This window comes from Limnohabitans sp. (assembly GCF_046052765.1).
Classification (GTDB): Bacteria; Pseudomonadota; Gammaproteobacteria; order Burkholderiales; family Burkholderiaceae_C; genus Limnohabitans.
On the sequence record NZ_JAVLFQ010000063.1, the window covers coordinates 1 to 52,373 of the forward strand.

General features: G+C 52.9%; 41 protein-coding genes. 19 read left to right on the forward strand and 22 right to left on the reverse strand.

What is annotated here, in order from left to right:
• The 5 genes from AC9UG7_RS08605 to AC9UG7_RS08625 form a co-directional block, all read left to right on the forward strand.
• Positions 1–2,388 (forward strand): VCBS domain-containing protein (locus AC9UG7_RS08605; RefSeq protein ID WP_509586589.1); only part of this gene is annotated, 2,388 nt, incomplete at its 5' end.
• Positions 2,389–2,578: 190 nt separating this feature from the next.
• Complete coding sequence (locus AC9UG7_RS08610; protein ID WP_509586591.1) at positions 2,579–6,817, forward strand: hypothetical protein; 4,239 nt, start codon at positions 2,579–2,581, stop codon at positions 6,815–6,817.
• A 2-nt stretch (positions 6,818–6,819) separates the two neighbouring features.
• Positions 6,820–8,982 (forward strand): type I secretion system permease/ATPase, encoded by a 2,163-nt coding sequence (locus AC9UG7_RS08615; RefSeq protein WP_509586593.1) that lies wholly within the window; start codon positions 6,820–6,822, stop codon positions 8,980–8,982.
• 18 nt (positions 8,983–9,000) lie between these two features.
• Entirely contained in the window at positions 9,001–10,203 is a 1,203-nt protein-coding gene (locus AC9UG7_RS08620) for an HlyD family type I secretion periplasmic adaptor subunit (protein WP_509586595.1), read from the forward strand.
• A gap of 19 nt (positions 10,204–10,222) precedes the next feature.
• Positions 10,223–11,347 carry a COG3904 family protein gene (locus AC9UG7_RS08625; protein WP_509586597.1) on the forward strand — a complete coding sequence of 375 codons (1,125 nt, stop codon included), beginning with the start codon at positions 10,223–10,225 and terminating at the stop codon, positions 11,345–11,347.
• 3 nt (positions 11,348–11,350) lie between these two features.
• On the opposite strand, the gene AC9UG7_RS08630 is transcribed toward AC9UG7_RS08625, so the two are convergent.
• Positions 11,351–14,686, reverse strand: a complete 3,336-nt coding sequence (locus AC9UG7_RS08630; RefSeq protein ID WP_509586599.1) for a tetratricopeptide repeat protein — start codon at positions 14,684–14,686, stop codon at positions 11,351–11,353.
• Positions 14,687–14,784: 98 nt separating this feature from the next.
• On the opposite strand from AC9UG7_RS08630, the gene AC9UG7_RS08635 reads away from it, so the two are divergent.
• Positions 14,785–15,318 (forward strand): hypothetical protein, encoded by a 534-nt coding sequence (locus tag AC9UG7_RS08635; protein WP_509586601.1) that lies wholly within the window; start codon positions 14,785–14,787, stop codon positions 15,316–15,318.
• 91 nt (positions 15,319–15,409) lie between these two features.
• Here the strand turns inward: AC9UG7_RS08635 and gltA are convergent, their stop codons facing one another.
• The 7 genes from gltA to AC9UG7_RS08670 all read right to left on the reverse strand — a co-directional run bounded on the left by gltA (position 15,410) and on the right by AC9UG7_RS08670 (position 21,264).
• A complete protein-coding gene (gene gltA / locus AC9UG7_RS08640; RefSeq protein ID WP_509586603.1) occupies positions 15,410–16,720 on the reverse strand; it encodes a citrate synthase in 1,311 nt (436 codons plus the stop codon).
• Between the two features lie 31 nt (positions 16,721–16,751).
• Positions 16,752–17,042 (reverse strand): FAD assembly factor SdhE, encoded by a 291-nt coding sequence (locus AC9UG7_RS08645; RefSeq protein WP_509586605.1) that lies wholly within the window; start codon positions 17,040–17,042, stop codon positions 16,752–16,754.
• Complete coding sequence (locus AC9UG7_RS08650) at positions 17,043–17,744, reverse strand: succinate dehydrogenase iron-sulfur subunit (protein ID WP_509586607.1); 702 nt, start codon at positions 17,742–17,744, stop codon at positions 17,043–17,045.
• Positions 17,744–19,537 carry a succinate dehydrogenase flavoprotein subunit gene (sdhA, locus tag AC9UG7_RS08655; protein ID WP_509586609.1) on the reverse strand — a complete coding sequence of 598 codons (1,794 nt, stop codon included), beginning with the start codon at positions 19,535–19,537 and terminating at the stop codon, positions 17,744–17,746. Before sdhA ends, AC9UG7_RS08650 begins: the two co-directional genes overlap by 1 nt.
• Before the next feature lie 3 nt (positions 19,538–19,540).
• Entirely contained in the window at positions 19,541–19,906 is a 366-nt protein-coding gene (gene sdhD / locus AC9UG7_RS08660) for a succinate dehydrogenase, hydrophobic membrane anchor protein (RefSeq protein WP_509586611.1), read from the reverse strand.
• 14 nt (positions 19,907–19,920) lie between these two features.
• Positions 19,921–20,352 (reverse strand): succinate dehydrogenase, cytochrome b556 subunit, encoded by a 432-nt coding sequence (gene sdhC, locus AC9UG7_RS08665; RefSeq protein ID WP_509586613.1) that lies wholly within the window; start codon positions 20,350–20,352, stop codon positions 19,921–19,923.
• 126 nt (positions 20,353–20,478) lie between these two features.
• Positions 20,479–21,264 (reverse strand): GntR family transcriptional regulator, encoded by a 786-nt coding sequence (locus tag AC9UG7_RS08670; RefSeq protein ID WP_509586615.1) that lies wholly within the window; start codon positions 21,262–21,264, stop codon positions 20,479–20,481.
• A 126-nt stretch (positions 21,265–21,390) separates the two neighbouring features.
• On the opposite strand from AC9UG7_RS08670, the gene AC9UG7_RS08675 reads away from it, so the two are divergent.
• The 3 genes from AC9UG7_RS08675 (at position 21,391) to acnB (ending at position 26,324) form a co-directional block, all read left to right on the forward strand.
• On the forward strand, positions 21,391–22,377 hold the full coding sequence (locus tag AC9UG7_RS08675) for a malate dehydrogenase (RefSeq protein ID WP_509586617.1): 987 nt from the start codon (positions 21,391–21,393) through the stop codon (positions 22,375–22,377).
• Positions 22,378–22,459: 82 nt separating this feature from the next.
• Positions 22,460–23,686: an aldolase/citrate lyase family protein gene (locus AC9UG7_RS08680; protein ID WP_509586619.1), complete on the forward strand. Its 1,227-nt coding sequence runs from the start codon at positions 22,460–22,462 to the stop codon at positions 23,684–23,686.
• A 46-nt stretch (positions 23,687–23,732) separates the two neighbouring features.
• The gene (acnB, locus tag AC9UG7_RS08685; protein ID WP_509586621.1) at positions 23,733–26,324 is read left to right on the forward strand and encodes a bifunctional aconitate hydratase 2/2-methylisocitrate dehydratase; all 2,592 of its coding nucleotides are present in this window, start codon (positions 23,733–23,735) and stop codon (positions 26,322–26,324) included.
• A 118-nt stretch (positions 26,325–26,442) separates the two neighbouring features.
• Here acnB and AC9UG7_RS08690 read toward each other — a convergent pair whose 3' ends face one another.
• From AC9UG7_RS08690 to AC9UG7_RS08710, 5 genes are all read right to left on the reverse strand, one after another.
• Positions 26,443–26,967, reverse strand: coding sequence for an ureidoglycolate lyase (locus tag AC9UG7_RS08690; RefSeq protein WP_509586623.1), 525 nt, complete (start codon positions 26,965–26,967; stop codon positions 26,443–26,445).
• Positions 26,967–28,379, reverse strand: a complete 1,413-nt coding sequence (hydA, locus tag AC9UG7_RS08695; RefSeq protein ID WP_509586625.1) for a dihydropyrimidinase — start codon at positions 28,377–28,379, stop codon at positions 26,967–26,969. The genes AC9UG7_RS08690 and hydA overlap by 1 nt, the downstream gene beginning before the upstream one ends.
• Positions 28,380–28,418: 39 nt before the next feature.
• Positions 28,419–29,396 (reverse strand): GMP reductase, encoded by a 978-nt coding sequence (locus AC9UG7_RS08700; protein ID WP_509586627.1) that lies wholly within the window; start codon positions 29,394–29,396, stop codon positions 28,419–28,421.
• A 143-nt stretch (positions 29,397–29,539) separates the two neighbouring features.
• A complete protein-coding gene (locus AC9UG7_RS08705; RefSeq protein WP_509586629.1) occupies positions 29,540–29,878 on the reverse strand; it encodes a type II toxin-antitoxin system ChpB family toxin in 339 nt (112 codons plus the stop codon).
• Positions 29,878–30,129 (reverse strand): AbrB/MazE/SpoVT family DNA-binding domain-containing protein, encoded by a 252-nt coding sequence (locus AC9UG7_RS08710; RefSeq protein WP_509586631.1) that lies wholly within the window; start codon positions 30,127–30,129, stop codon positions 29,878–29,880. The genes AC9UG7_RS08705 and AC9UG7_RS08710 overlap by 1 nt, the downstream gene beginning before the upstream one ends.
• A 107-nt stretch (positions 30,130–30,236) precedes the next feature.
• On the opposite strand from AC9UG7_RS08710, the gene AC9UG7_RS08715 reads away from it, so the two are divergent.
• Positions 30,237–32,615, forward strand: a complete 2,379-nt coding sequence (locus AC9UG7_RS08715) for a UvrD-helicase domain-containing protein (protein WP_509586633.1) — start codon at positions 30,237–30,239, stop codon at positions 32,613–32,615.
• Between the two features lie 6 nt (positions 32,616–32,621).
• On the opposite strand, the gene AC9UG7_RS08720 is transcribed toward AC9UG7_RS08715, so the two are convergent.
• Positions 32,622–33,398, reverse strand: a complete 777-nt coding sequence (locus AC9UG7_RS08720; RefSeq protein ID WP_509586635.1) for a BPSS1780 family membrane protein — start codon at positions 33,396–33,398, stop codon at positions 32,622–32,624.
• Positions 33,399–33,401: 3 nt separating this feature from the next.
• Positions 33,402–34,352, reverse strand: coding sequence for a homoserine kinase (locus tag AC9UG7_RS08725; RefSeq protein ID WP_509586637.1), 951 nt, complete (start codon positions 34,350–34,352; stop codon positions 33,402–33,404).
• A 57-nt stretch (positions 34,353–34,409) separates the two neighbouring features.
• Between AC9UG7_RS08725 and polA the strand changes: the two genes are divergently transcribed.
• Both polA and AC9UG7_RS08735 read left to right on the forward strand, forming a co-directional pair.
• Entirely contained in the window at positions 34,410–37,187 is a 2,778-nt protein-coding gene (gene polA / locus AC9UG7_RS08730; protein WP_509586639.1) for a DNA polymerase I, read from the forward strand.
• An 89-nt stretch (positions 37,188–37,276) separates the two neighbouring features.
• Positions 37,277–37,852, forward strand: coding sequence for a 2OG-Fe(II) oxygenase family protein (locus tag AC9UG7_RS08735; RefSeq protein WP_509586641.1), 576 nt, complete (start codon positions 37,277–37,279; stop codon positions 37,850–37,852).
• Between the two features lie 37 nt (positions 37,853–37,889).
• Here the strand turns inward: AC9UG7_RS08735 and AC9UG7_RS08740 are convergent, their stop codons facing one another.
• The 3 genes from AC9UG7_RS08740 to AC9UG7_RS08750 are packed head-to-tail and all read right to left on the reverse strand — an operon-like array spanning position 37,890 to position 41,342.
• The gene (locus AC9UG7_RS08740) at positions 37,890–39,551 is read right to left on the reverse strand and encodes a long-chain fatty acid--CoA ligase (RefSeq protein WP_509586643.1); all 1,662 of its coding nucleotides are present in this window, start codon (positions 39,549–39,551) and stop codon (positions 37,890–37,892) included.
• A complete protein-coding gene (locus tag AC9UG7_RS08745; RefSeq protein WP_509586645.1) occupies positions 39,524–40,537 on the reverse strand; it encodes an alpha/beta hydrolase in 1,014 nt (337 codons plus the stop codon). Before AC9UG7_RS08745 ends, AC9UG7_RS08740 begins: the two co-directional genes overlap by 28 nt.
• Before the next feature lie 25 nt (positions 40,538–40,562).
• Positions 40,563–41,342, reverse strand: coding sequence for an enoyl-CoA hydratase (locus AC9UG7_RS08750; protein WP_509586647.1), 780 nt, complete (start codon positions 41,340–41,342; stop codon positions 40,563–40,565).
• 93 nt (positions 41,343–41,435) lie between these two features.
• Between AC9UG7_RS08750 and AC9UG7_RS08755 the strand changes: the two genes are divergently transcribed.
• From AC9UG7_RS08755 to paaK, 3 genes are read left to right on the forward strand one after another with little or no spacing between them, the layout of a single operon-like run.
• Positions 41,436–42,230 carry an enoyl-CoA hydratase-related protein gene (locus AC9UG7_RS08755; protein ID WP_509586649.1) on the forward strand — a complete coding sequence of 265 codons (795 nt, stop codon included), beginning with the start codon at positions 41,436–41,438 and terminating at the stop codon, positions 42,228–42,230.
• A 2-nt stretch (positions 42,231–42,232) separates the two neighbouring features.
• Complete coding sequence (gene paaI / locus AC9UG7_RS08760; RefSeq protein WP_509586651.1) at positions 42,233–42,673, forward strand: hydroxyphenylacetyl-CoA thioesterase PaaI; 441 nt, start codon at positions 42,233–42,235, stop codon at positions 42,671–42,673.
• Positions 42,670–43,968 carry a phenylacetate--CoA ligase PaaK gene (paaK, locus tag AC9UG7_RS08765; protein WP_509586653.1) on the forward strand — a complete coding sequence of 433 codons (1,299 nt, stop codon included), beginning with the start codon at positions 42,670–42,672 and terminating at the stop codon, positions 43,966–43,968. The genes paaI and paaK overlap by 4 nt, the downstream gene beginning before the upstream one ends.
• Positions 43,969–43,975: 7 nt before the next feature.
• On the opposite strand, the gene AC9UG7_RS08770 is transcribed toward paaK, so the two are convergent.
• Genes AC9UG7_RS08770 through AC9UG7_RS08780 form a run of 3 tightly spaced genes read right to left on the reverse strand, consistent with a single transcriptional unit; the run spans position 43,976 to position 47,606 of the window.
• Positions 43,976–45,748, reverse strand: a complete 1,773-nt coding sequence (locus AC9UG7_RS08770; RefSeq protein ID WP_509586655.1) for a M61 family metallopeptidase — start codon at positions 45,746–45,748, stop codon at positions 43,976–43,978.
• A complete protein-coding gene (locus AC9UG7_RS08775) occupies positions 45,745–46,470 on the reverse strand; it encodes a DsbC family protein (protein WP_509586657.1) in 726 nt (241 codons plus the stop codon). The genes AC9UG7_RS08770 and AC9UG7_RS08775 overlap by 4 nt, the downstream gene beginning before the upstream one ends.
• Positions 46,471–46,487: 17 nt before the next feature.
• Positions 46,488–47,606 carry an FAD-dependent monooxygenase gene (locus tag AC9UG7_RS08780; RefSeq protein WP_509586659.1) on the reverse strand — a complete coding sequence of 373 codons (1,119 nt, stop codon included), beginning with the start codon at positions 47,604–47,606 and terminating at the stop codon, positions 46,488–46,490.
• Between the two features lie 88 nt (positions 47,607–47,694).
• Here AC9UG7_RS08780 and ychF point away from each other — a divergent pair, with 88 nt between their 5' ends.
• Positions 47,695–48,786, forward strand: coding sequence for a redox-regulated ATPase YchF (gene ychF / locus AC9UG7_RS08785; RefSeq protein WP_509586662.1), 1,092 nt, complete (start codon positions 47,695–47,697; stop codon positions 48,784–48,786).
• A 5-nt stretch (positions 48,787–48,791) separates the two neighbouring features.
• Here the strand turns inward: ychF and AC9UG7_RS08790 are convergent, their stop codons facing one another.
• The gene (locus tag AC9UG7_RS08790; RefSeq protein ID WP_509586665.1) at positions 48,792–49,268 is read right to left on the reverse strand and encodes a YqaA family protein; all 477 of its coding nucleotides are present in this window, start codon (positions 49,266–49,268) and stop codon (positions 48,792–48,794) included.
• 152 nt (positions 49,269–49,420) lie between these two features.
• Here AC9UG7_RS08790 and dusB point away from each other — a divergent pair, with 152 nt between their 5' ends.
• From dusB to purH, 3 genes are read left to right on the forward strand one after another with little or no spacing between them, the layout of a single operon-like run.
• A complete protein-coding gene (gene dusB / locus AC9UG7_RS08795; protein WP_509586667.1) occupies positions 49,421–50,452 on the forward strand; it encodes a tRNA dihydrouridine synthase DusB in 1,032 nt (343 codons plus the stop codon).
• Positions 50,449–50,682 carry a helix-turn-helix domain-containing protein gene (locus AC9UG7_RS08800; RefSeq protein ID WP_509586670.1) on the forward strand — a complete coding sequence of 78 codons (234 nt, stop codon included), beginning with the start codon at positions 50,449–50,451 and terminating at the stop codon, positions 50,680–50,682. Before dusB ends, AC9UG7_RS08800 begins: the two co-directional genes overlap by 4 nt.
• Before the next feature lie 42 nt (positions 50,683–50,724).
• A complete protein-coding gene (gene purH, locus AC9UG7_RS08805) occupies positions 50,725–52,299 on the forward strand; it encodes a bifunctional phosphoribosylaminoimidazolecarboxamide formyltransferase/IMP cyclohydrolase (RefSeq protein ID WP_509586673.1) in 1,575 nt (524 codons plus the stop codon).
• Positions 52,300–52,373 lie beyond the last annotated feature (74 nt).

Sequence of the window (52,373 nt, forward strand, 5' to 3'; positions counted from 1 at the left end):
ACGAGCTACGGTTCGTTCACGATTGACGCGGATGGTAACTACACCTACACGCTGGACAACGAAAAGGCTCAGGCGTTGACAGCCGACACCGTAGATACGTTCGTCGTTCAGGCTGCGGATTTAACAGAGCAGAGGGTTACCATCAAAGTGCACGGGGTCAACGACGATGCGCAGTTCGGCGGTGACCTAACTGGCAATGAAGTGACCGAGTCCAACAACGGTGAGTATGTTGGTGTTGCAAGCGGAGAAGTAACTGGCAAGTTGACAGTGACTGACGTGGACAGCGAAGATGCGTTCGTAGTGGTTGAAGCGGGATCCCCAGAGGGCTTCACAACTTACGGCTCCTTCACAATCGACGCTGAGGGTAACTACACCTACACGCTGAATAACGGCAATCGTGATATCCAGGCAATGCACAGTGGGGATTCAAAGACAGACTCTTTTGTAGTCACGTCGGCTGATGGAACAGAGCAGACGGTTACTATCACGATCAATGGAACCAATGACGCTCCTGTCATAGGCAACCAATCCTCACTCAGTGTTGTCCAGGGCCAGCGGGGCATACAGGCCGGGGACTCCATATTCACAGCAGAAGATATTGAGGGTGACAATGTAACTTTTAGCGTGACGAAGGTCACCCTTCATTCAAATGGTTCGTCTCAGACCATGGACGTCAGCAATGACTGGTTTGAAATCGACTCATCAAACACACTGAACTTGACAGAAAAGGGTTCTAGAGCTATCTCCTTACTGTCCGGTACCGAACTTGGGTCGGGGGACAGATCATTCACTGTTCACGTTCAAGCTGAGGATGGCAATGGTGGCATAGACGGTAAGGATATAACCGTGGGTGTCAAGATGGCTCAAGAGAGCAATGAAGCTGCTAGGCTGCCAGGCTATGTATCTGACTGGACTATCGCCTCAGAGGCTGGCAATGATGGATTCATCCTGACTAACATACATGACTCAAATGTTGTCGTGAAAATCGCATCCACCGTGACCTCGCTTTCCTTTGATGACATGGTTGTCGGTTTAAATGCAGCTGATCATGTGACGACTGGTTTGGACAAGATATCCATCTCCGCTCCTCAAACTGGCAGCAACTTCGACATCACAATTGCGCCGACCACTGACAGTACCTTGGTCACCCTGTCGGGCACTGGTAACAGCGTGATGAACCTCTTTGGTGCCACCGACACTAGCGTAGCGGATGCTCTCACCGCAAGAACTGATGGAATTCAGGTGTCAGACTCACTTGTCAAACCAGAGGACCTCTCACGCCTGATCACCAAGGACAGCAACGGTTTCTTGCACGTAAATTCCGCTAGTGGTACCGTGATACTGCACGACGTCGAGTACGTGCAGTTCAATGGCGGCAAGGTGTTAATTGTCGGTGCTGGTGGCTACGACAGCTTTGCAACCGCGGTGGCAAATGCTGGTATCAACGACATCATCTATGTCTCCGATGCTACAAGCATGGCAAGCGCTAAGGTAACTACCTCAGACCACATCAGCATCTACATTGCCGACACCGATGCCAGTAAGTCTGTCAATATCGCAGGTGGCGTTGTAAACGGAGTAGCAAATACTCTGAACGTGTCAATGTACGGTGCGCACTCGTTCAACCTCACGGGTTCTGCGGGCAACGATACTGTGCACGACTACACAACAGGCACCTCTGTCCTGATGGGAATGGATGGCAGTGACATGTTGGCTGTTCACAGCAACATTGGCCTGCACAATGTTCAGGGCGGGGCGGGTAATGACCAGTTGCTCGGCGGCACGAACTCAGTCCTCTCAGGTGGCGACGGTAACGACACACTGATCGCGTTTGGTGGTGCCGCCCAACTCTCCGGAGGTGCTGGCAACGACGTCTTATTGAACGCTTCCTGGGCTGCTGGAACATCTGCGCCAACTGGTACTGTTGTAATGACTGGCGGCAGTGGTGCCGACACATTTGCCCTGATCGGCACTGCTAACAACAGTGTGGCGGGGGTGATGAACTCGACAACCGTATCTGACCTAGGAACTGGCGACAAGATCGACCTGTCATTCCTCGAGAATAAAAACCTTCAGTCGGATCTCACATCTACTATCAATCATTCCATTGACAGTACTACCCTGCTGATGGCGGCAAAGGATGGCGTCTCTGCGACTATGGACGCTAAGGGTACAACCATAGCATTTGGTAACAATATAGTTGCTACCACCTCTGAGTCTGACCTGGGTGACGCGACCTCAAACGTCACGGCTGGATCGCTCCTTATCAGTAATGCAACGCTCACTAAGGCCTCAGCCGCGATCAACGGTGGTCACGATGCGCTGTCCCAGATAGACTTCAACACGACCTTCGGCCACCTGACCGACACCTACAACCACCACGGTTAATCGTCGGTAGTTATCCACTCAACCCGGTCTGCCAGACACGCTCTGGCGGCCGGGTTTTTTTACATGAGCAGAGCGGGTTAAGCATTTGTCAAATATGAACAAATCGTCAATAATGTTTTATTTATATCAAAATTGACTATTTGCGGTCGATATAAACATGGGGGCGCCGAAACTTCGGCGAAGCTGACTTATGTACATCAGATTTTTCATCATTGCCGCGCTTGCTTTGGCATTTATTTTGCCTGTGGCTCATTATGCTAAAGCATTAGATTTCAAGGACAGACCCGTATTTATCAGGCGTCTTGAGGAAAAGCTTGCCTTTTATTTTCCTAATATATTTGTCAATTCTGACAAGAAAAACCAAATCGACTACGGTCACAATATCGGCCACGACCCGGTTGCCATGCCAGAACCGCCAAAGGTAGCCGCCAAAATACAACAAAAGAAACCTAGCTTCAGCGCCGCGCCAGCCATTCTGACGCAGGACTGGACGATAGAGCCCAAGCATTCTTCGGCCGATCAAACCAGCCCTGCCCTAAGCAAAGAGCTAGCTTTTGCGCCAGTTCAGGTGGCTAAAGAAGAAGCATTCAGCACAGACCCGGTAGAAATAGCACAGACACTTGTACTTCTAGATCCAGCCGTCGAGCCGACTGCAAAGGGCAACTCTCAGGCCGACGACTTGTCACAGGCTACCAAACTGGAAGTTGCTAGCACCGAGCAGCAGTTAAGCCAAGCCTTCAAAGCACAAGAAGAACTGGTGACCCAGGAAATTGGACAGACCACGCTTGTTGCGAAATTACCTGAGACCCCCCAAGAAGCACAGCAACCCGAACTCATCGCCCTGCAGCCGCGCGAAGTGGCACGCGAAGAACAGCTGTCACAAAAAGAAATTGACGAGCGCAATCTCTTTTTGCTGAAAGACAGGCTTGAGGACAACTTGGCCGAAACGAAGTTGGTGATTCAATCGCCCGCAGAAACATCGTCTGTCAATCAGCAAGCCCACAGCGACAGCTTGGATGTGCAGCCTGCCAACTTGGCAGACAACAACGCAGACACCGTACCTAGCGTTCAACAACAACTGGCCGTTCAGCAGACCTTGGAGCAAGTCGACAGCTACGCCCGCCAACAGCGTGAACAACAGGCCGCCAGAGAGTTGCAAGAACTGCAAAACATTCAGGCGCTGCAAGCGCAGGTGCAGCAGCAGCAGGCGTTGGCAGAGACCAAGCGGTTGCAGCAGGAACAACAGCTGTGGGTAAAGGCCGCTGAGGACGCCAGTCGCATTCTGGCCGAGCAGCAGCAAATTATCGAAAAAGAATTGCTTCGCTTGACTGAGCTGAAGAGGGCTGAAGACGCGTTGGCTGAACAACGTGCAGCAGAGCAACAAGCCAATGAATTGCGAGTGCAACTGGCCGCAGCTGCCGAGCAAGAAAGAGTCGCTGCCATCGCCGCTCGCCGCGAGGAATTGCGCCAGTCACTGGCTCAGGCTGAAGTTGCATTCAAGGCTGATGCAGACACGGCCAAAAAGGCCCTGACCGCCAAGCAGCAAGCCCGTGCCGACATGATCGAAGCCGAGCGCGTTGCAATGGCTGACAAAATTGCACGCGAGCAACTTGATGCAGCCCAAGCATTGGCAGCCGAGCAACAAGCACTCGCTGCCAAAGCTGAAGCAGACAAGCAACAACAACTGGCCCTAGAGCAACAAGCCAAAGCTGAAGCAGACAAGCAACAACAACTGGCGCTAGAGCAACAGGCCAAGGCCGCACAAGCCGCAGAGGCTGAAAAACTGGCTGCACAAAAGGTTCAGGCCGAAAGAATGGCGCTCGAACAACAGGCCAAACAATTTGCGCTTGAACAGCAGGCCAAGGCTGAACGCATCGCCCAAGAACAAAGAGAGCAGGCCGAGCTCAAGGCCCGCGCACAACAGGCTTTGGCTGAGCAATTGGCCGCTGAGAGATTGGCGCAGCTGTCTGCCAAGGCCGAGCAAGAAAGGCTGAACGCCATTGCTGCTCGCACCGAGGAACTCAAGCAAGTAGATCAGGCTGAAGCCGCAGCCAAGGCAGAGGCTGTTAGCGCTGCCAAGGCATTGACCGCTAAGCAACAAGCCCGTGCAGACAAAGTAGAAGCCGAGCGCGTCGCAATGGCCGACAAACTGGCACGAGAGCAACAGGCCGCAGCACAGGCACTGGCCGCAGAACAAAATGCATTGGCAGCCAAGCAGGCCAAGGCTGAGGCAGACAAGCAGCAACAACTCGTCATCGAGCAACAAGCCAAGGCCGAGCAAGAAAGACTTGCCGCCATCGCCAAGACCGCTGAGGACAATCGCCAGGCACGCGCCCAGGTCGTGGCCGAGTTGTCCAAGCAAGTGGACGCAGCTGCACAGTTGCTGCAATCCAAACAACAGGCGCGCGCCAAGCAGGTGGAGGCTGAACGCGCTGCCGCTGCAGAACGAATCGCGCTTGAACAACAACAACTGGCAGAGCAGCAGGCCAAGGCCGATGCAGATGCCAACGCCAAGGCTGAGGCATTGACACGGCTGTTAATGGCGGAGCAACAGGCCAAGGCAGAGGCACTGGCCAAACAGGCGCTGGCAGAGCAGCAGGCCAAGGCGAAGGCTGAAGCACTGGCCCAACTGGTTTTGGCAGAGCAGCAGGCCAAGGCCAAGGCAGAGGCTCAAGCAGTGGCTGAGAAGGCACTGGCAGAGAAGAAGGCGGCAGAGGCTAAAAAAGAGGAAGCACTCAAACTGGCCAAGCAGGCCAGAGACGCCGAAGACCTCAAGCGCATGGCTGTACTGCAAAAGCAGGCCGAAGAGATCCGTGTCTCATTGGCTACCATCAAGCAACAACAAAGCGCTGATGCTGCTGCAGCCAAGTCCGCGGCCAAGATTGCGTCTGAGCAGGTCGCCTCGCAAAATCTGAGCGTTGGCGAGGCGAACTTCATCAAGGAAAACAAGTTATCCGAGCTGGTCGATTCGATGGGCACGGTCAGCCAGTCCAAGGACAAGCCAGTGCCCCTGGCCACGCCCGTCAAGCCGCCCGCATCCACAGCGTCCATGGAATCCGGTGTCGATATGAACTGGACCAGCATGCCCTTGGCTTCAGACTTGCCGCCCCAAATCGCCAAGCTGGGCGAGTCGTTCATCGACACGGTCTACAAGCAACTGCCCAGCTCTAAGAAGATTGCCAAGGCCATGCCGTTTGACGAGTTCAAGCTGCGCATCAAGGAGGCGATCGACACCAGCCCTGACATCGCCGTGGTCTCTAACCTGGCAGAGCAGTCCAAGTCCAGCAAATCGTTGGCGCTCTCAAGCCTGTTGCCGCAGGTCACTGGCAACTCTGACAGCGGCAAGCGCACCATCAAGAACCCGTGGCTGGGTACCAGCTACGAACAAGACGGCTCCAACTTCGGTATCTCTGTCAGCCAGTTGGTGTTCGACTTTGGCGCTGGCATCTTCGGCCTCAAGGCAGGCAAGGCGCGGGTCAAGGCCGCAGAGGAATTGCTGGTCTCTAAAAAATCTGAGCAGGCACTTAAATCTATCTATGCGTTCATTGAGCTCGAGCGTGCCCGTGACCAGTACAAGCTGGCCTCACAAAACGCACAGTCGCGCCTTGAGTTGATCAGGCTGGTCAAGGAACGTTTTGCCATCGGTGGCGGCACCAAGCCAGACGTGATTCGGGCGGAGTCTAGGTACGCCGAGGCCTTGTCAAGCGTTGCATTGGCCAGCTCCAAGGTCAGCGCGGCCGAGGCCAACTACCGCGAACTGTTCGCCAGCAACCCCACGGGCATGGTGGTCGGTCCCGACCATGAGTTTGTCATTGAGGGCTTGGAAAAGACCGCCGAGCAGTTGGCGGGTACCTACCCCGGCTTGCTGCAACTGGCGCGGTTGAAGGACGCCACCAGCGAAGAATCAAAGGCGGTCATTGCCAAGACGCTGCCAAGTTTCAGCTTGGTGTACTCGGGCACCTCACAGGGCCACTTCGTCTCCAACGTCACGCCCTCCGCCAGCCAGAGCCTGGTGTTGCAGTTGAGTGTGCCCATCTACAACGGCGGGGCGGACCAGGCCCGCAAGGACGACGCCCGTTTGAAGGCGCTGCAGTCCGAGTTGGAGTTTGACGCTGCCATGCGTTCGTTTGAGAAAACGCTGTTGCAAAGCCAGGCCGAGGTCAAGAGCAGTGACGAGATACTGACGTCTCGCTCGGTGTCTGTGCGCTCTGCCATCGCCTCCATGCGCGCGGTGCGTGAACAGTTCGCGTTTAACAAGGGCACCTTGCTCGACTTGATCTCTGTGCAAGACAGCCTGTACCAGTCCGGTAAGGACATGATCGACGCGCATTCAGACCGCAACATCGCGCGTTACCGCTTGGCTCACCTGACCTCTGAGTTGCACAAGGTTTTCCAACTGTCTGATTCGCCATTGATGGTGAAGGATTGACGATGAATCAAATGGCTGAACTAGGCAGGGCGGAAGAGTTTGCGCCCAAGGACCCGATAGAGACCTGTGTGCTGTGGTTGCTAGAGGGCCTGGACAAGCCCATGTCAGCGGCGGCGCTTCGCGCCAGTGTCGCTCGCCTGCCAGGGCCGTGGACCTTTGAAGAGGCGATAGAGGCACTGGAGAGCTTCGGCCTGCGTTGCCGTGAGCGCAGTGTCAGCCTCTCAGACTTGTTGAGCACCCACAAGTCCTCCATCTTCTTGTCTGAGGGTGCGGTGGTCGCCGCCATTCAGCCCAAGACCGAGGCGCACCCCGCCCAACTCTTTGTGCCGACCAGAAACCTCCGTCCCACACCCTTGTCGGTAGAGGCCTTGGCCATGATCTATGGCGGCATGGTGATTGAAATTGAGGCCGAACTCAAGATAGGTACCGAGGACGATAACCAAAAGGGCCGCTTCGGTCACTGGTTCTTCGGCCCGTTGCTGGCCTCTAAATTTGTTTACTTTCAGGTCATGATGGCGGCGTTGCTGACCAATATTTTTGCGTTGGCAACCTCTGGCTTTTCCATGATCGTTTACGACCGTGTCATGCCCAACGGCGCGATGGAAACTTTGGTAGCTTTGTTGGTCGGTGTGTTCATTATTTTCATCAGTGACTTTGTGATCCGAAGCCTGCGCAGTTACTTCTTGGACGTAGCAGGCGCACAAGCAGACATGGTGATTGCCGACACCTTGTTCGAACAAGTCATTGACATGGAGTTGGCGGCGCGTACCTCGCCCACGGGCTCGGTGGCCAACTCGTTGCGCGAGTTTGAATCGCTGCGCGACTTCTTGACATCGGCAACGCTCACGACATTGATTGACCTGCCCTTTGCGGTGCTGTTCCTGTTTGTCATTTGGACCATTGGCGGGCCCTTGGTGTATGTGCCCTTGGCAGCCATCCCTTTGATCATTGGTTCAACCTTGTTGATCCAGCCCAGCTTGCGTAAGTTGACCCAGAGCAACTACGAGGACGGCCAAACCAAAAATTCGGTCGCTATTGAAACACTGCAGGGTATTGAGACCATCAAGGCCATCGGTGCCGGCTCCATGATGCGCAAGCGCTGGCAGGATGTGATCTCGCACCAATCCGCCATCGGTTTGAAGACCCGTGTGCTGTCGCAGTTCTCCTCCAACATGTCCAACTTCGCCAACCAACTGGTGTGGGTGGGCACGGTGACGCTGGGCGTGTACTTGACACAGACGGGCGCCATCGGTTCGGGCGCGATTGTGGCGTGTTCTATGTTGTCGGGTAGATCGATTGCCCCATTGGCACAGCTTTCTCAGTTGCTCACTCGCATGAACACGGCGCTGGCGAGCTACAGAAATTTATCCGCGCTGATGAGTCAGCCGCGTGAACACAAGAACAAGGCCGCCTACTTGAACCGCCCCGTGTGGCAGGGCAGCATAGAGTTTCGCGACGTGAGTTTCAATTATCCTGGTCAGTCTCAGGGCGGCTTGCAAAATATTTCATTCAAGATCGAGGCTGGCGAGAAGGTAGCCATCGTCGGCAAGGTCGGCTCTGGCAAGACCACGCTGGCCAAGTTGCTGGTGGGCTTGTACAAGCCCAGCTCAGGCGCGATATTGGTCGACGGTATCGATATCCGACAGATCGACCCCGCCGACCTGCGTCGCAACATTGGTGTGGTGATGCAAGAGAGCTGGTTGTTCTCTGGCACCGTGAAGCAAAACATCGCCGTCGGTGGCAACAACCCGACGGATGAAGAGATATTGCAGGCAGCCATGATTTCGGGTGTACATGAGTTCATTTCCGAGCATCCCGACGGCTACGCCTACAAGCTGAAAGAAAAGGGCGAGGGACTGTCTGGCGGACAAAGACAGACCATCAATATTGCCCGTGCGTTGGTAGGCAGGCCACCGATTTTGTTGATGGACGAGCCCACCAGTGCCATGGACTTGGGACACGAATCCGAATTGATTGCCAAGCTGAAAAATCAACTGATCAACCAAACCATATTGATCATCACCCACCGCACCTCTATCCTGGAATTGGCCACCCGCGTGCTGGTCCTCGACCAAGGCAAAATAGTGGCGCAAGGACCTAAGAGCGACTTCATGCGCAACCAACCACCGCAACAGGCGGGCCAAGAGGCTGCTGCAGCCTATTAACCGCCTAGACAGATACCCATGAATAAGCCAAAGAAAATGAATTACAGCAAAGCCGGCTTCGGTAATTTGCGCATTGGCCGCCCCAGTGTGGTGTCGTTTTTATTGCTCAACGCGATATTGGTCACCATGGGTGTGCTGGTGGTTTGGTCAGCCTACTCCAAAGTCGATGAGGTGACGCATGCAGAGGGCCGCGTCATACCTTCATCCCACATGCAAGTCATCCAAAACATGGAAGGCGGTATCGTCAAGAGCATCAATGTCAAGCAAGGTGATGTGGTTGAAAGAGATGACGTGGTGTTGAGCATGGAGTCGGTGCAATTTTCAGCTGAGCTCGACAGCAAAAGACAGCAAGTGCTGTCTTTGATGGCCAAGGAAGCCAGACTGCGTGCCGAGGTGTATGACACCCCGTTGACCTTCACCAAAGAATTCAGTGGTATGGCAGCCCACTACGTCAGTACCGAAATGTCTGAATACGAATCACGCAAGCGTCGCTTGAATGCGGACTTGTCTTTGTTAGAAAGCCAGGTACAAAGCGGCCAGCAAGAGCTCGATATCGTTCGCAAATTGACCGAGCGCGGATTAGAACCACAAATTGAATTGGTCAGAACCCAAGCCCGGGTGGATGAAGCCAGAAACAAGATGGAGTCCATGCGGCGTCAGTTCAAGAGTGACTCTGCCACCGAGTTGTCTCGCGTCGTGCTCGAACTCAATCCCATGCGTCAAACATTGCCCGCATTTGCTGACAAGGTCAATCGCACACAAATCAAGGCGCCCATGAAGGGCGTGGTCAACCGCGTCATGATCAACACCATCGGCGGGGTGATCAAGCCTGGTGAACCGGTGATTGAGATCGTGCCCTATGACGACAATCTGGTGGTGGAGGCGCAAATACGGCCACAGGACATCGGCTTCATCCACATGGGGCAGTCAGCCAACGTGAAGTTCACCGCCTATGACTACTCCATCTTCGGTTCGCTCAAGGGTACGGTGACCAATATTTCCCCCGACGCGGTCTCCAAGGAAGAGCGAGGTCAGTTGAATTATTACTACGTGGCTCGCATCGAGACCAGCACCAAGGCGATCCAGTCATTAGAAAAAAATCTGCCCATCATTCCGGGTATGCAGGCGCAAGTCGATATCATCACTGGCAATAAAAGTGTCCTGAGCTATTTGCTCAAACCATTGATCGGTGTCAAAGAAAATGCATTCCGTGAGCGTTAACCGTTTGTTGCAGTGTCTGATGGCTAAAAGATGGCAAGCACTTACCTTGCTGCTTTTCTTAGGTATGCAAACCGCATACGCGCAAGATTCGATGATCTTCACCAAGGTCATTCGTTGCGAATCGCAAAACCCAGAGCGAACCAAGGGGCAGGACTGTTTCAATCCTCCCGCTGATCTGGGTCTGGGTGACATAGTGTTAGCCCAAGGAAAAATTGAACGCAAGTCTGAGGACGGATTCGGCGAGGCCGTCAAGAACTTGCCCGCCGGCACGATTGTGGTCCTCAACAGCATGGGCGGCGACTTGGTGGGCGGTCTTCGCCTCGGCCAATCAATACGTGCCAGAGACTTCAATACTTGGGTCATGGATGCGACGTCAGACAATCCTGCCATCAAGGACAAAAAAAATATGGGCAGGTGTTTTTCATCCTGTGCCTACACTTTTCTGGGTGGCGTACTGCGCAGGGTGGACAAAGCCGGTCAACTCGGTGTGCACCAATTCAGAAATACGGACGATAAGCTAGACGCCAACCAGGCCCAAAAAATATCAGCCATGTTGGCCCGTTATTTGGACACCATGGGAATCAACCGCCAGTTGCTCGATCAGGCATTGTTGACTGAGCCAGGTAAGATGACCTTGATCCCTGAGACACAAAGAATCGCATGGAATATCGAGCCCAGTTTGCCCAGCACGGTCACCTTGTCCAAGTGGAAACTAGAGGCCGCAGCAGGCGGCAAGCGACTGGCGTATACCTCGGTCAAACAAATCAACCGCAATGCGTTTCTGACTTTTGCGCTGACCTATGTGAATGGCAGCCTCAGGGGCTTGGTGATTGCCAAGCCGGATGCACGCGATGAGTTGGCCAGCGATTGGCTGAGCGCTTTCAACGACAAAGTGGAAGTGATGGTAGAGGTGAACTCCAAGCTGTTGGTGATGCAACCGCTGGGAAATTGGGAGTTGGCGGGTCAGGTCAACACGCCCGGTACACGCCAAATTTGGTACGCCGTCAAACCTGAATTGATCAAAGAACTGCTCAATGCACGCCAATTCAAGCTCAAACTTCAGTGGGCCATACCACCCATGGGCATGGACGCTGAAACTACGTTCAGTACCGATGGGTTGAAGGACAACTACGCAGCCCTTTGAATCTTATTTTTGAAATAAATTTTTCAAATGCGCGACCGCTTTTCCTGACATCTTTTTAAATTTGCTCACGACCGATGTGTCCAAATGCGTGTCAAGAATAAAGTCATAAAAATGGGTCTGGTGGTAAGCGTGGGTGTTCTGCGTGTGAGAGTGGTCATGCCCGAAGGTGTTGCGTCTGATGTGCAAGGCCTTTTTCAATAACTCCATCGCATGGGCAGCGTCGCCCTTCAAATGCTTGATGATGCCCAACTCATGGAAAGAGTGCGAGGTGTGGTGGTGGTCCTCGCCGTATTTATTGATTCGTATGTTCAGGGCTTTGTGGTGTAAGTCCTCTGCCTCTTGGTGCGAACCCAGCAATGACTTGATCACGCCCAGTCCATGGTAAGAATCTGCCGTGTGGTGATGGTCTGAACCCAAACTTGCGTGCCTGATCTCCATCGCCTTCTCATGGTGAGCATGCGCCTCGTCGTGCTTGCCCAGTGTCCTCATCAACTCACCCAAGCCATGGTGTGAATGCGCGGTGTGCGGATGACTGTCGCCATGAAAGTCACGCCTGATTTGCAGTGCTTGATGGTGGCAATCATGGGACTCATCCAGCTTGCCCCGACCCAAATGGATTTTCCCCAGCACGTGAAGGCTGTGTGCAATCAGCGGGTGGTCTTGTCGCAACTGCGCTTTTCGGATTTGAAGCGATTGTTCGGCCATGCGTTCTGCGTCATGGTGTTCGTCCAGGTCATGCAGCAAATGGGCCAACCCATTCAAAGAACTGGAGGTGTGAATATGGTGGTCACCAAATATCTTTCTTCGGATCACCAGCGACCTGCGCAAAAACTCATCGGCCGCTTTGAAGTCACCCAATTCATGCAGCAGGTGTGCATAGTGATTCAGTGCTTGCGCGGTCAATGGGTGGTCTTTACCCAAAATTTTCTCTCGCACATGCAGTGCACGGTCGTGCAACTCGCGGGCATCGCTGAATTGGCCCATTTCGTGGTGAGAGACAGCGAGGTTTAATTGTGAAGAGGAGGTATGCGGATGGTCTTTGCCGTAAATGGACTCGCGAATTTGCAGCACCTGCTTGTTGATCTTCAAGGCCTCTTTGTAGTTGCCCTTGTCGTGGACCAGTGAGGCCAGGTTGTGCAAACTGTAAGCGGTCTGAGGGTGAAATTCACCGAAATTGTTGATCCTTATCTCCAAAGACTTATCAAGCATCTCTTGTGCTTGGGCGTAGTCGCCAATGTCATGCAGCACAGCGCCGAGTCCATGCAATGAATTGGCGATATGCGGATGTTCTGTGTCCAGTTGGTTGCTACGGATGGACATTGATTTCAAATGCATGTCCTGCGATGAATTTAAATCGGCAGTCTCGTGCAGCAAGCCAGCGTAGCCATAGTAGGTATTGGCCGCGTTCAGCAATAAAGGTGAAAACGCGTTCTCATAAATAGAGATGGACTCATTGAACAACTTGTCAGCATTTTCATAGTTACCCAACGACTTCTCCAGCGTCGCGTAATTGCTGATGGTGATAGCGGTATGCCGATTGTCAAAACCAAAAAAACCTTCCTTGATCTTGAGGGACTTTTCGTAATAAGACTTCGCCTCTTGAAATTGCCCTTGTATGGTGAGCAAGTTGGCCAGGTTGTTCAAGGTGACTGCGGTTTGCGGATGCTCTTCACCCAGTCTTTCATACTGAAATTTCAACGCGTTCCTGTAAAGAATCTCTGCTTCATTGAACAAACCCAATTCGGTCTGGCAATTGGCTTGGCATTGCAGTAACAAGGCAACCGGTGGTTGGTTGTTGCCGAATGATTTTTCTGTGATGGTTCTTGCTTCAGAGAAATAGGCCAGCGCTTCCTTGTATTTGCACATATCAAAATGCAGGTGGCCCAAGTGTGTCAGAGTGACAGCAACCTCAGGATGTTTTTTACCAAAGGTGTCTTGGTTAATCGTCAACGCTTGTTGCAGCAATTCATTCGCTTCCGTGGTGTTTCCAGTGGCGGCGTGGTAGTTGGCCAGGCCGTGAAGGCTCTTGCAAATGGCATGGTGTGAGTCGCCGTAAGCGTTGACTTTGATGGTGATGGCTTTGTTGAGCAACTCAAAGGCTTGATCAAATTGGCTGGTATCCAATTTCAATTGCGCCAGACCTTGCAGGCATTGGGCATAGAACTGGTTAACTTCTAGGTTGCCTTGTTTTTTATAAATATGGATAGCCTTGAGGTAGAGCTCTTCAGATTCGCTGAAGTTTCCGTTGTTATGAAGTAACCTGGCCAGATTCAGGGCGAATGAGGGATATTCTTTTTCCTGACTCTGCTTGTTGCTTTCTCCGATGTGATTGGCTTGCCTGAATAATTTTTCAGCCAGTTTCAAGTCCCCTTTGACTTCAGCCAGTACCGCCAAGTTGTTCAAGGAGATGGCGGTTTCGTAATGCTGTTCCCCGAAGGTGACAATCTTCATTGCCAGTGCCTCATTGCCGGCTTTCTCGGCTGCAGCGTAGTTACCTTTGTCTTTGTACACCAGACTGAGGTTGTTCAATATGGTGGCGGTTTGCGCACCCTTGCCATCAAAGTGTGTCTGACAGAATTTCAACGCTCGCTCAAGATACTCGATGGATTTTTCAAAATCTGCGTCTTCTTTGCATACCAAGCCGAAATAATTCAACACGGTGAATATTTCAACCGCAAAGGTGGAAGAGGATTTCTCGGCCAGTTCAAGAAAATAATGGTAAGTGGTGATGGCCGCCTCTTGCTCACCTTGCAAGCGGTAGGCTGAGCCCAGTACATACAAGACTTGAATGATGTGCGGCTTGTACTTGGACTCTTCGTCTTCCATTTGCTCAAGCAATAGCTTGCTGCCGTTGATAGTGGAAGCGTAATTTTTTTCATTCAACAGTTGTTGGATGAAATCTATAAATGGTTCAACGCCATTGTCAGATTGCTGCCACTCCTTGGTCAGTACCAGCAGATGCGGTAAATCATTTTCTATTTCAGTCTTCAATAAGGATGTGGCACGTTCATGGCGTGATGACCATAGCAACTCGGCATAGGCTTGTATCAAATTCAAGTCAACGCTGTAATCGCGCGAGTCATCCGGGTTGCATAGCCATGTTTGCAGGTCTTTGTTTAAGCTGTAAACACCCTCTGTGACTTCACACACTGGTGCTATGGCTTGTAATGCAGATGCTTTCACCTCGGCGTGCGACCCCATTTGTTTGAACAGGGTTTCAAGCTGTAAAAGATTCTTGCCAGAGTCGGATATTGCCAAAATACTCAGAAGCGGCCGTATGTCTGATTTATACATACTTAAATCGGTAAAAGTTTTTTTAAACTCGTCTAAAGTATTCATTTTGATAGCGCTTCAAATAAAAACATCCTAAGATGCGTGAACATGGAAGTCTTGCAAAACCTTGCCTGCATGAGCGTCCTCATACACTATTATTGACTATGAGCATTAAACAACTGAACGCGACCTACGATGCCTTAGAGGACAGGGTATTGTTTCGTTTAACGACCCAAGATGACAACGAATACAGGCTGTGGTTAACGCGCGCCGTCGTGCGACATATTTTGATCTTGACCACCCATGCCACGGTGTCTGAGTTGAAAAAAATCCATCCCTTGCAGCACGTGGATGCGATTGCTGAATTCAATCAACAAGTCAAACAAGAAAATACAAAATTCACAGACTTCGAACCAGCGCACCAACACCCCTTGGGCGAGGAACCGGTGTTAGTGCAAAAAGCATTGATCAAAGCCTCAGAGAAAGCCTATGTGCTGGAACTGCAAATGAAGGGCAACCAGACCATGAAAATACCGTTGAATGAGGCATTGAACGGACAGTTGCAAGTCGTGTTGAAAACGATTTCAGAGCGTGCAAACTGGAATATTCAACCGGTGGGCGACACTGAACAACAGGTGGAAAAAGAAGCGCCCAGCAGTCCGAGCACAGACACGAATCATCCCAAACTACTGCATTGACAGTGTCATGGATGTGACCCGGTCGTGCACCAGGCCATCCACGCAAAGACTCCGTTCAAACCTCGGGTGAGCCAAGCGGTGAAACGCTGGTTCAGCGCTTGTTCAATGGCGGCACATCGCGTTTGGATGCGCCGGTGAACAGTTGACGAGGTCTGCCGATTTTGTATTCAGGGTCGCTGATCATTTCATTCAATTGAGCGATCCAACCCACGGTGCGAGCCAGCGCAAAAATACCAGTGAATAAATTGACTGGAATACCGATGGCGCGTTGCACGATGCCGGAGTAGAAATCGACGTTAGGGTAGAGCTTGCGTGACACAAAGTAATCGTCTTCAAGCGCAATTTTTTCTAGCGCCTTGGCCAGTTTGAACAGCGGGTCGTTTTCCAATCCCAATTCTTTGAGCACTTCGTCACAAGTTTCTTGCATCAGTTTGGCGCGAGGATCGTAATTTTTATAAACGCGGTGTCCAAAGCCCATCAGCTTGACGTTGGAGTTTTTGTCTTTGACCTGCTCCATGAACTCACCAACTTTGGCAATACCGCCATTGGCTTGGATATGTTCAAGCATGTTCAAGCAGGCCTCATTGGCACCGCCATGCGCGGGCCCCCAAAGGCAAGCCACACCTGCAGCAATCGCTGCAAAAGGATTGGTACCTGACGAGCCGCACAAACGCACGGTAGAGGTGGAGGCGTTTTGTTCATGGTCTGCATGCAGCGTGAAGATGCGGTCCATGGCGCGTTCGAGCACTGGATTGACCACGTACGCTTCGCAAGGTGTACCGAACATCATGCGCAAAAAATTGCCCGCGTAAGACAGGTTGTTTTGCGGATAAAGAAAGGGTTGTCCGATGCCGTATTTGTAAGCCATGGCAACCAAGGTCGGCATTTTGGCGATCAGACGGATAGCTGCAATTTCGCGGTGCTCTGCGTTGTTGATGTCGGTGCTGTCATGGTAGAAAGCCGACAAAGCGCCGACCAAACCTGTGAGTACAGCCATGGGGTGCGCGTCGCGGCGAAAACCGCGCAAAAAGAATTGCAATTGCTCGTGCACCATGGTGTGGTGCGTCACCGTTTGGGTGAACTCATGCTTGCGTTGTGCGTTGGGCAGTTCACCGTACAACAGCAAATGACAGGTTTCTAAATAGTCACAGTGGGTGGCCAGTTGTTCGATAGGGTAGCCGCGGTAGAGCAATTCGCCTTTGTCGCCATCAATGAATGTGATGGCCGATTGGCAAGAGGCAGTCGATAAAAAACCAGGGTCGTAGGTGAACATGCCGGTTTGGCCGTAGAGCTTGCGGATGTCGATGACGTCGGGCCCGATGGTGCCGCTGTACACCGGCATTTCAAAGCTGGGTTGGCCATTGGTGAATGAAAGAGTGGCCTTGTAGTCAGCGAGTTTCATGGTCAATTCCTGTGTCAATCAATTTAAAAAATTAAACTTTCATTAGATGCAAAACGGACTGCACCCGGGGATCTTTCGTGACGGTTTGCGTATGCGGTCTACCCAGCAACACATCCAGCAAATCGTTGTCAGCCAATTCCATCAAGCTGTACATGCCGCGAGCCTGACCCACGGTAAGCGCATCGGCATGATGATTGAAAAAACGCTCAATGAACAAATCGTTTTCCAACAACCCACGTCGGCAACGCCAGCGTAGTTTGCTGAGTCCTGCTGACGTCAATCTGTCGTCGTCAGCCAGTCCATGGAGTTGTTCATCTTCCATTTACACCGCACGGCTGATCATCAACTCTTTGATCTTTCCGATGGCCTTGGTCGGATTCAATCCTTTGGGGCAGACGTCAACGCAATTCATGATGGTGTGGCAACGGAACAAACGGTAAGGGTCTTCCAAGTTGTCAAGTCGCTCGCTGGTGGCATGGTCGCGGCTGTCTGCGATGAAGCGATAGGCTTGCAATAAACCTGCGGGGCCGACAAATTTGTCCGGGTTCCACCAGAAAGAAGGACAACTGGTGGAGCAGCTGGCGCACAAAATACATTCGTACAAACCGTCGAGTTCTTCACGCTCGGCAGGTGACTGTAGACGCTCTTTTTCCGGCGGCAGTGTGTCGTTGACCAGATACGGTTTGATCGAGTTGTATTGGTTGAAAAACTGCGTCATGTCAACAATCAAATCGCGGATGACTGGCAGTCCGGGCAGCGGTTTCAAAGTGATAACGCCAGGCAATGTCAACATATTGGTGAGACATGCCAAGCCGTTTTTGCCGTTGATGTTCATGGCGTCAGACCCGCATACACCTTCGCGGCAAGAGCGGCGGAAAGACAGTGTGGGGTCTTGTGCCTTGAGCTTCATCAAAGCGTCTAACAACATGCGCTCATGGCCGTCGAGCTCTACCTCGATGGTTTGCATGTAAGGCTTGGCGTCTTTTTCAGGGTCGTAGCGGTAAATCTTGAAGGTACGTTTCATCAGAAGGTTCTCACTTTGGGAGGGATGCTTTCCGTGGTCAGCGGTTGGAGCTTCACGGGCTTGTAGGTCATGCTGTTGCTGTGGCTGTGCCACAGGCTGTGCTTGAGCCATTGTTCGTCGTTGCGGCCATTGGGATGTTCGGGCGTGTCTGCGTAGTCATCCACCGTGTGAGCGCCACGGCTTTCACGGCGTGCCGCTGCTGACACCATGGTGGCCTGTGCGCACTCGATCAAATTTTCAACTTCCAGCGCTTCAACACGCGCCGTATTGAAAATTTTGCTCTTGTCTTTCAAGCCGATGGCGTTGACACGTTCACGCAAAGCGGCGATTTGAGTCACGCCTTCGTCTAAGCTGGCTTGGGTGCGGAACACGCCTGCGTGTTTTTGCATGCTGGCGCGTAAATCATTGGCCACGTCTTGTGCGTATTCACCACTGGTGCTGCTGTCTAAACGAGCCAAACGAGCCAGCGTGCGATCTGCTGCATCCGCAGGCAAGGGCTTGTGCAATTTGTTTTTCTGATGGAAATCGACGATGTGGTTTCCGGCTGCTTTACCAAAGACCAACAAGTCCAGCAACGAGTTGGTGCCTAAGCGATTGGCGCCATGTACGCTGACACATGAACATTCACCGACCGCATACAAGCCGTTGACCACGGCGTTGTGGTCGTTGTGAGTTTGTGTGACGACCTGGCCATGGATATTGGTCGGTATGCCACCCATCTGGTAGTGGATAGTGGGCACCACGGGGATGGGTTCGCGCGTGATGTCTACGTTGGCGAAGTTATGCCCGATCTCGTAGACCGAGGGCAGTCGCTTCATGATGGTTTCAGCGCCCAAGTGATCAAGTTTCAGGTGCACGTAGTCTTTGTTAGGACCACAGCCACGGCCTTCCTTGATTTCTTGGTCCATGCAGCGCGATACAAAATCGCGTGGCGCCAAGTCTTTGAGCGTAGGTGCGTAGCGTTCCATGAATCGCTCGCCCAAACTGTTGAGCAATATGGCGCCCTCGCCTCGGCAACCTTCAGTCAACAGCACACCGGCACCGGCCACGCCAGTCGGGTGAAATTGCCAAAACTCCATGTCTTCCAGCGGAATACCTGCGCGTGCGGCCATGCCCAAACCGTCGCCAGTATTGATGAACGCATTGGTGGAAGCCGCAAAAATTCGACCTGCGCCGCCGGTGGCGAGCAATACCGTTTTGGCTTCCAGAATATGCAAGTCACCGGTTTCCATCTCTAACGCAGTCACGCCGATAACGTCGCCGTCGGCGTCGCGGATCAAGTCTTGCGCCATCCATTCCACAAAGAAATTGGTGTTGGCTTGCACATTTTGTTGGTAGAGGGTGTGCAACATGGCGTGACCGGTGCGGTCTGCCGCCGCACAGGCGCGTTGCACAGACTTTTCACCATAGTTGGATGTGTGGCCACCGAAGGGGCGCTGGTAAATGGTGCCGTCAGGGTTGCGGTCGAACGGCATGCCCATGTGCTCCAACTCGTACACCACTTTAGGTGCTTCACGGCACATGTATTCGATCGCGTCTTGGTCACCCAGCCAGTCTGAACCTTTGACGGTATCGTAAAAATGGTAGTGCCAGTTGTCCTCAGACATATTGCCCAGCGATGCGCCAATGCCACCTTGCGCGGCAACCGTGTGCGAACGGGTGGGAAAAACCTTGGACAGCACCGCCACATTCAAACCTGCACGTGAGAGTTGCAGCGAGGCACGCATGCCTGAGCCACCTGCACCAACGATCACTACATCAAAGCGGCGGCGGGGAAGAGAAGAGCGTGTCATCTGTCAAAGTCTCCAAAGAACCTGAACCGCCCAGCCCAAACAAGAGAGCAACCAGACGATAGTGAAAATATGCAGGGCCAAACGCAAACCAATGGGTTTGATGTAGTCCATCCAGATGTCGCGCATGCCTACCCACACGTGGTAGGTGAGTGCGAGCAAGACGGTGAAAGTCAATGCACGCATCCACTGCGGGTTGAAAATGCCGGCCCACAAGTCATAGCCGATCTCACCGCGCGAAAAAATCACTTGCAACAACACCAGCAAGGTAAACACAGCCATCAAGGCCGCCGTCAGACGCTGCGCCAGCCAGTCGCGCAGTCCGTAATGGGCACCTGTGACCAGGCGTTTGGAACCGATTCCGTCACTCATGTCTGCTCCTGAATTCAATACAAGCCGAATAATTTGGCGCCCAGCAGCACGGTCAATCCGATGCTGGCGCTCAAGGTGAAGACGGCACTTTTTTGACCGAATTCGCGGCTCACCGAGTGGGTGGCGTCCATGTACAAATGACGCACGCCGGCAATCAGGTGGTGCAAGTAGGCCCAAATCAGCGCCAACATGGTCAGTCGAATGAACCAGCCGGGGTAAATGCCTATGCCAATGTTGATAGCCGCTTTGAATTTGGCAAAAGAAATTTCAGAAGAAATTGATTTGTCAAACAGCCAGACGATGAAGGGCAGCAACAAAAACATCAACGCACCGCTGATGCGATGCAGTATGGAGACCCAGCCTGCAGCCGGTAAACGGTAAGTAGGCAGGTCATGAAAAGCATTGATGTTGCGAAACTCAGCTAGGGTTTTTACGGGGTCTGTCATGCCAAGGGCTTTCCGAGGTTCAGTCAAAGGAGGAGAAACCCCTTTGTTGAGGGGCTGAAATTGATTCTATTGCAATGCACAAAAAATCAGGGTCACACATGTGAAGCGGGTTACAGTGAATTCTTTTTAATTCAATTCGTTCAGGTAATGGCGGGTGTCAGTGCGGTAAACACCGATGCGCCATTCCATGGGAGTGTCTTGGTAGGTGAACGACAGGCGTTCAACTTTCAGCAAAGGCATGTTGGCACTGACTTTCAAAAAATCACAGACATCGTCGCTTGGCAATACCGCACGTAAGCGTTCTTGGGCGCGAACCATGCGGATACCGAAATCCGATTCGAACAGGGCATACATCGGGCGGGTATCGGTACTCAATTGCGCTGTGGTCAGACCTTTGAAGGGACCGCCAGGTAACCAGATATCTTCAAAAATAGTCGGTATGCCATCAAATGACAGTACTCGGCGCACCTGAAACACCTGCTCACTGGCACGTAAACCAAGGATATCGGCGACTGCTTGGGGTGCGCGTATTCGTTTGCAATCGATGATTTCGCGCTCGGCGGGGCTGTGGCTGACAGCCGCAGGGTTGTCGGGTTTGAGTTTGAGAAATCGGAATTGAACTTGTTGCTCGGCGTGGGTGGCGACAAATGTGCCTTTACCCTGGCGGCGCACCAGCAAATGCTCTTTGGCGAGTTCGTCAATCGCTTTGCGAACAGTTCCTTGGCTGACTTTGAAGCGGGCAGCCAGTTCGAATTCGCTGGGGATGGGGTCGCCCGGTTTCCATTCGCCGGCTTGCAGGCTTTGCAGCACCAAGCCCTTGATCTGTTGGTACAAAGGGCTGAAAGACGGCGAGGACAGCGTCACGTTCAACGGCTGGTCTGCGGTATTTTCTGAAAGAGTGGAAGTGTCCAAAAGTGATCCGTCAGGCTTTGGTCATGTTTAAGACGCTATCATATCTTCTATAAGACATAGGTATTGTACTTTTGTCCCGCCCGGTTGGTCCGGCCTTATTCTTTTGTTCAATTTCGGAGATTTTTCATGAGTAAACAACCCGTTCGCGTGGCCGTCACCGGTGCCGCAGGCCAGATCGGCTATGCCTTGTTGTTCCGCATAGCCTCGGGCGAGATGCTGGGCAAAGACCAGCCCGTCATTCTTCAGTTGCTGGAAATCCCCGATGAAAAAGCACAAAAAGCGCTCAAGGGCGTGATGATGGAACTCGAAGATTGCGCCTTCCCCTTGCTGGCTGGCATGGAAGCGCACTCTGACCCGATGACTGCTTTCAAAAACACCGATTACGCCTTATTGGTTGGCTCTCGTCCTCGCGGCCCGGGCATGGAACGCGCCGAGTTGTTGTCCATCAATGGTGCCATCTTCACCGCCCAAGGCAAGGCTTTGAACGCCGTGGCTTCGCGTAACGTCAAAGTGCTGGTGGTTGGCAACCCCGCCAACACCAATGCTTACATTGCCATGAAGTCTGCGCCCGATTTGAAGCCCGGCAATTTCACCGCCATGCTGCGCCTTGACCACAACCGCGCTGCGTCTCAATTGGCAGCCAAGACCGGCAAAGCCGTCGCTGCGATTGAAAAACTTTGCGTCTGGGGCAACCATTCACCCACCATGTACGCCGATTACCGTTTTGCCACCATTGATGGCGCATCGGTCAAAGACATGATCAACGACCAAGATTGGAACGCGAATGTGTTTTTACCAACTGTCGGCAAGCGCGGCGCGGCCATCATTGAAGCACGCGGCTTGTCTTCAGCTGCTTCTGCTGCGAACGCCGCCATTGACCACATGCGCGACTGGGCGCTGGGCACACACGGCAAATGGGTGACCATGGGCATTCCTTCACAAGGCTGGTATGGCATTCCCAAAGACGTGATGTTCGGTTTCCCCGTCACTTGCGAGAATGGCGAATACAAAGTCGTCGAAGGCTTGGCTATCGATGCCTTCAGCCAGACTTGCATCGACAAGACTTTGAAAGAATTGACCGACGAACAAGCCGGTGTGGCGCATCTGCTGTAAAGCTGAGTGGGTTCATGGAGGCAATTATTTCATCCATATTTGAATATGATATTTTTTATTCATATTCGCATAGGATTGACTCATGAACCCTATTTCACCTGAATATTTGCAAAAGAAGCTGGAAGAAATCGGTCGTCTCAGTTTTGTAGCTCGGGAAATTGGAATATCTCAGGCGACACTGAGCCGTATTGCTCACGGAAAGCAAATGCCAAGCCTCGAGTTCGCAAACAAAATTAATGAATTCATAGAGAGAATTGAGCAGGCAGGAATTTCAACACTGAAGAAAAAAGATAAAAACAAGTCTCCGGTTGCAAAAAAAAGTGTGCAACCTCTTCAACATCCACGTGATGTGCTGCAAGGCGCACAAGCGGGTGCGGTGGTGTTGCCAGTGTGCGATCACTACAGCGGTGTGCAAGCGCGTATGCGCAAAAGCTTGCAACTGCAAGCCGAGATGCAGCAAGAGTTTGGCGTGTGTGTGTTCGATGTCACCTTGGATTGTGAGGACGGTGCGCCTGTAGGTGGCGAGATCGAGCACGCCGCATTAGTGACTGAGCTTGCATTGAACGCAGCAGCGAACGCCCGCGTGGCAGTGCGTGTGCACCCCGTGGATCACCCCGCTTTTCATGCAGACATTGCCAGCATTGTTGGCAAAGCGGGCCAGCGTTTGTGCCATGTCATGCTGCCCAAAGTAGAGACCGTGGCCGACATTGAACACGCGGTGCGTGCCATCGACCAAGCCGGTGCGCCCACTCTTGCAGTGCATGCGCTCATCGAATCGCCGGCAGCGGTACACCGTGCGTTTGATATCGCCGCGCACCCGCGTGTGCAATCGCTGAGTTTTGGTTTGATGGATTTTGTGTCCGCGCATGCGGGCGCCATTCCCTCGCACGGTATGGGCGCACAAGGGCAATTCAGCCACCCGTTGGTGTTGCGTGCCAAGATGGACATCGCCAGCGCCTGTCATGCGCACGGCAAAGTGCCGTCACACAGTGTGGTCACTGAATTCAACGACACTCAAGCCATGGAAAACGCCGCACGTCGTGCATCGCAAGAACTGGGTTACACCCGCATGTGGAGCATTCATCCGGCGCAAATCCGGCCGATAGTGGCGGCCATGACGCCCGACGACAAAGACATTGAAACAGCATGTGCTGTGTTGCTGGCGGCGCAACAGGCTGAGTGGGCGCCGATCAGTCACGCAGGTCAATTGCACGACCGCGCGAGTTACCGTTTTTTCTGGCAGTTGCTGCAACGCGCGCAAGCCACGGGGCGCAAACTGCCGGTTGAGGCGCAAGTTTTTTTTGCTTGAAGCGCGTGTGGCGTTTCAAGAACTGTTTTATCTTGAGGAGATCACCATGTTGAAAGCTTACCGAGACCATGTAGCCGAACGCGCTGCGTTAGGCATTCCACCCCTGCCTTTGGACGCCAAGCAAACTGCCGAATTGATTGAACTGATCAAAGCGCCACCCACTGGTGAAGACGCTTTTTTGATGGACTTGCTGACCCACCGCGTGCCCCCCGGTGTGGACGATGCCGCCAAAGTGAAGGCCTCGTTTTTAGCGGCTGTGGCGCATGGCGAATTGAAAGTGGGTTTGGTTTCCAAGTCCAAGGCCACCGAGCTGCTGGGCACCATGGTGGGCGGCTACAACGTTCATCCATTGATAGAGTTGCTCGACGACGCTGAAGTGGCCGGTGTGGCCGCAGACGCGTTGAAGAAAACCTTGTTGATGTTTGACTTCTTCAACGATGTGGCCGACAAAGCCAAAGCCGGTAACGCCAAAGCCAAAGAGGTGATGCAAAGCTGGGCGGATGCCGAGTGGTTCACCAGCCGCCACGAAGTAGACAAAAAAATCACGGTCACTGTGTTCAAGGTGCCCGGCGAAACCAACACCGACGATTTGTCACCTGCGCCCGACGCTTGGAGCCGCCCCGACATTCCTTTGCACTATTTGGCGATGTTGAAAAACACCCGCCCAGGTGCGGCCTTCACGCCCGAAGAAGACGGCAAACGCGGCCCCATGCAGTTCATTGAAGACCTGAAGAAAAAAGGTCATTTGGTGGCCTATGTGGGCGATGTGGTCGGCACCGGTTCCAGCCGCAAATCGGCCACCAACAGCGTGATTTGGGCCACCGGTCAAGACATTCCTTTTGTGCCGAACAAGCGTTTCGGTGGTGTCACTTTGGGCGGCAAGATCGCGCCCATTTTCTTCAACACGCAAGAAGACTCTGGCGCGTTGCCGATTGAAGTGGACGTGACCAAACTTGAGATGGGCGACGTCATCGACATCCTGCCTTACGACGGCAAGATCACCAAGAACGGTGCCACTGTGGCCGAGTTCAAATTGAAGAGCGATGTGTTGTTTGATGAAGTGCGTGCCGGCGGTCGTATCAACCTCATCATCGGGCGTTCACTCACCGCCAAAGCCCGCGAGTTTTTGGGCTTGCCTGCGTCCACCGTGTTCCGTTTGCCGACAGTGCCCGCCACCACCAAAGCGGGCTTCACGCTGGCGCAAAAAATGGTGGGACGTGCGGTGGGTTTGCCCGAAGGCCAAGGCGTTCGACCCGGCACTTACTGCGAACCCAAGATGACCACCGTGGGCTCGCAAGACACCACCGGCCCCATGACCCGCGACGAGTTGAAAGACTTGGCCTGCTTGGGTTTCAGCGCCGACATGGTGATGCAGTCTTTCTGCCACACCGCCGCTTACCCAAAATCGGTGGACGTGAAAACACACCGCGAATTGCCTGCCTTCATCAGCAACCGTGGCGGTGTGGCGCTGCGCCCCGGTGACGGCGTGATTCACTCTTGGCTCAACCGTTTGCTGTTGCCCGACACCGTGGGCACCGGCGGCGATTCACACACGCGTTTCCCCATCGGCATTTCATTCCCTGCAGGTTCGGGCTTGGTGGCATTCGGCGCGGCCACGGGCGTGATGCCTTTGGACATGCCCGAGTCGGTGTTGGTGCGTTTCAAAGGCGAAATGCAGCCCGGCGTCACCTTGCGTGACCTGGTTCACGCGATTCCTTTGTATGGCATCAAAAAAGGTTTGTTGACCGTGGCCAAGGCCGGCAAGATCAACGAGTTCTCGGGCCGTATTTTGGAAATCGAAGGCCTGCCGAATTTGAAAGTCGAGCAAGCGTTCGAGTTGTCAGACGCGTCTGCCGAGCGCTCCGCTGCCGGTTGCACCATCAAGCTGAACCAAGAGCCCATCATTGAATACCTGAATTCAAATGTGGTGTTGATGAAAAACATGATTGCCGACGGCTACTCTGACGCCCGCACGCTGGCGCGACGTATCGAAAAAGTGGAGGCATGGCTGGCCAAGCCCGAACTGTTGGAAGCCGACAAAGACGCCGAGTACGCGCATGTCATTGAGATCGACATGAACGAAATCAAAGAGCCGATTTTGTGTTGCCCGAACGACCCCGACGACGCGAAATTTTTGTCTGAGGTGGCAGGCACCAAGATTGACGAAGCCTTCATCGGCTCGTGCATGACCAATATCGGCCACTTCCGCGCAGCAGCCAAGTTGCTCGGCGGCCAGCGGGACATTCCTGTGAAGCTGTGGGTGGCGCCGCCCACCAAAATGGACGAGAGCGAGCTCATCAAAGAAGGCCATTACGCCGCGTTTGGCACGGCAGGTGCGCGCACCGAAATGCCCGGTTGCTCGCTGTGCATGGGCAACCAAGCCCAGGTGCGCGAAGGCGCGACCGTGGTGTCCACCAGCACGCGCAACTTCCCCAACCGCTTGGGCAAAAACACCAACGTGTTTTTGGCCAGTGCCGAGTTGGCAGCCATTGCTTCCAAGCTGGGCCACATCCCCACGGTGGCCGAGTACCACGAAGCCATGGGCATCGTGAACAAAGACGGCGCAGCCATCTACAAGTACTTGAACTTCAACCAGATTGACGAGTATGTGGAGAATGCGAAGGGTGTGGCTGCTTAATTGCTGGTTCGCTTAAGTTAAAGCAACGGCCCCGGGAGTGATTCCAGGGCCGTTTTGCTTGGGTGGGTCAGCGTTCTATTCGTTCGCACTTCATCTCGTCAATGATGTGATTGGTTACTTAGACCATGATTTCTGTATCTAACACCACTTCCACACCATTGACTTCACCTGCAGGCCCTGCGCGATCCACCACCAAAAAATCGCCATCTTGCAAAGCCAACAAAGGGTGGTGCCAAGTGCCTTTGGCGTAGTTCACGCCTTGCTGTGCCGAGGCCATGAAACATTTCAAGGTGGATAAATCGGGCGTGTCGCCACCCACTGCCACCATCACCACATAAGCATGGCTGGACAAGGGCATGAACGCTTGCGAACCAAACGGGTGTTTCTCTAACACGCTGAGTTGCAAGGGCAGGGCGCGTGCACGGGCTTTGAAAATGCTGATGGCAGGCTGGCCGCCATCGTTGGTCACATCCACCTGTGCGAGCCGGTGAAACCGCTCGGCAAAACCTTGGTTGATGGTGAAGTGCTGTGCGTTGTCAGTGGCTTCAATCACATCACCAAAAGGCTTGAGCGCCTCAGCCGTCAAAGGCTCGATAGCCAGCTGCTGGCCTGCTAATCGAACGTCCGCGTCAGGGGAGGACATCAAAACGCCTGCACTTGGCCGCGTTTGACAAACTGGCCCATGCCTTCGCGGCCCAGCCATTGTTTGCCGTCCACAATCATCTGGCCACGCAAAAACACTTTCTCGACGCGGCCTTGCAGCGTGCGGCCTTCCAACAATGTGTAGTCCACGTTGCTGTGCAAATCGCTGGCATGTATGGTTTGCTTGACCGCAGGATTGAATAACACCACATCGGCGTCGCTGCCGACCGCGATGGTGCCTTTTTTCGGGAACAAGCCAAACAATTTGGCGGGTGAAGTGGCGGTCAGTTCCACAAACCGGTTGAGCGAAAACTTGCCCTTCATCACACCAATGTCAAACAAACTCACCAAGCGGGTTTCGATGCCGGGTGCGCCGTTGGGAATCATGGAGAAATCGTCTTTGCCCATTTGCTTTTGTTTTTGGTAGCCCAGGTGACCTTCTTTCATACAAAACGGGCAGTGGTCGGTAGCGATCACTTGCAAGTCGTCATAACGCAAAGCACGCCACAAATGTTTTTGGTCTTCGTTGCTGCGCAGTGGTGGTGTCATCACGTACTTGGCAATCTCGAAATCATCTGAGTTGTACACGGACTTGTCGAACAACAAATAGTGTGGACAGGTTTCTGCAAACACGGGAATGCCTTCGGCGCGCGCTTGCACAATGTGTTTGAGCGCATCGTTGCTGGACACGTGCACAAAATAAATCGGCGCTTCGGCCAGTTCAGCCAACCGAATGCCTCGGTGTGTGGCTTCGCCTTCCATGATGGAGGGGCGGGTCATCTCGTGGTAACGCGGCGAGGTGTGTCCGGCGGCCAGTGCTTCTTTGATCAACAAATCGATGACCGTGCCGTTTTCTGCATGCAAGGCCAGCATGCCGCCGTCGGCACCGACTTGGCGCAGCATGCGAAAGATGGCTGCATCGTCAGCCATCATCACGCCAGGGTAGGCCATGAACATTTTGAAACTGCTCACGCCTTCATGGTGCATGGCGTGTCGCACATCTTTCAACACCTGCTCATCCACACGCGTGACGATGACGTGCAAGCTGTAATCTATATTGACTTGCGATTCGGCACTGCGTTGTGCGCGGGCAATAGCACCTAGCGGTGAATCCTCGGCGGTTTGCAGTGCAAAGTCGACCACGGTCGTGGTGCCACCGAACGCAGCAGCCTTGGTGCCACTTGCAAACGTGTCGCAGGTGATAGTGGGGCCGACCACGTTTTCCATGTGCACATGGGTGTCAACGCCGCCGGGCAATACATACAAGCCAGTCGCATCCACCACGTGTACGTCGTCACCCACTTCAAGTTGATGACCGATGGTGTGGACAATACCGTCTTTGAGCAACACATCGGCGACATAGTCGTCGGTGGCCGTGATGACGCGGCCGTTGCGAATCAAGGTGGTGCTCATGGCTTGGTTTCTCCGTTGAATATGTCAGAGCCAATAGTTTTACATCAACAAGTGCTCACCGTCATTCGCACCGCCCAAGATGACGTAATTGACTTTGCGAATATCCATCAAACGCGTGCCACCCGCATAAGAAATCGAGCTTTGCAAGTCCTCTTGCATTTCGCGTAGCGTGTCTTTCAGATGGCCTTTGATCGGCTCCAAAATGCGCTTGCCTTCGACGTGTTTGTATTCGCCTTTGTTGAAGTCAGAGGCCGAGCCGTAATATTCTTTGAACAAGCGACCGTCGACTTCCACTGTTTGTCCCGGCGATTCTTCATGGCCGGCCAGCATGGAGCCGATCATCACCATGGATGCACCGAAGCGAATGCTTTTGGCGATGTCGCCGTGCTCACGAATGCCACCGTCGGCGATGATGGGCTTGGTGGCTACGCGTGCACACCATTTCAATGCAGAGAGTTGCCAACCGCCGGTGCCAAAACCGGTTTTGAGTTTGGTGATGCACACCTTGCCCGGACCGATGCCTACCTTGGTGGCGTCTGCGCCCCAGGTTTCTAAATCGATCACAGCCTCGGGCGTGCCTACGTTGCCTGCGATGATGAAAGCATCCGGCAAATGTTCTTTCAAGTGAGAAATCATGCGGTGCACGTTGTCGGAGTGCCCGTGTGCAATGTCGATGGTGATGTAGTCGGGGCAGAGTCCTTCGGCGCGCCAAGCAGCTACTGTGTCGTAATCGGCTTGTTTCACGCCCAGAGAAACCGAGGCATACATGCCTTTGGATTGGCAGCTGCGAACAAACTTCACGTTATCCAGATCGAAGCGGTGCATCACGTAAAAATAACCGTTGCTCGCCAGCCATTCACAAATTTGTTCGTTCACCACCGTCTTCATATTGGCGGGAACCACGGGGAGACGAAAAGTGTGTTTGCCTAAAGTCACGCCGGTGTCGCATTCAGCGCGGCTTTGTACCCGGCATTTGCGCGGCAGTAAAAGAATATTGTCGTAATCAAAAATTTCCATGAACCAAGCTCCAAAAATAAACACGAGGAGAGCGCTTGGCTTGGCCGATTCATTGAACCGGACGCAAGAAACTTGGGCCCGGTGATTGATTCTACGCACATTGATAGCGACCCCCGAGCACATAGAACTGGCTGCAAGCAGGCCTAGGACAGCATGGCCTCTATGCGACTTAATGCATCTTCAATCACCATAGCAGGCGCACGTTCAATTTTTTTCGCCTTTCGTGCCGTCAAATCCAGCATACGGATTTTGTTGACCAAGGCAACGCCTTGGGTTTTGCAACCGCTGCCAGTCAGGGTCACGGCAAAACCTGCATAGCGTGCGTAGTCGCCGCCTTGTGAAATGGGAGCAACCAGCACATCACCTAAGCGGTTGAATTGTTTGGTGGTCAGAACCAAGGCAGGTCGAGTCCCGCGTTGTTCGTGACCGAGCACAGGATCTAAGGGAACGCTGACGATATCGCCTCTGTCAAATACAGCCATTACCAGACCTCGTGACCTGCGGGTTTGGATTGATCCCAAAGCGCCATATCTGCAGGAAGCTCTGCCTTTGGGTTGCATTGCGCGATCAAATCAGCTAACTGGTGTTTGCGTTTGTGTTCCAGTACGACTTTTCCATCCGTCGTAGTGGATAGTCTCAGGGGTTGACCGGCTTTCATACCCAGGTCACGCAGCACCGGCGGCGGTAGTATTAAGGCGGTGCTGTTGCCCATTTTTTTTAGCATGATTTCCATCTTGATGGCCTTTCTCGACGACTGAAAGAGAGTCTAATTAAAGTAGGCCGATGAGTCAAACATTGTTTTACATCAAAGTGCTGTAAGTTGTTTCTTACAATCGAATAATGCTCACTGGCCTTTCTCCCGACATATCATCCCCTTTACTGCAAGGCCTCAATCCCGAACAGCAAGCGGCAGTCACGCTGCCTGCACAACACGCGCTGATATTGGCCGGTGCAGGATCGGGTAAGACGCGGGTGTTGACCACGCGGATTGCATGGTTGCTGCAAACCCGTCAGGTCACGCCTGGCGGCTTGATGGCAGTCACCTTCACCAACAAGGCCGCCAAGGAAATGCTCACGCGTTTGGATGCCATGCTGCCAGTGAATGTGCGTGGCATGTGGATTGGTACGTTTCACGGCTTGTGCAACCGTTTTTTGAGAGCGCATTGGAAACTGGCCAACCTGCCTCAGGCTTTTCAAATTCTGGACACGCAAGACCAGTTGTCTGCAGTCAAGCGTTTGCTCAAGCAATTCAATATCGACGATGAACGATTTCCACCTAAGCAGGTACAATGGTTTATTGCCGGTTGCAAAGAAGAGGGTCAGCGACCCAAAGATGTGATGGTGCGCGACCCCGAAACCCGTCAAAAGGTTGAGCTCTACCAGTTGTATGAAGACCAGTGCCAGCGCGAAGGCGTGGTTGACTTCGGGGAACTGATGCTGCGCAGTTATGAGCTTTTGCGCGATAACGATCCGCTGCGTGAACACTACCGCGAGCGCTTTAGACATATCTTGATCGATGAGTTTCAGGACACCAACAAGCTGCAATACGCTTGGATCAAGATGTTGTGCGGTACGGGCAGTGCGGTGCTGGCTGTGGGTGACGATGACCAGAGCATTTACGCTTTTCGAGGCGCGCGCGTAGGCAATATGGCTGATTTTGTGCGCGAGTACCAAGTGCAGCACCAGATCAAATTGGAACAAAACTACCGTAGCCACAGCCACATTCTGGACACGGCCAATGAGCTGATTAAACACAACACGTCAAGGCTAGGAAAAAATCTGCATACGACGCAAGGCGCGGGTGAACCGGTGCGTGTGATGGAGTCACCTGGTGATTTGGCTGAAGCGAACTGGATCGTTGAAGAGATCAAACAACTGCTGCGCGACGGTCGTGACGGGGACGGTGAAAATGGCATTCAGGCACGCAGTGAAGTGGCTATTCTTTACCGCAGTAACGCGCAAAGCCGTGTGATTGAAACCGCCTTGTTCAACGCAGCTATGCCTTACCGTGTATACGGTGGATTGCGCTTTTTTGAGCGAGCCGAGATCAAACACGCATTGGCTTATTTGCGCTTGCTGGAAAACCCGCGTGACGACACCAGTTTCATGCGTGTGGTCAATTTCCCTCCGCGTGGCATAGGTGCGCGCAGCATTGAGCAACTTCAGGACGCAGCCCGTGCCAGCGGTTGCGCTTTGCATGATGCAGTCAGCAGTATCAGCGGCAAGGCGGGTGTGAATATTTCTGCTTTCGTCGCCAAGCTGGATGTGTTGCGCGAGCAAACCCAGGGTCAAACGCTCAGACAAATCATTGAACTGGTGTTAGATCACAGCCAGTTGATTGAACACTACCAAAACGAGCGAGAAGGCGCAGACCGAATAGAAAATTTGCAGGAATTGATCAATGCTGCTGAGAGCTTTGTCACGCAAGAAGGCTTTGGCAAAGATGCGGTCGCCTTGCCAGTAGATGAAGCCCTGCAAAGTCAGGCTGACTTTGCAGCATCTCAAGCACTCGCAGCGGGTACACCATTACAGCCGAATGCAGACACCGGTGAAACCTTGTCGCCGCTTGCGGCCTTTCTGAGTCACGCGGCTTTGGAAGCGGGCGATAACCAAGCGCAAGCAGGTCAGGATGCGGTGCAACTCATGACGGTGCATGCCGCCAAAGGTTTGGAATTTGATGGTGTGTTCATCACGGGTTTAGAGGAGGGTTTGTTCCCGCATGAAAATGCGATGAGTGATTTCGAAGGACTCGAAGAAGAACGGCGTTTGATGTATGTGGCCATCACACGCGCTCGCAAGCGCTTGTACTTGAGTCATTCACAAACCCGTATGTTGCATGGCCAGACCCGCTACAACATCAAAAGTCGTTTCTTTGATGAAATGCCCGAACACACATTGAAATGGTTAACGCCGAAAACCGGTTTGCAATCATCCGCCATGTGGGGTAGCAGGCCCTCAGGCTTTGGCAATAACGATGCGGGACGCGCCGGTTTTTTCACATCGACGCCGCCTTCCATTCCGCAACGGGCGCAAGCGGCTGCTGCCAGCGGCCCCAACGCTTGGGTGCGCAGCGGTTTGCAAGTGTTTCACACCAAGTTTGGTGAAGGCACCGTGGTATCCATGGAAGGCATAGGCGACGACGCGCGGGCGCAAGTGAAATTCAATCGACATGGCGTCAAATGGCTGGCGCTGTCTGTGGCCAAACTCACGCCCATATAACCGTGTTTAAGCCAGTACCGGTTCGCTGATGAAGCAGTCTCGAAAGCTGTAATAGCTGGAAGAAAAAAACATCGCGGCCAGCATCAACATGGCAGGCAACATCAACATGACTGACACCTGACCATCTTCAAACACCATGCTGATCAGGCTGAGCAATACGCTGGTTGACAAAAATATACCTAACCATGTCAATCCAAAGACAGCAAACGCCCGCCAATTGGCCCAACAAGCCATGAGGCTAAAAAAGATGCTCTTGGCCAAAGGTTGAGCATGCCAGTGCATCAATGCAGGCGCATGCCAAAACAAGGTAGCCAAAGGCAGGTACATGAACAGACAAAACAATGCCGCTGATTGGAAATGTTCATTGACAATGGTTTCTTCGCTCACGCTGCTGCCAGACATGTACATACGGGCAAATTCACCTTGGTCAAACAAGGTGGACATAGCCAGAATAAAACAAAACAACAAGGCGTAAAGAAAGCCCATCAGTATCATTTTTTTACTTTGTGCGGCACCATTTTTAAATCCGATGATCAATATGCTGGGCATGGGAAAACGCGCCAGATCTGCTTCACGTGCTGCGGCCATCAATCCGAGTGAAGCGGCAGGAATGAACATCAGACCCAGAAAGCTTCCGCCGTATGACAGCATGGACGCCATGGAAGCCAGTGCGATGAACAGCAGGAACAATCCGCTGAGCGCCAACGGTTGCCGCCAGAAATTCCGGATGCCTTGTCGCACCCAGAGTGAGCCCGTGCGGGCTTTGACAACATTGAGTTTCATGGTTCAGAGTGTGACAGGGTCATGCAGTCTTTGTGTGAGTACACGTTCAAAGTGTGTCGGGTCGTGGGGTTGCAGCAAGCTGGCTTCGCGCGGCAAGTGAAAATCCCATAGTCGGGAAATCCAAAAACGCAGAGCGGCAGAGCGCAGCATGGGGTTGAACATGGCGCGTTCTTGTGCGCTGAGCGGGCGTATCTCTGAATAGGCATTCAACATGGCATGAAAGCGTTCTTGATCCAAAACGCCATTAGCCAAATCAATACACCAATCGTTGATGCACACGCCCAAGTCAAACAGCCAATGATCGACCCCGGCAAAATAAAAATCAAACACACCTGTCAGTTGATCGCCATCAAACATGACGTTATTGCGAAATGCATCTGCATGAACAGGGCCACTTGGTAATGCCGCGTAGCTAGACAGAGTGGACAGGTGGTTTTGAAATGCCAGTTCGTGCGTGAGCAAGCACAATTGCTCATGAGACAAAAAAGGCAATAGGTGGGGCACGGTGTCATTCCACCAACCCAAGCCACGCAAATTGATTTGATGCCTGTCATAGTCTTTGGCGGCCAGATGCATCTGCGCCAAGGTGCGGCCCATGGCTGCGCAGTGGACATTGCCAGGTTGCAACTGCGATTCCCCAGCCAACCGGTTCACCACGGCAGCCGGTTTGTTTAACAACGTGAGCAAAATGTCGCCGTTTTGGTCAGCTTGCGGGTCTGGCACAGCCACACCGCGCGAGGCCAAGTGTTTCATCAAGTACAGATAAAACGGCAATTGTGTGTGGTTCAGTCGCTCGAACAAGGTCAAGACAAAGTCGCCTTGGTCGGTAGTCAGAAAATAGTTGGTATTTTCAATGCCGCTGTTGATGCCTTGCAGGCTTACTAACGCACCAATCGACAACTGACCCAGTAGTTCGTTGGCTTGCTGCTCGGAGACTTCAGTGAAAACGGCCATGGACGGGGTGCGAACAGCTAAATCGGAGATGCCGCGATTGTAGGCACAATCCTTCTTATGCAAGACACACCCACTTTACTGCTGGTAGACGGTTCCAGCTACCTGTACCGCGCTTTTCATGCCATGCCTGATTTGCGTGCCGATCGCAACGACCCGACCAGTCAGGCCACCGGTGCCATACGCGGCATGGTCAATATGCTGCAAAGTCTGCGCCGTGAATGGCCGACCGCCCACGCTGTTTGCGTGTTTGATGCCAAAGGGCCGACGTTTCGCGACGAGATTTACCCGGACTATAAGGCCACGCGTTCACCCATGCCGGACGATTTACGCAGTCAAATCGAGCCGATTCACCGCTTGGTACGGCTCATGGGCTGGCCGCTGCTGGATGTGCCCGGCGTAGAGGCCGATGACGTGATCGCTACGCTGGCGCATGTGGCGGCCACACAAGGTTTGAATGTCATCGTCTCCAGCGGCGACAAGGACTTGAGCCAGTTGGTCAATGAGCGCATCACCATCATCGACACCATGAACGGCAAAAAACGCGATGTCGCTGGTGTCACTGAAGAGTTTGGTGTTCCACCGTCATTGATGATCGATTTTCAAACACTGGTCGGTGACACGGTGGACAACGTGCCAGGCGTGCCCAAGGTCGGCCCCAAAACCGCATCCAAATGGCTGGCTGAATATGGCTCACTGGATGCATTACTGGCTCGGGCAGATGAGATCAAAGGTGTGGCTGGAGAAAACCTGCGTCAGGCGAGGGAATGGCTTGCCACGGGCAGGCAATTGGTGACCATGAAAACCGATTGCGACCTCAGTGCTTATATCAACGGTTGGCCTTCACTGGATGGCGTTCTGGTGCAAGCCGCAGACGATGCAGGCTTGCTCGACTTTTACAAGCAATACGGTTTCAAAGGTCTGGTCAGCGCCAGGTCGGCTGATGCGTCAGAAGATAAAAGCAAGACGCATCAGGGAGGCGGCGTTAGCGAAGTCGGTGTGTTGTTTGATGCACCTGCTCCTGAGGTAACCACAGAGTTGACTTACGTCACTGTGTTGGATTGGGACAGCTTTGACCAATGGTTAACCAAAATCACGCAGGCTGAGCTGGTGGCCTTGGATACGGAAACCACCTCGCTGATGGAAATGCAAGCGCAAATCGTTGGCATCAGTGTGTGCGTGACCCCGGGCGAGGCCGCCTACATACCGCTGGCGCACAACGCCGCCGATGCGCCTACCCAATTGCCGCTGCAAGAAGTGTTGCAAAAGCTCAAGCCTTGGCTGGAAGACGGTAGCAAACACAAGCTAGGTCAGCATGTGAAATACGACAGGCATGTGTTTGCCAACCATGGCATTGAAGTGCAAGGCTTTGTGCACGACACCATGTTGCAAAGCTATGTATTGGAAGTTCACAAACAGCACGGACTAGAGAGTCTGGCTGACAGACATCTCGGGCGCAAAGGTTTGTCCTATGAAGACTTGTGCGGCAAGGGCGCGCACCAGATTTCATTCGCCCAAGTGGATGTGGCACGTGCCTCCCATTACGCTTGCGAAGATGCGGATTTCACGCTCGCGGTGCATCAGCGGCTATGGCCTTTGCTGCAAGCCGATGAAAAATTGAATTTTGTATACCAATTAGAAATTCAAAGCAGCGAAGCCCTGTACCGCATCGAGCGTAACGGCGTGTTGATTGATGCACCCACACTGGCCGCGCAAAGCCATGCATTGGGTATACGCATCATGCAATTGGAACAAGAGGCGTATGAAATTGCCGGCCAACCTTTCAACCTCGCCAGCCCCAAACAACTGGGTGAAATATTTTTTGACAAACTCGGTTTGCCGGTGGTGAAAAAAACCGCTACTGGCGCGCGCAGCACCGACGAGGAAGTGTTGGAAAAATTGGCCGAAGACTTTCCGTTGCCGAAAAAAATCTTGGAGCATCGTTCTTTGGCCAAACTCAAAGGCACTTACACCGACAAGCTGGCCCAATTGGCACAACCGCAAACTGGCAGAGTGCATACGCACTATGCCCAAGCGGTGGCGGTGACTGGGCGGTTGTCAAGCAACGACCCTAACTTGCAAAACATTCCTATTCGCACCCCCGAGGGTCGCAAAGTGCGCGAAGCGTTTGTGGCCCCGATAGGCCATGTGATCGCCAGCGCCGACTACAGCCAGATCGAGTTGCGCATCATGGCGCATTTGAGTGACGATCCCGCTTTATTGAAAGCGTTTCACGATGGCTTGGATGTGCACAAGGCCACCGCCGCCGAGGTGTTCGGACTCACGCCTGACACGGTCAGCAGTGAACAACGCCGCTATGCCAAAGTGATTAACTTCGGCTTGATTTACGGCATGAGCGCCTTCGGATTAGCCAAGGCTTTGGGCATAGACAACACGGCTGCAAAAAATTACATTGAGCGTTATTTCCAACGCTTTGCCGGTGTCAAGCGCTACATGGATGACACGCGAGCCCAAGCCAAGGCCCAAGGCTATGTAGAAACTGTGTTCGGGCGACGCTTGTATTTGCCTGAAATCAATTCACCGAATGGGCCCAGACGCGCCGGTGCCGAACGCGCCGCCATCAACGCGCCCATGCAAGGGACGGCTGCCGATTTGATCAAGCTCAGCATGGTCAAGGTACAGCAAGTGTTAGATGCCGAACACAAAGGTACGCGCATGATCATGCAAGTGCACGATGAATTGGTGTTTGAAGTGCCGGACGCAGAGGTTGATTGGGTCAGAGCAGAAATCCCGCGCTTGATGGCAGATGTGGCAAAACTCAAAGTACCGTTGCTCGCCGAAGTTGGTGTGGGGCTGAACTGGGACCAAGCGCATTGAGTCGGCGTGCTTTCTGATAGACTGAATTAATTGTCATGAAAAACCCGCACATAAAATCCCATTTAACAAGCTATTTTTTTTGTTGAATCATGGAAAATCAATCGCTGTTCCAGATTACTCAAACCAAGGTTTCCGCGGAACTGCCGGTCTTTGGATGCAGTTTGTTAGACCATCCTGAAGTACTTTTACTGGCCAGAGTTGCAGTGGATGAATTAAGAACCAGTCATCCTGCAACCACTGAGTCCAATGTCAAGTCAAACTACATGAGCCCTTGGAAAAGCCATTTGCTCACCGATAAACTCCAGCCCTTGATTGACTTGGTATCAGCAAAAATCAAACTGGCTTGCATAGAATGTTTGCAAACGGATTTGACCGGATTGAGTTTCGACTTGGCCGTGGCTGATTGTTGGTGTGCTGTTTACGAGCAAAGCAATTACACCGTTCCACATTCGCATTTCCCATCAGATTTTGCTTCCGTGATTTACCTGGAGCTTGCTGAGGATTCGGCGCCCATTATTTTCAGCAATGAAATTGTGGTCAATCCAGCGATAGGAACCGTGGTGTTTTTCCCTGGATGGTTGATACACCATGTACCGAAGACGCAGGGCAAACGCATCATTATTGCCATCAACTACATCAAAATACCTGTGATGAACCATGCCTGATAAATCTGGCCATTGCTTTGTCAGACAGGCATTGGCATCAAGCAGGAAACATCTCGCGCAGTTTTAATTTGTAAAATTTTCCGGTCGACGTTCGCGGAACAGCTTCTATCACTTGGTAGCGGTCTGGCAACTGCCACTTGGCAAATCCCATGGACAACAGATGGTTGTTCAGGTCCGGCACGACCAAGGTGTGGCCTGGTTTGATCACCACACATGCCAGCGGACGCTCACTCCATTTGTCGTCGGGAATGGCAATGACAGCAGCCTCTGTGATGGATGCATGTGCCATCAATGCGTTTTCAAGGTCTACCGAGCTGATCCATTCACCGCCCGATTTGATCAAGTCCTTGGTGCGGTCAGTGATGCGTACAAAACCTGCGGCATCCACACTGGCGACGTCTCCAGTGCGCAGCCAGCCGTCGGCGGTGAACTTGTCTTCATGCACCGGCACTTGGTGGTAATTGCCCGTGATGAACGGTCCTCGAACCTGAATTTCTCCCACTTGCTTGCCGTCCCATGGCGCATTGCGTCCATCGTCTGTGCGAATCCGTAAATCAACCAATGGCACTTGTACGCCGGCCATGGCGGCGCGTTGGTAACGTTGGTCCGCGCTGTCATTGGAAAACTCTGATTTGGGGTACGACACCGTACACAACGGCGAGGTTTCTGTCATGCCCCAGCCTTGCATGATCCAGATGCCGTGTTTGTCAAAAGCCCTGATCAAGGCCTCAGGCACCGCTGCGCCGCCGACCAGACTGCGCATGCCCGCGGGCAAGGTCCAACGACCGGGCGAGGATTGCAGTGAGGCTTCATAGGTTTGGATCAGACCCATCCAGATGGTGGGTACACCCAATGCCAGCGTCGGTGGCGCGTATTGCATCAGGTCCAACAAGTCATCGGGATGCAAATGCGGGCCGGGAAACACCAGTTTGCTGCCCATCATCATGGCGCCATAAGGGATACCCCAACTGTTGGCGTGGAACATGGGTGTGACTGGTAGCACCACATCGGCACTGCGCAAAGACCAGAAATCCCCCAGGCAACCGACCAAGGTATGCAGCAACGTGGAACGGTGTGAATACACCACGCCTTTGGGTTTGCCGGTGGTGCCAGAGGTGTAGCACATGGATACTGCATCATCTTCGTGGTGCTTGACATAGTCAAAATTTGAAATGTCAGTGTCTGCAAGCATGGCTTCGTAATTCAGATCCGGACCTGCATAGGCTTGTGTTGAAAATGGAAAAACAATGATTTTTTCAAAATGGCACAAATGTTTGAACTCGGCCAGCAAGGGCAGAAGGACATCATCGACGATCAAGAAGCGATCTTTTGCATCGTTGGCAATCCATGCCAACTCTTCAGGCGACAAACGTAAATTCAAAGTGTGCATGACGCCACCTGCTGCAGGAATGCCGAAATAGCATTCAAGGTGCACATGGTGGTTCCAACATAAAGTGGCGACCCGTTCGCCTTTGCGCAAACCCAGATTCAACAGGGACTGCGCCAACTGTCGGGTACGACGGTGAATGTCTCCGTAAGTGTGGTGCACATAAGATTTGTCTGGCAAACGTGAAATCACTTCATTGCTGGCAAACAAATGTCCTGCACGATCAAGCAAATGATTGAGCGATAGGTGCACCGGCATCATGGTGCTTGTGATGCGGGAATCTGTCACGGATGGCTTAGGCTGGTCGTCCATTTCACAATCGAAGTGGCCATGGGCTCAACAGACTCTGGATCGCGAATCTCACCCGCCAGCACATGCTGACCTTTGCTGTGGCTATAGACAACAGCGTCAATGGTTTTTTGAGTTGAACCCATGCTGGCAAAGGCCTGTTTGATATTTTCTGGATCTACTGTTTGGTCTGCCGCACTGTAGAGCACCAGCAGCGGTTTTTTGAACGCAGACAAATCGCTGTCTCGCACTTTTTTAACCAAAGCCATCATGGGGAAAAGCGCTTTGGTGGGGTATGAACCTGTCCAAGCAACTGCTTCACGCGGGTCGGTTTGCTCGTATGAAATGGTTTCGCCAGAAACGGCATAAGCAATTTGCTTACCCCAAGGGCCGTTGATGAGTTCTGACATTTTGTTTTTTAATCCGAAGTTGGGGGATATAAAAACAAACGCATTGACTTGATCGGCTTGCGCAGTGGTGCCCAGCCAGCTTGACAAGGTCGAACCCGTTGAGCAACTGATGACCAGCACTTTGTCTCCCAGCGTTTGTCCGATCTGAATCGCTTCGAGTGTGTCAGCCATCCAGTCTTGTGCGGTGGCTTGTCCCATGGCCTCACCGTTTAAACCATGGCCGCTGAGTCGTGTGTAAAACAAATTCGCTCCCAAGGCTTTGGCTACTTGATCAGCCACGGGCGCAGTCTCTAATCGGGTGGCAGAAAATCCGTGTATGTAAACCACCGACCAAGCGGTTTTACGCTTCTCACCTTCGGCCCAGACTATGCCTTTGGCTGTACCCGGCCGCAGGTCTTTGAAGACCGATTCAGACTTGGCCAGCCATGGGTCGAGTTCATTCAGGGTGGTAGGTGGAGCTTGACGTGGTGTGGGTGTATCCGGTCCGAATGCATTCACGGGTCCGAGCAGAATCACTGCCAAAAGAACTGCAATGACAGCGGCCAGAACCTTCCAAAGGCTAAGTCCAAGTTGAGGGCGAAAAAGTTGTGTTTTGATCATGACAGGTTTTGAGGTTGGGTTGAAGTTACTGGTGTTTAAAAGCTGCGGTACGCTTGTTGACAAACGCATCCATGCCTTCTTTTTGGTCCTGCGTGGCAAACAGAGCGTGAAAAATGCGGCGCTCAAACATCACGCCGTCACTTAATCCGCTTTCAAATGAACGGTTGACGGATTCTTTGGCGGCCATGACAGCTATTTGGGAATAGCTGCAAATCATCAAGGCCGCGGCCAATACCTCTTCCATGAGTTTGTCTGTAGCCACCACGCGGCTGACGAGGCCGGCGCGTTCTGCTTCGTCTGCGTTCATCATGCGCCCGGTCAACACCATATCCATGGCCTTGGATTTACCCACCGCGCGCGGCAAGCGTTGTGTTCCGCCTGCGCCGGGAATGATGGCGAGTTTGATTTCAGGCTGCCCGAAACGCGCATTGTCTGCAGCGATGATGAAGTCGCACATCATCGCAAGTTCACAGCCGCCGCCCAGTGCAAATCCGCTGACGGCGGCTATCACGGGTTTGCGGATGCTGCGTATGGTTTCCCAGTGTTTGGTGATGTAGTCATTCTTGTACACATCGGCAAATGTATAAGTGGCCATGGCACCGATATCAGCGCCTGCGGCAAATGCTTTTTCGCTGCCGGTGATGATGATGCATCCGATGGCAGCATCCGCATCGAAAGCGCAGAGTGCAAGTCCCAATTCAACCATCAACTCTGGGCTGAGGGCATTCAATTGCTTCGGGCGATGGAGTGTGATCACCCCCACTTTGTCTGCTTCGGTGTGCACTTGGATGAATTCATAAGACATGTGTAGCCCTGTTCGGATGATGGAATGCTGGCAACTATAACCAAGGAATGGGTTTTCGGCAGGGTGTTAAATTACCTGAAAAAGGAGACAGACATGAGTGAAAACACAGTTTTGTATGAAGTCCAAGGTGGCGTAGCCAAAGTCACGTTAAACCGTCCTCAGGCACTCAACAGTTTCACGCGCCAGATGCACCATGATTTGTGGGCTGCACTGGACCAGGCTGAAGCCGATGCAAATATTCGTGCGCTGGTCATCACTGGGGCAGGGCGTGGGTTTTGTGCGGGTGCAGATTTGGCTGAATTCGATTTTGCTGATGGTCCGAATTTGGTCGAGCGAGCCGACCCCGGGCCTGTGATTGATCAGGCATTCAATCCCACCACGCGGCGGCTACAGCAGCTGCGCATGCCTACCATTGCCGCGGTCAATGGCGTCGCTGCTGGCGCAGGTGCGTCATTGGTCATGACTTGCGATATTGCCATCGCCGCACCCGGGGCCAGTTTCATACAAGCGTTCAGCAAAATTGGCTTGATACCGGACGCAGGCAGCAGTTGGTTCCTGGTGGAACGATTGGGCTTGGCGCGTGCCATGGCTTTGGCGATGACGGGTGACAAATTACCTGCAGCCCAAGCCAAAGAATGGGGCATGATTTGGGAGGTGGCTGACGACTGTGTCGCCGCTTCCATGGCAATGGCGACCACACTGGCCGCCATGCCTACCCAAGCACTGGTGGCTACCCGTGCGTTGCTGCGCGAGGCCGGTGCGAGAAGTTTGAATCAACAACTCGATGTCGAGCGTGACACCCAATCCGCATTGGGAAAAACCCATGATTACATGGAGGGCGTGACTGCGTTTTTGCAAAAACGTCCGGCACGTTTTACCGGTCAATAAGCATGGATACATCTGTCACGCCTGAGGTGCTGGCGGCCAAAGTAGGTCAATCCATGTTTGCCGCAGATGTCGCCTCTAGCCACACCATGGGCATGGAATTGCTGCTTTGTGCCCCTGGGTATGCGCGCATGCGCATGCAAGTCAAGAAACTGCATCTGAACGGGCATGGCATATGTCATGGTGGCTTCATCTTCACATTGGCAGATTCGACATTTGCTTTTGCCTGTAACAGTCACAATAAAAACGCAGTGGCTGCTGCAGCCAGCATAGAGTTTTTAAAACCAGCGCAATTGGGTGATGTGCTGACTTGCACGGGCATTGAGCAAGTGCTCAGTGGACGCCATGGTGTCTATGACATGGCTGTGCTTAACCAGCACGAAGAAGTGATTGCATTGTTCAGAGGCAAAAGTGCACAAATTTCAGGACAAGTGGTGAACACATGAGAACGCAATTCAATATAGAACCCATTGAAAAAGCCAGCGTGGACGAACTGCGCGCGCTTCAATTCAAGCGATTGAAAGCCAGTTTGACACACGCTTATGCCAATTCACCGGTTTACCGTGCCAAGTTTGATGCGGCGGGTGTGCATCCGCAGGATTGCCGCAGCTTGTCTGACCTGGCGAAGTTTCCTTTCACCACCAAAGCAGATTTGCGAGACAGTTATCCTTTTGGCATGTTTGCGGTCACGCGTGACAAGCTTGCACGTATTCACGCTTCAAGTGGCACCACAGGCAAGCCCACAGTGGTGGGTTACACATTGAATGACATTGACACCTGGGCGCATTGTGTGGCGCGCAGCATTCGTGCGGCAGGTGCACGACCTGGTGACACGGTGCATATCAGTTACGGGTATGGTTTATTCACGGGTGGACTCGGCGCGCATTACGGTGCTGAAAAACTCGGCCTGACCGTGGTGCCTTTTGGCGGAGGGCAAACCGAACGCCAAGTGCAATTGATCAACGACTTCAAGCCTGACATCATCATGGTGACACCGAGTTACATGCTGGCGCTTGCCGACGAGTTTGAAAGACAAGGCCTGTCCGCACGCGATAGCAGTTTGCGCATTGGTATTTTTGGCGCAGAGCCTTGGACCAATGACATGCGCTTGAACATTGAGCAACGCATGGGCATGGATGCAGTGGATATTTACGGTTTGTCTGAAGTTATCGGACCCGGCGTGGCCAGCGAATGTGTGGAAACCAAAGACGGACCGACCATTTGGGAGGACCATTTCTTTCCTGAAATCATCCATCCCGACACGGGTGAACCCGTGGCTGATGGCGAGTTGGGTGAACTGGTGTTTACCAGTTTGACCAAGGAGGCCATGCCCATCATCCGCTACCGTACACGCGACTTGACCCGCTTATTACCGGGCACCGCAAGAACCATGCGCCGCATGGAAAAAATCACGGGCCGCAGCGATGACATGATGATTGTGCGTGGTGTGAATGTGTTTCCCACACAAATTGAGGAACTCATATTGCGTCACTCGGCATTGAGCGCGCATTACCAATGCGTGTTGAGCAAAGACGGCCCGTTAGATAACTTGCTGGTCAAAGTGGAAACGCGTATCGGTCTGAGCTTGCAATCTGCCGAGGCGCAGGCTGCCGCACAAGCGTTGATGCTGGACGCTAAGGCTTACATAGGCAGCAGTTTGATGGTGGAGTTGTGTGATGAGGGTGCGATCGAACGCAGTCAAGGCAAAGCCAAACGCGTGCTTGATTTACGCAAAGCTTAAAACACCTTCAATGAGCAGGTTTGCCCGCCAGCCACTGACCGACTTGGGTAGGTTGTTTGATGCCCAGTCGCCATACATATGGAGATTTAGCAGGCAAACGCACAGGCAATTGCAGTAACTGTCCATCGCGTGAAACCAACGCCTCAAATGATTTGTGTTTGCCAAGCAGGGCTGGCAATTGATCGATGCGATGAATACGCCAGGCGCTGGTCTTACCGCTGTTTAAATGGACGGTCACGCCCAACCACTCATCACCCGGTGCAAAACCAGCCGATTGCGCCACACTGTGGCTCAAGACAGTTTTGATTTGTACCGCATGGTTTTCTTGTACACGCAATCCGAGTTGTTGAGCCAATGGCGCCTTTTCTTGCGTGATTTCAACCCCTTGAGCGCTGAGCAAATTTTGCAAGGGCAAGTCGGCGGTGCCATGCACCCATGCTTTGATCTCGCGCTGCCAACTGCGCCCGGTGATGTCTTTCAACACTTGAAGTACATCAGTTTCATGCATGGGGCCTGCTTTGCAGCGCTTCCATAAACCGCGCATCACTTCATCCAAACTGTGGCCGATTTGACGCAATGACAAATCCAGACACAAGCCCACCAGCGAACCTTTGGCGTAATAGCTCACCGACAGGTTGGCACTGTTGGCATCAGGCAGGTACAACTTGGTCCAGGCTTCAAAACTTGATTGCGCCACAGTGTGTATTTTTCGCCCGGGTGTTTGCAGCACATGGTTGATGGTTTTGCCCAGTAATTTCAAATATACGGCAGGAGAAATCAATTCGGCGCGACACAGCAATACATCGTCGTAGTAACTGGTGAATCCTTCAAAAAACCACAGCAAGTCGGTGTAATTTTCTTGTGTGTAGTCATAACGGGTGAAGGACGCTGGGCGCAAGCGTTTCACATTCCATGTGTGGAAATACTCATGACTGATCAGACCCAAGAGGCTGACATAACCGTCACTGGCAGTGACTTGTTCCACACGCGGCAGATCCTCTCTTTTACAAATGAGCGCGGTGCTGTGTTGGTGTTCTAACCCCCCGTAGCCGTCGGCTACCGCATTGATCAAAAACACATACCTGTCATGTGGCGGTTTGCTTTTTGCGTGCCAGAAATGAATTTCTGTTTCGCAAATGGCTTGTATATCTTTGAGCAAACGCGCACCATCAAAAGAAGGCGCTGCACCGCTGACAACCACGCGGTGCGAAACACCTTGAGCGATGAAGCGCGCAGACCAGAATGCCGCCATTTCAACGGGTGAATCTGCCAACTCGTCGTAGTTGGCCGCTTGGTAAACACCAAAGCCCTTGGCGTTGATTTTCAAGGGCGTCAAGGCGGTTGCAAGTTGCCAATCGGGATGTTCGAGCGGTGATGCGATGTGGACAGTGTGGGGTTGGTCTTCGTATCCGCAGGCGATCACACACAGGCTGGTGGGATTGAAGAAACCGCGATTTGTATCCAACCAAGCAGTTCTGACGGAAGCATCATGTGCATGCACTTGGTACTGAATGGTCAGTGGCTTGTTTAATGCTGTCTGCACCTGCCAAGTGGCTTTGGCCGTTTGCGTCACTTTGCAAAACTGACCTGCTTGGTGTGCATGTATCAAGCTCAACTGTTTAGAAAATTCACGCACCATGTAACTGCCAGGTATCCACACAGGCATTTGCAATGTTTGCAACGCAAGAGGCTGGTCTATAGTGAGTGTGACTAGCCAAAGATGCGCGTGTACATCAAGTGCAACTACTTGATAGTGAATAGGCGCGACTGAGGACTTCATGGATGCTTGCCCAGTTGCTTCTCCAATAGCACCATGTCAACAGCACCGGGGATGCGTGTACCGTCCACAAAAATACTGGTGGGAGTGCCACTGATTTTCATTTTCTGGCCGAAATCGACATTGCGTTTCAAAGCCGTCGTGTCGCAATTGGCGGCAACTGGCGATTGATCGCGCAGCATCCAGTCTTGCCACGACTTGGCGGGTTCTTTCGCACACCAAATCGATTTGGATTTTTCCATTGAGTCCTTGCCTAGGATGGGGTATAAAAATAAATACACCGTGATGTTGTCAAGTTTGGCCAAGTCGCGCTCAAAGCGTTTGCAATAGCCGCAATTCGGGTCTTCAAACACAGCCAGTTTGCGCTCGCCATTACCACGCACGATAGTGATGGCGTCTTTCAAGGGCAAGGCTTTGAAATCGATGGCGCTGATTTTTTGTATGCGTTCATCGGTCAGGTTGCGCTGGGTGCGGGCATCAATCAGTTGACCTTGGAATAGAAAATTTCCTGTGGCATCGGTGTAGTAAATCTCAGTGCCATCCACTCTGAGTTCAAACAAACCCGGCATGGGTGTGCGTCTCACCTCATCGATAGGCTGGATTTGCGGCATCCGTTCTTTTAGATTTTTGCGTATCACCGCTTCTTCACCTTGCGCCCACACAGCAACAGTACATACCAAACCACAGAAAAAAAATAACAGCTGGGAGCGAGAAAAATTGAACATGTGAATCCTAAGTGTGATCAACGCATGGCCATTTGCATGACCCATTGTTTCAATGGATTGATTTGGTTAAAACCATTCAACCCCCAGTTGCGCAGACTTTGCACCATGGGGTTGGGATGGTTAAACAATCGTTGCAGACCATCGCAAGCCAGCCAAGTAGCTTGCATGCTTGCTTTGCGGGCGCGTTCATAGCGTCGCAATAAATACCTGTCATCCAAAGAGCACCAATACGCTTGAGTTTCTCTAGTTTTCAATACCGCAGCCAATTCGCTGACATCGGCCAAACCCAGGTTCAGACCCAAACCCGCCAACGGATGAATGCTGTGTGCGGCGTCTCCTGCCAGCACCCAAGTTCCACCATCGGCCATGCATCCGCTCCAATGTAAAGCTTTGGCCAAGGTCAAAGGCCAGATCTGTGCTTCGCTGCTGACTTGCAGTTCACCCAGCATTTGGTGGCTGGCATGCGTGAGCAATTGCGACAGTTGTTCGGTGGTGGATGTTTGGAGTGTCAGCGCACGTGCCGATGACATGGACCAGACAACGGCTGCTTCGGTTCCGCCAGTGCCGCCCAGCGGCAACAAAGCCAATATATCTAGCTCACCATTGGAATGCGCAAACCATTGAAGCGCTTGTTGACGGTGCGGCTTCTCGCAGCGAACCCGGGTTGCGAGCGCATGTTGCGCATAGGGCAGGGACTCGTAGGCAATACCCAGTTCTTGGCGCGTGCTGCTATGCCTTCCTTCACACACTACTGTGAGTGTGGCTTGCACAGGCGTATCAATGCGTTCTATGGCGGGTTGAAAAGAGATGGCGTCGGCCAGCATTTTTTCTAACGCACCGACGTCGACGATGTGGGTCAAACCGTTGAAAGAAGGCGCTTGAAATTGCACACTGCCGTTGGTGTCGCCCCAGACCTGCATGGATTGAACTGGCGTGGCGTGCAAGCTATCCGGCCAACAGCGCAGATCGCTGAGCAGTTCTCGTGAGTGTGCATTCAGCGCAAATGCACGCACATCAGAGGCGACAGAGGGTTTGCCCACCAGCGCAACACGAAGCCGTTGCCGCGCCAGCAGCAAGGCCAAGGTGCTACCCACAACGCCGCTGCCGCGAATACAAATATCAAAGAATGTAGACATGCAATCCATTGTAGGAGTTGGCTGGCCGTAGAATTTCAAGCTTTGCGCACAACCCTAAATTGCGCTTTAGCTTTCCAAGGAAACAGCCATGAGTTTGAAATGCGGCATTGTGGGCTTGCCCAACGTCGGTAAGTCCACCCTGTTCAACGCCCTGACCAAAGCAGGCATTGCGGCTGAAAACTACCCGTTTTGCACGATCGAGCCCAATGTCGGTGTGGTTGAAGTGCCTGATTTACGTTTGGCCCAGTTGTCTGAGATTGTCAAACCCGAGCGTATCGTTCCTGCCATTGTGGAGTTTGTTGACATTGCAGGATTGGTCGCGGGCGCGAGCACTGGTGAAGGTTTGGGCAACCAGTTTTTAGCGCACATCCGTGAAACCGATGCGATTGTGAATGTGGTGCGCTGCTTTGAAGACGACAACGTGATTCATGTGGCTGGCAAGGTGGATCCTATTTCCGACATTGAAGTAATTCAAACCGAGTTGTGTCTGGCTGATTTGAGCAGCGTGGAAAAAGCGCTTCATCGCCACCAAAAAACCGCGCGTTCTGGCGACAAAGAGGCCGCCAAACTCGTTGCGATTTTGGAGCGCTGTCAAGTCGCATTGAACGACACCAAGCCGGTGCGAACCATAGATTTCAGCAAGGAAGAAAAACTGGCGGTCAAACAGTTTTTTCTGATCACCGCCAAGCCCGCCATGTTTGTGGCCAACGTGGCCGAAGACGGTTTCGAAAACAACCCGATGCTGGATCGCCTCACGCAATTTGCCCATTCGCAGCATGCGCCCGTGGTTGCCATCAGCGCCAAACTCGAAGCTGAAATGAGCGAGATGAGCGACGAAGACCGCGATATGTTTTTGGCAGAACTCGGTCAATCCGAACCTGGACTGAATCGATTGATCCGCTCGGCCTATACCTTGCTGGGTTTACAAACCTATTTCACTGCAGGCGTGAAAGAAGTGCGCGCATGGACCATTCGCGTGGGCGACACCGGCCCGCAAGCAGCAGGCGTGATTCACACTGATTTTGAAAAGGGCTATATCCGCGCCCAAACCATTTCTTTTGATGACTTCATTCAATTCAAAGGTGAACAAGGTGCGAAAGACGCGGGCAAGATGCGCGCCGAAGGCAAAGAATACGTGGTGAAAGACGGCGATGTGATGAACTTTTTGTTCAGCAGTTGATTCAATCACACCATCAACCACTGCCAACCGAACACCAATACGCCATAGCGCACAGCCTTGCCTATGGCCATGTAAATAGTGCATGGCAGCAAAGGCAGACGCAAGTAGCCTGCCACCACGCACAGAGGATCGCCAATGACAGGCAACCACGCGCCCAGGCACGCCACGGGCCCTGCACGTTCGAGCAAACGCAATGCACGCATGTGGTGCGTGACTTTGTCTTGATGTAAATGCTTTGCCATCCAGCGCTCAGCACCCAAGCCCATCCACCAACCGACAACACCACCTAGTGTGTTGCCTATGGTGGCTACGACAAGCGCTGGCCATAACAACGTGGGGTTGAGTGCAATCAATCCCAGCAACAAGGGCTCTGATCCCAATGGCAACAAGGTTGCTGCCAGCAGTGAAGCAACAAATAAAACAATCAATCCATACTCGGGCTGCGACAAGTTTGTCAATAGGGTTTGAAAAAAATTTTCCATGAGATGCAGTGTAAGTCTCGCTACGGCTATCAAAAATACACACTTAATCACGCCATTTAAAAAATATAAAAATCTATCGCAATCTCTTACACAAAAACCTATTCACGCCGCTAGAATCGTGCCTCCTTTTTAAGCACACCTGTTTTAACTGCATGCGCATCGCTTCTTTCGAATTAACCCACAACGTGTTTGTCGCACCCATGGCTGGTGTGACCGACCGGCCGTTTCGCATGTTGTGCAAGCAACTCGGCGCGGCATATGCGGTCAGCGAAATGGTGACATCGCGCAAAGACTTGTGGGACAGCTTGAAGACTTCGCGCCGTGCCAATCACGATGGTGAAGCTGGACCGATTGCAGTGCAAATTGCTGGCACAGACGCAGACATGATGGCCCACGCTGCGGTCTACAACATCCAACGCGGTGCTCAAATCATTGACATCAACATGGGTTGCCCCGCCAAAAAAGTCTGTAACAAATGGGCGGGTTCGGCACTGATGCAGGACGAATCCTTGGCCATGGGCATTGTTCAAGCCGTGGTCGATGCCGCCAAGCCATACGGCGTGCCCGTCACTTTGAAAATGCGCACTGGCTGGCGTGCTGATCAGCGCAACGTGGTGTCGCTGGCCAAACAAGCCGAATCCGCTGGTGTGCAAATGATCACGGTACATGGGCGCACCCGCGAGCAAGGCTATAGCGGGCAGGCCGAGTACGAGACCATCGCGCAGGTCAAGGCAGCAGTCGGCGTGCCTGTGGTTGCCAACGGCGACATAGATTCACCCTTAAAAGCACAGCAAGTGCTGCAATACACCGGCGCAGATGCGGTGATGATCGGTCGCGCTGCCCAAGGACGACCATGGATATTCCGTGAAATTCAACACTTCTTGACGCACGGCACCTTGCTAGCGTCTCCCTTGGTCGCTGAGGTGCAACGCCTGTTGCTGCACCATTTGCAAGACCATTACAGCTTGTACGGCAGCTACATCGGTGTTCGCAGTGCGCGCAAGCACATAGGCTGGTACACACATGGATTGCCTGAGGCACAAGCCTTCAGGCGCACCCTGAATGGCATAGAGGACTGCGACCGCCAATTAGCAACTGTGGCAGATTATTTTGAACAACTGGGGCAACACTCAGACCGTTTGCACTACACAAAATCAGAACCCGTTCTGGAGACATACACATGAGCAAAAAACAAATTGAAGAGGTGGTGCGCCACAGTCTTGAGGCTTACTTCAAGGACTTGCGTGGGGCCGAACCCGATCAATTGCATGACATGATGATTCAAGTCATGGAAAAGCCATTGCTTGATGTGGTCATGAAACATGCGGATGGAAACCAATCTCGTGCTGCCTCTTGGCTTGGCCTGAACCGCAATACCTTGCGAAAAAAACTGAGCGATCACAAATTACTTTGAACCTGATTCAACGGCGTGTTTGCCACTGAGAAAGTTGTCACCATGAATGCATTGATTTCCGTGTCTGACAAGACCGGTGTTGTAGAACTCGCTCAAGCATTACATGGCATGGGCATACATTTGATTTCCACAGGCGGCACAGCCCAGTTACTCGCCGCACAAGGTTTGCCAGTTCGCGAAGTGGCCGATCTGACAGGTTTTCCTGAAATGCTCGACGGACGTGTCAAAACTTTGCATCCCAAAGTGCATGGCGGCTTGCTGGCGCGGCGTGATATGCCTGCACATATGCAAGCCTTGCAGGACCACGGCATTGAAACCATCGACTTGCTGGTGGTCAATTTGTACCCGTTTGAAGCCACAGTTGCTATGCCCGATTGCACACTGGACGATGCGATTGAAAATATAGATATAGGCGGCCCCGCCATGGTGCGCAGCGCCGCCAAAAACTGGAAGCATGTGGCGGTGTTGACCGATGCCTCGCAATACCCATCGGTGATAGACGAGTGGCGCGAGCACCAGGGCTTGAGTGACATCACGCGCTTCAAACTGGCCGTGGCAGCTTTCAACCGCATCAGCATGTACGACGGCGCCATCAGCGATTATTTATCTTCGCTGGACTTGGCAAGTGAGCAACGCAGTCTGTTTCCTGCGCAGGCGAATGGCCGTTTTGTCAAACTGCAGGACTTGCGTTATGGCGAGAATCCGCACCAACTGGCGGCGTTTTACCGCGACGCTGACCCGGCACCCGGCTCACTCGTGACAGCGCGTCAGTTGCAAGGCAAAGAGCTGTCTTACAACAACATCGCAGACGCGGACGCGGCATGGGAATGCGTCAAGAGTTTTGACACACCGGCTTGTGTGATTGTTAAACACGCCAATCCTTGCGGCGTGGCGGTGGCTGAAGACGCCTTATCCGCTTACAAAAAGGCTTATCAGACCGACCCAACATCGGCTTTCGGCGGCATCATCGCGTTCAATTGCCCGGTCGATCTGGCCACTGTGCAAGCACTGGCGCAACAGTTTGTGGAGGTATTGATCGCGCCGTCTTTCATGGGCGACGCTTTGGTTCAATTGCAAGCCAAAGCGAATGTGCGCGTGTTGCAAATCGCGCTGCCGCCGGGTGGCAATACGCCTTGGGCGAATGGTTTGAACTTATTGGATGTCAAACGTGTGGGTTCGGGCTTGCTGATGCAAACCGCTGACAATCACCATTTGTCTTTGAACGATATGCAAGTGGTGACCACCAAGCAACCTAGCGCGACGCAAATGCAAGACCTGTTGTTCGCGTGGAAGGTGGCCAAGTACGTCAAGAGTAACGCGATCGTGTTTTGCGCCGACGGCATGACCATGGGTGTGGGCGCGGGTCAGATGAGCCGCTTGGATTCAGCGCGGATTGCCGCCATCAAGGCAGGGCATGCGGGTTTGTCATTGCAAAACACAGTGGTGGCGAGCGATGCGTTTTTCCCGTTCCGCGATGGGCTGGACGTGGTAGTGGACGAGGGCGCGACTTGCGTGATTCAACCCGGCGGTTCTATGCGCGATCAAGAAGTGATTGACGCGGCGAATGAAAGAGGCGTGGCCATGGTATTCACGGGGGTGAGGCACTTTAGGCATTGAATGTGCAAAAGTAACTTTGAGATGTTAATCGGGGTCAGATAATCGGGGTCAGATACCAATTGCTGTCTCTTATA

Coding starts and splice junctions, on each gene's coding strand:
- sdhC (WP_509586613.1), bottom strand. CDS start 20,352: ATGACAGACCCCGTAAAAACCCTAGCTGAGTTTCGCAACATCAATGCT.
- purH (WP_509586673.1), top strand. CDS start 50,725: ATGAATGCATTGATTTCCGTGTCTGACAAGACCGGTGTTGTAGAACTC.
- AC9UG7_RS08775 (WP_509586657.1), bottom strand. CDS start 46,470: ATGTTCAATTTTTCTCGCTCCCAGCTGTTATTTTTTTTCTGTGGTTTG.
- AC9UG7_RS08635 (WP_509586601.1), top strand. CDS start 14,785: ATGAGCATTAAACAACTGAACGCGACCTACGATGCCTTAGAGGACAGG.
- acnB (WP_509586621.1), top strand. CDS start 23,733: ATGTTGAAAGCTTACCGAGACCATGTAGCCGAACGCGCTGCGTTAGGC.
- AC9UG7_RS08725 (WP_509586637.1), bottom strand. CDS start 34,352: ATGGCCGTTTTCACTGAAGTCTCCGAGCAGCAAGCCAACGAACTACTG.
- AC9UG7_RS08745 (WP_509586645.1), bottom strand. CDS start 40,537: ATGATCAAAACACAACTTTTTCGCCCTCAACTTGGACTTAGCCTTTGG.
- AC9UG7_RS08750 (WP_509586647.1), bottom strand. CDS start 41,342: ATGTCTTATGAATTCATCCAAGTGCACACCGAAGCAGACAAAGTGGGG.
- AC9UG7_RS08715 (WP_509586633.1), top strand. CDS start 30,237: ATGCTCACTGGCCTTTCTCCCGACATATCATCCCCTTTACTGCAAGGC.
- AC9UG7_RS08780 (WP_509586659.1), bottom strand. CDS start 47,606: ATGTCTACATTCTTTGATATTTGTATTCGCGGCAGCGGCGTTGTGGGT.
- AC9UG7_RS08790 (WP_509586665.1), bottom strand. CDS start 49,268: ATGGAAAATTTTTTTCAAACCCTATTGACAAACTTGTCGCAGCCCGAG.
- polA (WP_509586639.1), top strand. CDS start 34,410: ATGCAAGACACACCCACTTTACTGCTGGTAGACGGTTCCAGCTACCTG.
- ychF (WP_509586662.1), top strand. CDS start 47,695: ATGAGTTTGAAATGCGGCATTGTGGGCTTGCCCAACGTCGGTAAGTCC.
- AC9UG7_RS08700 (WP_509586627.1), bottom strand. CDS start 29,396: ATGGAAATTTTTGATTACGACAATATTCTTTTACTGCCGCGCAAATGC.
- AC9UG7_RS08610 (WP_509586591.1), top strand. CDS start 2,579: ATGTACATCAGATTTTTCATCATTGCCGCGCTTGCTTTGGCATTTATT.
- hydA (WP_509586625.1), bottom strand. CDS start 28,379: ATGAGCACCACCTTGATTCGCAACGGCCGCGTCATCACGGCCACCGAC.
- AC9UG7_RS08680 (WP_509586619.1), top strand. CDS start 22,460: ATGAACCCTATTTCACCTGAATATTTGCAAAAGAAGCTGGAAGAAATC.
- AC9UG7_RS08755 (WP_509586649.1), top strand. CDS start 41,436: ATGAGTGAAAACACAGTTTTGTATGAAGTCCAAGGTGGCGTAGCCAAA.
- AC9UG7_RS08690 (WP_509586623.1), bottom strand. CDS start 26,967: ATGTCCTCCCCTGACGCGGACGTTCGATTAGCAGGCCAGCAGCTGGCT.
- AC9UG7_RS08710 (WP_509586631.1), bottom strand. CDS start 30,129: ATGGAAATCATGCTAAAAAAAATGGGCAACAGCACCGCCTTAATACTA.
- AC9UG7_RS08630 (WP_509586599.1), bottom strand. CDS start 14,686: ATGAATACTTTAGACGAGTTTAAAAAAACTTTTACCGATTTAAGTATG.
- AC9UG7_RS08615 (WP_509586593.1), top strand. CDS start 6,820: ATGAATCAAATGGCTGAACTAGGCAGGGCGGAAGAGTTTGCGCCCAAG.
- AC9UG7_RS08620 (WP_509586595.1), top strand. CDS start 9,001: ATGAATAAGCCAAAGAAAATGAATTACAGCAAAGCCGGCTTCGGTAAT.
- AC9UG7_RS08770 (WP_509586655.1), bottom strand. CDS start 45,748: ATGAAGTCCTCAGTCGCGCCTATTCACTATCAAGTAGTTGCACTTGAT.
- gltA (WP_509586603.1), bottom strand. CDS start 16,720: ATGAAACTCGCTGACTACAAGGCCACTCTTTCATTCACCAATGGCCAA.
- sdhA (WP_509586609.1), bottom strand. CDS start 19,537: ATGACACGCTCTTCTCTTCCCCGCCGCCGCTTTGATGTAGTGATCGTT.
- dusB (WP_509586667.1), top strand. CDS start 49,421: ATGCGCATCGCTTCTTTCGAATTAACCCACAACGTGTTTGTCGCACCC.
- AC9UG7_RS08800 (WP_509586670.1), top strand. CDS start 50,449: ATGAGCAAAAAACAAATTGAAGAGGTGGTGCGCCACAGTCTTGAGGCT.
- AC9UG7_RS08740 (WP_509586643.1), bottom strand. CDS start 39,551: ATGGACGACCAGCCTAAGCCATCCGTGACAGATTCCCGCATCACAAGC.
- AC9UG7_RS08735 (WP_509586641.1), top strand. CDS start 37,277: ATGGAAAATCAATCGCTGTTCCAGATTACTCAAACCAAGGTTTCCGCG.
- paaK (WP_509586653.1), top strand. CDS start 42,670: ATGAGAACGCAATTCAATATAGAACCCATTGAAAAAGCCAGCGTGGAC.
- AC9UG7_RS08625 (WP_509586597.1), top strand. CDS start 10,223: ATGGCTAAAAGATGGCAAGCACTTACCTTGCTGCTTTTCTTAGGTATG.
- AC9UG7_RS08705 (WP_509586629.1), bottom strand. CDS start 29,878: ATGGCTGTATTTGACAGAGGCGATATCGTCAGCGTTCCCTTAGATCCT.
- sdhD (WP_509586611.1), bottom strand. CDS start 19,906: ATGAGTGACGGAATCGGTTCCAAACGCCTGGTCACAGGTGCCCATTAC.
- AC9UG7_RS08720 (WP_509586635.1), bottom strand. CDS start 33,398: ATGAAACTCAATGTTGTCAAAGCCCGCACGGGCTCACTCTGGGTGCGA.
- paaI (WP_509586651.1), top strand. CDS start 42,233: ATGGATACATCTGTCACGCCTGAGGTGCTGGCGGCCAAAGTAGGTCAA.
- AC9UG7_RS08675 (WP_509586617.1), top strand. CDS start 21,391: ATGAGTAAACAACCCGTTCGCGTGGCCGTCACCGGTGCCGCAGGCCAG.
- AC9UG7_RS08650 (WP_509586607.1), bottom strand. CDS start 17,744: ATGAAACGTACCTTCAAGATTTACCGCTACGACCCTGAAAAAGACGCC.
- AC9UG7_RS08645 (WP_509586605.1), bottom strand. CDS start 17,042: ATGGAAGATGAACAACTCCATGGACTGGCTGACGACGACAGATTGACG.